42 protein-coding genes, 1 pseudogene and 1 riboswitch (2 of these 44 cut by a window edge) are annotated in these 57671 nt (G+C 50.2%); of the genes and pseudogenes, 12 read left to right on the forward strand and 31 right to left on the reverse strand.

The window, feature by feature from the left end:
- The 3 genes from LQE92_RS05155 to srtB all read right to left on the reverse strand — a co-directional run.
- Positions 1–549: the start of a hypothetical protein gene (locus LQE92_RS05155; protein ID WP_231061935.1), read on the reverse strand. Its footprint begins 561 nt before the window's first position; 549 of the gene's 1110 nt are visible here — the first part of the coding sequence; its start codon is at positions 547–549; its stop codon lies beyond the left edge, outside the window.
- 383 nt (positions 550–932) lie between these two features.
- A complete protein-coding gene (locus LQE92_RS05160; protein WP_231061936.1) occupies positions 933–3053 on the reverse strand; it encodes a glutamine synthetase III family protein in 2121 nt (706 codons plus the stop codon).
- Positions 3054–3237: 184 nt separating this feature from the next.
- Positions 3238–4023: a class B sortase gene (gene srtB, locus LQE92_RS05165; RefSeq protein ID WP_231061937.1), complete on the reverse strand. Its 786-nt coding sequence runs from the start codon at positions 4021–4023 to the stop codon at positions 3238–3240.
- 166 nt (positions 4024–4189) lie between these two features.
- Here srtB and LQE92_RS05170 point away from each other — a divergent pair, with 166 nt between their 5' ends.
- Genes LQE92_RS05170 through pyk form a run of 3 tightly spaced genes read left to right on the forward strand, consistent with a single transcriptional unit; the run spans position 4190 to position 7478 of the window.
- A complete protein-coding gene (locus LQE92_RS05170; protein WP_231061938.1) occupies positions 4190–4648 on the forward strand; it encodes a GNAT family N-acetyltransferase in 459 nt (152 codons plus the stop codon).
- 18 nt (positions 4649–4666) lie between these two features.
- Positions 4667–6052, forward strand: coding sequence for an MATE family efflux transporter (locus LQE92_RS05175; RefSeq protein ID WP_231061939.1), 1386 nt, complete (start codon positions 4667–4669; stop codon positions 6050–6052).
- A gap of 7 nt (positions 6053–6059) precedes the next feature.
- Entirely contained in the window at positions 6060–7478 is a 1419-nt protein-coding gene (gene pyk, locus LQE92_RS05180) for a pyruvate kinase (protein ID WP_231061940.1), read from the forward strand.
- On the opposite strand, the gene sfsA is transcribed toward pyk, so the two are convergent.
- The 3 genes from sfsA to LQE92_RS05195 form a co-directional block, all read right to left on the reverse strand.
- Entirely contained in the window at positions 7473–8180 is a 708-nt protein-coding gene (gene sfsA / locus LQE92_RS05185) for a DNA/RNA nuclease SfsA (RefSeq protein WP_231061941.1), read from the reverse strand. The two genes, pyk and sfsA, sit on opposite strands and share 6 nt — an antisense overlap.
- A gap of 123 nt (positions 8181–8303) precedes the next feature.
- A complete protein-coding gene (locus LQE92_RS05190) occupies positions 8304–9170 on the reverse strand; it encodes a ketose-bisphosphate aldolase (protein WP_231061942.1) in 867 nt (288 codons plus the stop codon).
- A 205-nt stretch (positions 9171–9375) separates the two neighbouring features.
- On the reverse strand, positions 9376–9516 hold the full coding sequence (locus LQE92_RS05195) for a hypothetical protein (RefSeq protein ID WP_231061943.1): 141 nt from the start codon (positions 9514–9516) through the stop codon (positions 9376–9378).
- Between the two features lie 28 nt (positions 9517–9544).
- Here LQE92_RS05195 and LQE92_RS05200 point away from each other — a divergent pair, with 28 nt between their 5' ends.
- The gene (locus tag LQE92_RS05200; protein WP_231061944.1) at positions 9545–9808 is read left to right on the forward strand and encodes a FeoA family protein; all 264 of its coding nucleotides are present in this window, start codon (positions 9545–9547) and stop codon (positions 9806–9808) included.
- Entirely contained in the window at positions 9798–10925 is a 1128-nt protein-coding gene (locus tag LQE92_RS05205; RefSeq protein ID WP_231061945.1) for a FeoB small GTPase domain-containing protein, read from the forward strand. The genes LQE92_RS05200 and LQE92_RS05205 overlap by 11 nt, the downstream gene beginning before the upstream one ends.
- Here LQE92_RS05205 and LQE92_RS05210 read toward each other — a convergent pair.
- The 6 genes from LQE92_RS05210 to LQE92_RS05235 are packed head-to-tail and all read right to left on the reverse strand — an operon-like array spanning position 10882 to position 24372.
- Positions 10882–11571, reverse strand: coding sequence for a 4'-phosphopantetheinyl transferase family protein (locus LQE92_RS05210; RefSeq protein ID WP_231061946.1), 690 nt, complete (start codon positions 11569–11571; stop codon positions 10882–10884). The two genes, LQE92_RS05205 and LQE92_RS05210, sit on opposite strands and share 44 nt — an antisense overlap.
- A gap of 13 nt (positions 11572–11584) precedes the next feature.
- Positions 11585–11827 carry an acyl carrier protein gene (locus tag LQE92_RS05215; RefSeq protein WP_231061947.1) on the reverse strand — a complete coding sequence of 81 codons (243 nt, stop codon included), beginning with the start codon at positions 11825–11827 and terminating at the stop codon, positions 11585–11587.
- 43 nt (positions 11828–11870) lie between these two features.
- On the reverse strand, positions 11871–13529 hold the full coding sequence (locus LQE92_RS05220; RefSeq protein ID WP_231061948.1) for an AMP-dependent synthetase/ligase: 1659 nt from the start codon (positions 13527–13529) through the stop codon (positions 11871–11873).
- A gap of 38 nt (positions 13530–13567) precedes the next feature.
- Positions 13568–15046, reverse strand: coding sequence for a response regulator (locus LQE92_RS05225; RefSeq protein ID WP_231061949.1), 1479 nt, complete (start codon positions 15044–15046; stop codon positions 13568–13570).
- Positions 15043–16926, reverse strand: coding sequence for a sensor histidine kinase (locus LQE92_RS05230; RefSeq protein WP_231061950.1), 1884 nt, complete (start codon positions 16924–16926; stop codon positions 15043–15045). The genes LQE92_RS05225 and LQE92_RS05230 overlap by 4 nt, the downstream gene beginning before the upstream one ends.
- Positions 16927–16929: 3 nt before the next feature.
- A complete protein-coding gene (locus LQE92_RS05235; protein ID WP_231062051.1) occupies positions 16930–24372 on the reverse strand; it encodes a non-ribosomal peptide synthetase in 7443 nt (2480 codons plus the stop codon).
- Between the two features lie 122 nt (positions 24373–24494).
- Here LQE92_RS05235 and LQE92_RS05240 point away from each other — a divergent pair, with 122 nt between their 5' ends.
- Entirely contained in the window at positions 24495–25529 is a 1035-nt protein-coding gene (locus LQE92_RS05240; RefSeq protein WP_231061951.1) for a recombinase family protein, read from the forward strand.
- A gap of 31 nt (positions 25530–25560) precedes the next feature.
- Here LQE92_RS05240 and LQE92_RS05245 read toward each other — a convergent pair whose 3' ends face one another.
- Complete coding sequence (locus LQE92_RS05245) at positions 25561–26862, reverse strand: recombinase family protein (protein ID WP_231061952.1); 1302 nt, start codon at positions 26860–26862, stop codon at positions 25561–25563.
- Between the two features lie 258 nt (positions 26863–27120).
- Positions 27121–28305 (reverse strand): hypothetical protein, encoded by a 1185-nt coding sequence (locus tag LQE92_RS05250; RefSeq protein ID WP_231061953.1) that lies wholly within the window; start codon positions 28303–28305, stop codon positions 27121–27123.
- Positions 28306–28492: 187 nt separating this feature from the next.
- On the opposite strand from LQE92_RS05250, the gene LQE92_RS05255 reads away from it, so the two are divergent.
- Together LQE92_RS05255 and LQE92_RS05260 are read left to right on the forward strand one after the other, a co-directional pair.
- Positions 28493–29401 carry a nucleoside recognition domain-containing protein gene (locus LQE92_RS05255; RefSeq protein ID WP_331001240.1) on the forward strand — a complete coding sequence of 303 codons (909 nt, stop codon included), beginning with the start codon at positions 28493–28495 and terminating at the stop codon, positions 29399–29401.
- A 118-nt stretch (positions 29402–29519) separates the two neighbouring features.
- A complete protein-coding gene (locus LQE92_RS05260) occupies positions 29520–30518 on the forward strand; it encodes an aldose 1-epimerase family protein (protein WP_231061954.1) in 999 nt (332 codons plus the stop codon).
- 56 nt (positions 30519–30574) lie between these two features.
- Here LQE92_RS05260 and LQE92_RS05265 read toward each other — a convergent pair whose 3' ends face one another.
- From LQE92_RS05265 to LQE92_RS05320, 11 genes are all read right to left on the reverse strand, one after another.
- Positions 30575–30850, reverse strand: coding sequence for a hypothetical protein (locus LQE92_RS05265; protein ID WP_231061955.1), 276 nt, complete (start codon positions 30848–30850; stop codon positions 30575–30577).
- Between the two features lie 282 nt (positions 30851–31132).
- Complete coding sequence (locus tag LQE92_RS05270; RefSeq protein ID WP_231061956.1) at positions 31133–31738, reverse strand: HAD family hydrolase; 606 nt, start codon at positions 31736–31738, stop codon at positions 31133–31135.
- Positions 31739–31748: 10 nt separating this feature from the next.
- Positions 31749–33038, reverse strand: coding sequence for an adenylosuccinate synthase (locus tag LQE92_RS05275; RefSeq protein WP_231061957.1), 1290 nt, complete (start codon positions 33036–33038; stop codon positions 31749–31751).
- Positions 33039–33182: 144 nt separating this feature from the next.
- Positions 33183–34613: an adenylosuccinate lyase gene (gene purB / locus LQE92_RS05280; RefSeq protein WP_231061958.1), complete on the reverse strand. Its 1431-nt coding sequence runs from the start codon at positions 34611–34613 to the stop codon at positions 33183–33185.
- A gap of 27 nt (positions 34614–34640) precedes the next feature.
- A complete protein-coding gene (gene purF, locus LQE92_RS05285) occupies positions 34641–36089 on the reverse strand; it encodes an amidophosphoribosyltransferase (protein ID WP_231061959.1) in 1449 nt (482 codons plus the stop codon).
- Positions 36090–36149: 60 nt separating this feature from the next.
- Entirely contained in the window at positions 36150–36854 is a 705-nt protein-coding gene (gene purC, locus LQE92_RS05290) for a phosphoribosylaminoimidazolesuccinocarboxamide synthase (protein WP_147596076.1), read from the reverse strand.
- Positions 36855–37014: 160 nt separating this feature from the next.
- Entirely contained in the window at positions 37015–37383 is a 369-nt protein-coding gene (locus LQE92_RS05295; RefSeq protein WP_231061960.1) for a hypothetical protein, read from the reverse strand.
- A gap of 110 nt (positions 37384–37493) precedes the next feature.
- Positions 37494–38249, reverse strand: a complete 756-nt coding sequence (gene dapB / locus LQE92_RS05300) for a 4-hydroxy-tetrahydrodipicolinate reductase (protein WP_231061961.1) — start codon at positions 38247–38249, stop codon at positions 37494–37496.
- A gap of 79 nt (positions 38250–38328) precedes the next feature.
- Positions 38329–39222, reverse strand: a complete 894-nt coding sequence (gene dapA, locus LQE92_RS05305; RefSeq protein ID WP_231061962.1) for a 4-hydroxy-tetrahydrodipicolinate synthase — start codon at positions 39220–39222, stop codon at positions 38329–38331.
- A 179-nt stretch (positions 39223–39401) separates the two neighbouring features.
- Positions 39402–39576: riboswitch (Lysine riboswitch) on the reverse strand.
- Between the two features lie 58 nt (positions 39577–39634).
- A complete protein-coding gene (locus LQE92_RS05315; RefSeq protein ID WP_231061964.1) occupies positions 39635–40132 on the reverse strand; it encodes a cob(I)yrinic acid a,c-diamide adenosyltransferase in 498 nt (165 codons plus the stop codon).
- Positions 40133–40202: 70 nt separating this feature from the next.
- A complete protein-coding gene (locus LQE92_RS05320) occupies positions 40203–40829 on the reverse strand; it encodes a single-stranded DNA-binding protein (protein ID WP_231061965.1) in 627 nt (208 codons plus the stop codon).
- Positions 40830–41027: 198 nt separating this feature from the next.
- Between LQE92_RS05320 and LQE92_RS05325 the strand changes: the two genes are divergently transcribed.
- Genes LQE92_RS05325 through argH form a run of 3 tightly spaced genes read left to right on the forward strand, consistent with a single transcriptional unit; the run spans position 41028 to position 46044 of the window.
- Positions 41028–41984 (forward strand): glycosyltransferase family 2 protein, encoded by a 957-nt coding sequence (locus LQE92_RS05325; protein WP_231061966.1) that lies wholly within the window; start codon positions 41028–41030, stop codon positions 41982–41984.
- Between the two features lie 46 nt (positions 41985–42030).
- Entirely contained in the window at positions 42031–44649 is a 2619-nt protein-coding gene (locus tag LQE92_RS05330; protein WP_231061967.1) for a YfhO family protein, read from the forward strand.
- 18 nt (positions 44650–44667) lie between these two features.
- Positions 44668–46044, forward strand: coding sequence for an argininosuccinate lyase (gene argH / locus LQE92_RS05335; protein ID WP_231061968.1), 1377 nt, complete (start codon positions 44668–44670; stop codon positions 46042–46044).
- Positions 46045–46139: 95 nt separating this feature from the next.
- Here the strand turns inward: argH and xylB are convergent, their stop codons facing one another.
- The 4 genes from xylB to LQE92_RS05355 all read right to left on the reverse strand — a co-directional run bounded on the left by xylB (position 46140) and on the right by LQE92_RS05355 (position 53333).
- Positions 46140–47663, reverse strand: a complete 1524-nt coding sequence (gene xylB / locus LQE92_RS05340; protein WP_231061969.1) for a xylulokinase — start codon at positions 47661–47663, stop codon at positions 46140–46142.
- Positions 47664–47731: 68 nt separating this feature from the next.
- Positions 47732–47959: a DUF1848 family protein gene (locus LQE92_RS05345; RefSeq protein WP_231061970.1), complete on the reverse strand. Its 228-nt coding sequence runs from the start codon at positions 47957–47959 to the stop codon at positions 47732–47734.
- An 88-nt stretch (positions 47960–48047) separates the two neighbouring features.
- Positions 48048–51605, reverse strand: coding sequence for an Ig-like domain-containing protein (locus LQE92_RS05350; RefSeq protein ID WP_231061971.1), 3558 nt, complete (start codon positions 51603–51605; stop codon positions 48048–48050).
- Between the two features lie 33 nt (positions 51606–51638).
- On the reverse strand, positions 51639–53333 hold the full coding sequence (locus LQE92_RS05355) for a serine/threonine protein kinase (RefSeq protein WP_231061972.1): 1695 nt from the start codon (positions 53331–53333) through the stop codon (positions 51639–51641).
- Positions 53334–53526: 193 nt separating this feature from the next.
- Here LQE92_RS05355 and LQE92_RS14640 point away from each other — a divergent pair.
- A pseudogene (locus tag LQE92_RS14640) lies at positions 53527–53691 on the forward strand (MerR family transcriptional regulator); the annotation flags it as partial.
- Between the two features lie 140 nt (positions 53692–53831).
- Here LQE92_RS14640 and LQE92_RS05365 read toward each other — a convergent pair.
- Entirely contained in the window at positions 53832–54230 is a 399-nt protein-coding gene (locus tag LQE92_RS05365) for an SRPBCC family protein (protein WP_231061973.1), read from the reverse strand.
- 104 nt (positions 54231–54334) lie between these two features.
- Positions 54335–57671, reverse strand: partial view of a hypothetical protein gene (locus LQE92_RS05370; RefSeq protein WP_231061974.1) — the 3' portion only. 1505 nt of this gene lie beyond the right edge of the window; the window shows 3337 of its 4842 coding nt (coding positions 1506–4842); its start codon lies beyond the right edge, outside the window; it ends in the stop codon at positions 54335–54337.

Consider the following 57671-nt stretch of genomic DNA (forward strand, 5'->3'; position numbering starts at 1 on the left):
GCGAAGCTTGACATTCGCGTCATAATCCACCAGCCAGTAGGGCACATAGATCCCTGTGATCTTATCAATCGTACTCTGGCTGGTAAAACTCTTAGGAGTGAACAGACCCTTTTTCGTCCAGGCCTTGAATTTTTCCACCGCCTGCTCTCTGGTGATGCGGAAAGGCAGCACTTCAACAGGTCTTTTGGCACCGTCCATCCTTTCTTCAATAAGCGCCGGACTTCCGCAGAAGCTGCATATGGCGGCCGCCGTGGTATCGTCGGTGATCACCTCCGCGCCGCAGGAGGAACAGTGATACTTTTTCACATCCATGGTCGGGCCGTCTTCCATTGACACATGACTGCCCTCTTCCTCTGTCTCCACAGGACCGGCCGCCTTATGCAGATTTTTCTCTTCTTCCGTTTCTTCCCTCGCAGACGGCGCACCATATTTGTCTTCATATTCTTTTACCGTCATCTCCATCTGGCAATGGTCACAGGAAAGCTTCTGGCTTTCTGGATCAAATACCATAGGGGCCCCGCAGCCGGGGCATTTATAAGTCACTACCATATCGTTCTCCTTTTAAGATCATACTACTTTTATTTTAACAAAGCCGCTGTCAGATGTCCATAACTTCCGGCCGTTCATATTTTGTTCAAATATCATTCAAAATCTTTTTACATGAGCAACACGATTTCTTCACGATTACCGCATATACTATAACCATAAGAAAAAGATAAAGAAAAACGGTTCACAAAAGACATTTACCAATATTCGGAGCAAAAGCCAATGCTAATGCCTCAATATTTTTTTCATAACATGAGCTGTCTTCAGCTCTCCTCCCTTTTTACTACTATATAAAAAACCCCTGTTCCTCGTCAAAACAGGGGTTTTTTATTGGAAAAACCGCGGCTCTGGAAGCCGCGGTTTTTATCGTCTCATAAATTGCCGCGTCAGACCTCAAAGGTCAGATCGCCGTAGGAAGGAATCGGCCAGATCTCCTTATCCACGATCATCTCCAGCTTATCGAGGGGCGCCCTCAAAGCTGTCATCGCAGGCATCACCTTATCATGATATGATTTGGCACGTGCTTCCACGTCCTCCATCGCTGCAGACTCCGCCGTCATTTCTTTTAACCTCTTAAACGCCTTCTGGGATTCCGCAAGCAGAGTGGACGTCTCAATCAAAAGCTCCTTCTGAACACTGACATCCGCTTCAGGACAGGCTTCAGAAACGGCGCTCAAAGAAGCCGCCAGCTCTGTCGTATAGGTGATAACGGCAGGAATCAGCTGTTTTCCAGCCATATCTGCCATGGTCAGCGCCTCAATATTGATTGCCTTCGCATAGGTCTCATAAAGAATCTCCGCTCTGGACTCCAGCTCCGCTTTCGTAAAGATATGGAATTTCTCGAAAAGCTTCACCGCCTTGTCGGTGGTCAGGCTCGGTACCGAATCCACCATGGATTTGATATTGGGGAGCCCTCTTCTCTCTGCCTCAGCCACCCATTCTTCTGAATAGCCGTTTCCGTTGAAAATGATCCTCTGATGCTCCGTCAGATATTCCTTGATCAGATCATGGACCGCCATATCGAAGTCATCCGCCTTCTCCAGAACATCCGCCGCCTCGCAGAACGCCTCCGCCACGATCGCGTTCAGAGTCGTATTGGGACTCGCGATGGAATCCGACGATCCGACCATACGAAATTCAAATTTATTTCCTGTAAAAGCAAAGGGAGAAGTCCTGTTCCGGTCGGTAGCGTCCTTCGCGAGATCGGGCAGGGTGCTCACACCGGTGTATAATCTTCCGCCTTCTTTACAGGAAGCGGCCTCACCAGTTTCAATCAGCTGCTTGACCACGTCCTCCAGCTGCTCGCCCAGGAACATGGAAATGATCGCCGGCGGCGCTTCATTGGCGCCCAGCCTGTGGTCGTTTCCCACATTGGCCGCTGACTGGCGCAGAAGATCTGCGTGGATGTCCACACCCTTAATAATGCAGGCCAGCACCAGAAGGAACTGGATATTCTGGTTCGGCGTTTCACCGGGATCCAGCATATTCACGCCGTTGTCTGTGCAGATAGACCAGTTGTCATGCTTGCCGGAACCATTTACACCGGCAAAAGGCTTCTCATGAAGAAGGCAGGCGAGTCCGTGACGCTGAGCCACTTTTTTCATGGTCTCCATGACCAATTGATTGTGATCGACAGCAATATTGGCGGTATTGTAGATCGGAGCCAGCTCATGCTGCGCGGGAGCCACCTCATTATGCTGTGTCTTGGCAGATATCCCCAATTTCCACAGCTCTACATTTAAGTCCTTCATAAAGGAACCGATACGCTCTTTGATGACGCCGAAATAATGGTCGTCCATTTCCTGTCCCTTGGGAGCCGGAGCACCGAACAGCGTCCTTCCCGCGTAGATCAAGTCTTTCCTCTGCAGATACAGTCCCCGGTCCACCAGAAAATATTCCTGTTCCGGCCCGACCGAAGCGGTCACCTTGGTCGCCTCCGTGTTTCCAAAAAGTCTGGCGATACGAATCGCCTGTTCACTGAGCGCCTCCAATGAGCGCAGCAGCGGAGTCTTTTTATCCAGCGCCTCTCCTTTATAGGAACAGAAAGCCGTGGGGATGCAGAGAATCGCTCCCGTCGCGTCTTCCTTTAAAAATGCGGGAGAAGTACAGTCCCACGCCGTATAGCCTCTGGCTTCAAATGTGGCGCGGAGCCCGCCGGAGGGGAAGGAGGATGCATCCGGCTCGCCTTTGATCAGTTCTTTGCCGGAAAACTCCATCAGCATATGGCCTTCTTCATCCGGATTCATGATAAAAGAATCGTGCTTTTCTGCGGTAATGCCGGTCAGCGGCTGGAACCAATGGGTGTAATGGGTCGCTCCATGTTCCACAGCCCAGTCCTTCATGGCCTTTGCCACCACATCAGCTGTCGCCAGAGACATTTCGCCGCCATGATCGATGATATTTTTCACTTCCGCATAAATCTTTTTCGGCAGACGCTCTTTCATCTTACCAAGAGTGAACACATTCTCACCGAAAATCTTTTCGACGTTCACAAACTTCTCGCACATAGATATTTCCTCCATCCTGCTTTTTCTGTCCTCGGGCCTGACAAAAAAGAAAAGGCGCCCTTATGGAACGCCTTCGTTCAATCGTCAAACCATATTACTGGAGTTCTGGCTCCATCTGCATTATACGATACCTCATTTTATTCAGAATTGCAAGCACTTTTTTCAGTACGCGGGGCTCCCCTACTTAAGATTCTAAACGTTTGGCCTGTATGATCAGCCTGTCCACGTTATGGTTCACACAAGTGGAAAGGGTGATGATCTTGTCCTCCGCACTCACCGTAACTCCCGTATTGTGAATAGAACGGCTCTGCATTTTCTGAATATAATTCATAAAATCCGCGTCATCTGCAAAGCCTATGGTATAGGTATCGCTGTCCGGAGAAACAGTGTAAACGGAAAATACTTCGTAGATGTAAAGGCCTGTAGCCGTGTATACCTTAAAATGCCTGTGATCCTCAAAAAACTCATCCTCCCGGTATTTTTTCAGGTTGGCAAACATGGAGCCGTTTTTCATATTGTGTCCATAGACAATGACATTTTTTCCTTCCATCCTGTCCTGAATCCCACTGTCCACAAACAGGGCGCCCGACGCGTTTTCTTCCCGCTCAAAGGTATGGGTCAGATAATAGTCATTGTCCTCACACTGAACAATGGGATAATTGATATTGGTATCCTCTATGGTTATCCAGCCTATATAGTCCTCATTTTCCTTTATCATGGCATTATAGAGGTCCATCCATGGACCGGCTGCAGCACTTTCGCTGTTCTCTCCGTTTCCCGCTTCCTCCGTTTCTTCCGCAGAAGCCAGTATCTTCTCCGCTTCACCGGCCAGGTCCTTATATTCATCGGATCCTTTTTTATATTCCATATAAATCATGAGCAGCTGGTAAGCCGACACGGCAAAGACGACCAATGCCGCCGCAAAAATAATATTTCTAATGAAATTTCCTCTTTTTTTCTTTTTGTCCATAATTTCCTTCCTCCGTGGCTCTTCATATGACTCTATTATAGAAGAACCATCTCCTCTTTGGCAAGCGTCTTAACAAGCTATTTACTTGATATTTTTACCAATATCATCTATGATAGAGAGGGAATTTTTATCCGGATGGACAAATGCTGTCCCAGAAAGGAATTTTATGATTATACGAGATATGATATCTTCTGATAAAGACGTATTCCTGGACATGTCCCAGGATTTTTACAATTCAGAGGCTACTTTACACGGCTTTCAAAGAAAGCTGCAGGCACAGAATCTGGAAGCCTTCCTGGACGGCTCTCCTTATGTGCGGTGTCTGATGCTCGAATCAGAATCGCCTTCCGGCGCGGCTCCGATCGGCTATGCTCTGATCGCCCACTCCTGGAGTACGGAAGCCGGAGGCCCTATGATCATCCTGGAAGAATTATACTTTATTCCGGAGGCCCGGGGAAAAGGCGGCGCCAAGTATTTTTTTCAGTGGTTTTTTGAGGAGTATGAGGGCAGGGCTGCCGGCTCCCGGCTGGAGGTCGCTCCGGACAACGCTTATGTCATGGATATTTATAGAAAATATGGCTATGAAAATCTGGACTATATTCAGATGATAAAAATAAACCAGTAAAGAAAGAAGGCGACCTACGTGCCCGAACGATCCGCTTCGAAAAACAGCCCCCTGGAGACGGCTCCCCTTGGAAAACTTCTGTTTTCCCTGGCCCTCCCCACCGTATTCGCCCAGATCGTGAATCTTCTATATAATATGGTAGACCGGGTTTTTGTGGGACGGATACCGGGCACTGGTTCTTTGGCCCTGGCAGGCCTGGGTGTCTCCTTCCCCATCATTATTCTGATCTCCGCCTTTGCCGCCCTCATCGGCATGGGCGGCGCGCCCCGGGCTGCCATCATGATGGGGCAGAAAAATAAAGAGGGGGCCGAACGGATCCTGGGAAACTCTGTCTGTTTTCTTCTCATTCTCTCGGCCGTCCTGACTGTGGTATTCATGGCCGCTAAAGAGCCCATCCTTCTGGCCTTCGGAGCCAGCCTGGACACGCTCCCTTACGCGGACCGGTATTTGACCATCTATTTGTGCGGGACCATCTTTGTACAATTCGCCCTGGGCCTCAATCAGTTCATCTCCACCCAGGGCTTTGCGAAGACCAGCATGATCACAGTCCTCATAGGAGCTGTCTTAAACATCATCCTGGACCCAGTCTTTATTTATGGCTTCCAGATGGGCGTCAGCGGAGCTGCCCTTGCCACCATCATAAGCCAGGGAGTATCCGCAGTCTGGGTTACCGTTTTTCTGATGAGCAGGCATTCTTTTTTAAAGATACGTCGTCAAAATCTCCGGCTCCGGGCAGATATCCTTCTGCCGGTCCTCGCCCTCGGGCTGTCTCCTTTCATTATGCAGGCGACAGAATGTCTGGTACAGCTCACATTCAACCGGGGAATGCAGACTTACGGAAACGATAACTATGTAGGAGCGGTGACTATCCTTTTCAGTCTGTGCCAAATGCTGTCTTTTCCATTACACGGACTGACGCAGGGCGCACAGCCTGTTATCAGCTACAACTTCGGAGCCGGCAATGTGGAACGGGTGAAAAAGACCTTCCGCATGACTTTTATCACCTCGCTCCTCTATTCGCTGATCGGCGCAGGCTCCCTGATGATTTTTCCGGAATTCTTTGTGCGCCTCTTCAGCAATGATCCGGAAATCATCCGCATAGGCAGCTTCGGTCTCCGAATCTATATTGCGGGTATGACCATCTTCGGCGCGCAGACCGCCTGCCAGCAGACTTTTTTGGCGTTGGGACAGGCTAAGATATCTCTGTTCCTGTCACTGCTGAGAAAAGTGATCCTGCTGATACCCCTGGCCCTCCTTCTGCCGAAGGCCGGCGGCCTCGGCACGCTGGGACTGTATCTGGCAGAGCCGATTTCTGACGTAATAGCCGTCATTACCACCACTACTTTGTTCCTATTGAATTTTAATAAAATCATGACACATGCAGGAAAGCAAGAAAAGGAGTAGACAATTTATGAGAAAGACTAAGATCATCTGTACTATGGGGCCTGCCGTAGATACCGACGAAGCTATCCGCTCACTTATAAGCAATGGAATGGACTGCGCGAGATTCAATTTCTCCCATGGTTCCCATGAAGAACAAAAGACCCGGATGGACCGGGTAAAGCGTGTGAGCGCCGAACTTGGCCGTCCTGTGGCCCTGCTTCTGGACACCAAGGGGCCTGAAATCCGGCTTCAGAATTTTGAGGAGGGTTCTGTCGTCCTGCAGCCTGGCCAAGCCTTTACCTTAAGTACCTCTGACGAGCCCGGGACAGAAGAGGGCGTCGGTCTCACCTTCTGCGGACTCGCCTCCTGTGTGAGCATAGGCACAAGGATTCTGATCGATGACGGCAAGATCGCCATGTTTGTTGAAAAAATTGACGGTACCTCTGTCATATGCCGTGTGATCAACGGGGGCAAGATCAGCAACCACAAAAGCATTAATATCCCCAACCTGGATATTCCGATGCCTTACATCAACGAAGCAGACAGAAGCGATATTCTCTTCGGTATCTCTCAGGATGTGGATTTCGTGGCCGCCTCTTTCACAAGGACCGCAGATGATATCCGGAAGCTCCGAAAGCTTCTGGATGACAACGGAGGAAAACGGATTCAGATTATTGCAAAAATAGAAAATACTCAGGGAATTGAAAATCTGGATGAAATACTCACACTCAGCGACGGCGTCATGGTGGCCAGAGGAGACTTGGGCGTGGAGATTCCGTTCCGAGAGCTGCCCGGCATCCAGAAAACCATCATTAAAAAATGTTATCGGGCCGGCAAGCACGTAGTGACCGCGACCCAGATGCTGGAATCCATGACCTACAGCCCGCGTCCCACCAGAGCCGAGGTATCGGATGTGGCCAACGCCATTTATGACGGAACCTCCGTCATCATGCTGTCCGGCGAGACAGCCGCCGGAGATTATCCGACCGAAGCAGTCCGTACCATGGCCGATATCGCGGAAGCGACAGAAAAAGATATTAATTATAAAAAACGATTCTCAGAGCTTCACGATTCCTTATGTCTGGAGCGGATTCCCGCGGTGGCAGTCGGCATCTCCGCGATCACATCCGCAAATTATCTGGACGCTAAGGCCATCGTCGCGGTGACCAGGACTGGCCGCAGCGCCCGCATGATCGCCGATTACAGGCCCGCCGCCCCTATCATCGCTCCGACCGTGGACAAAAAAGCCCTGCGTCAGCTGAGTCTCGCCTGGGGAGTATATCCCTTCCAGGCAGAAGAGCAGTCAAGCGCCGACAGCCTGTTCCGCCATGCTGAGGATATCGCCCTCCGTTCCGGCATCGTAGAGGAAGGAGATACCATTGTGATCTCAGGAGGCCCTCACGAAAAGAACAGCGCCATCGACATGATGAGAATCAGCAAGCTATAAGCTCAAACATACTTCTATCGGTTTCTCGATGGTCATGCTGTCTTCTGTGACCAGACAATCATAAGCAAGGATATGAACACCCATCCCCGCGGCAGCCCTGAGGGCTTCGCCGAATGCAGGATGGGTGATGTCATTTGGTCCAAAAAGCCTGACGCCTTTCATCTGAATCACAAAAAGCAGATATGCTTCATACCCTGCTTCCCGGCAGGCTGCCAGTTCTTCTACATGCTTCAGTCCCCGCAGAGTCGGCGCATCGGGAAAACGCGCGATTCCGTTTTTCTCCAGAGTGACTCCTTTTACTTCCATAAAAATCCGTTTTCCGCCCGCCTCTATATAGAGATCAAACCGAGAATTTCCAAACTTTGTCTCTCTCTTCATCAGCGAAACGTCTTTAAAAAAGCCATCTGCTCCATTCTTCACCCACTCCTCTGCTGCCTGGTTGGGAGCCTGTGAATCCAGATTTACCAATATCTTCTTTCCGTTTTCCAGCGTTTTTTCTGCCAAGATCAGGGAATATTGAGTCTTCCGGGCCGGATCGTCCCGATGCTGTACCCATATGGGGGCACCGGGGTATAAAAGCTCTCTGAGCCGTCCGGTATTCTTTACATGGCATATTTCTTCTTTCCCCTTTATCCATGCCTTCGCCACAAACCGGTTGGGACGGCTTATAAAAATCCCTGGCATCATGTTCTCATATTTCATGTTTCCTTCTCCTCAACAGGACGTTTCCCGCATATGCAAAAACACCCTTGCGGGAAAATCCCGCAGGGGTGCATATTACGCAATGATTAAAACAGTTCAAAGTCCAAAAACCGGCTGTCCCGATTATTCGTAGTAATATTTTACCTTGTCTGCATCGTCAAACAGGTTGATCTTATGACGAACAACTTCATTCATAGCGTCGATGCATTTAGGGTAGATAGCCATGGGCTCACGAAGACCTTTGTCCTCCAGAACCTTACGGCACTCCTGATAGAACGCGTCTTTGATATCACTGGAGATGTTGATCTTGTTCACGCCAAGCTTAACGGATTCTCCGATCTCTTTGTCGGGGTTTCCGGATCCGCCGTGAAGTACAAGCGGAATGCTGACATTTGCTTTGATCTCTTTCAGTCTGTCAAGCTTCAGCTCAGGAATCCTGTCCTTCGGATACAGACCGTGTGCAGTACCAATGGCGATAGCCAGGCAGTCAACACCGGTTTCCTTCACAAACTTAACAGCATCATCTACTTCTGTATAAATAATCTTCTTGGAGCCTGCCTCACCATAATCATCAGCAGTTCCGATGGTGCCCAGCTCAGCTTCTACGGATACTCCCAAAGGATGGGCAACTTCGATGACTTTCTTCGTGATCGCGATATTCTCTTCTAAAGGAAGGCTGGAAGCATCAATCATGACGGAGGTAAAGCCGTCTCTGATCGCACGCAGGATCTGCTCAAACTTTGCGCCGTGATCCAGATGGATACAAACAGGTACGGTCGTCTTATTCGCTTCGTCGATAACAGCCTTTACGAAGCTGTCCTCAACGAACTCCAGCTCGTCGGGATGGATGGCAATAATAACAGGCGCCTGCATCTCTTCACACGTATGCATAACACCTTTCAGGATCATACTGCTGCTTACATTGAAAGCAGGAACTGCGAAATTGTGCTCATTAGCTACCGCTAATAAATCAGCCATGTTCATTAACATTGAATACTTCCTCCTAAATTTGCTTTTCTATTGGCTTGTACTAGTTACCTTATGTGTTCATAGTATATCAAATATATCACAGTGTCAAGTATTACTTGTATATTTTAGGAAATTTCTCACGATGCCCCGGGTATAAATTGTATACATTACACAAGTATAAAAAATATTATTTCATCTGTTCTTCAATTTGTTAAAATTCTGGTCTTTATTTGACAATATTTTTCTTTTTCCCCACACATTCTCCCCGCCCCTGCTCTTTTTCATAAGTCCTGACATTTTTCATGTCATGCCTCTCTCCTCCTGTTCCGCACTTCCTGTTATGCACCTTCATATCATGTAATAACATGATTCTTCCGTTCATAAAGGAGACTCACATGTCATCTGACGTTTTCTTAAATCAGCTCAAACCCGGCGAAGAAGCGGTTCTCATAAAGATATCCGATACCATCTCCACCGCCCGCCGCCTGGCGGAACTCGGGTTTCTTCCCGGTACAAAAATCACCTGCATCCTCAGTAAAAAAAGCGGAGAAACTTCTGCCTTCGACCTTCGGGGCACCATGATCGCCCTGAGGAAGGAAGATTCCTCCCAGATAGCCATACACCTTCTGGAAGGAGATAACTGCCGCCATGACCATTGACCGTCTGTTCCGCCGTTTCAAGAAAAAATCCTCATCAGAACCTTATACTCCTTTCCCCGGCTGCGAGCTTTCCTGCGCCGATTGTGAAAATACTGACTGTACCGGCTGCACATGCTGCAGCTGCCGGCCCGCTGTCTGCCGGGCAGCTCTCGCCGGAAACCCCAATGTGGGAAAAAGTACTTTATTCAACGCCCTTACCGGCCTGCACCAGCATGTAGGGAACTGGACTGGAAAAACGGTAGCCTGCGCCACTGGCTTCTGCCGGTTCGGAAAGTCCTCCTTCGAACTCACGGATCTGCCGGGCACCTATTCCCTGTGCAGCGATTCTCCGGAGGAAGAAGTGGCCAGAGAAGCGGTCTGCCAGGGCTGCTTCCATGTCATCATCGCCATCTGCGACGCCACCAGCCTGGAGAGAAGCCTGGCCCTGGTATTCCAGATCATGGCCCTGACTCCTCATGTGATCCTCTGTGTGAATCTCTGTGATGAGGCAAAAAAGAAAGGAATCGTCATAGACTTTCCCCATCTTGAAGAACTCCTCGGCATCCCCGTGGTGCCCATCAGCGCCGCCAAAGGAGAAGGGCTTGATGAACTCCTTAAAGAGGCGGGGAAATACAGCGATGATTCCCCTGAAGCTTTCCAGTCCTGTGAAGCTCCGCCGGAACATTTTATGCAGAAAGCAGAAGAAGTCTCCCGGCAGGTGACTGTCTATCACCGGCCAGAATACCGGAAACGGGATTTCCGCATCGACCGTGCCGTAACCGGCCCCGTCACCGGGACCCTGCTGATGCTCGCCCTTTTATTCCTCTTGTTCTGGCTAAGCCTCAGCGGTGCCAATTATCCAAGCCAGCTCTTAAGCAGCGGCTTTGGATGGCTGGAAGATAAGCTCTATCTCCTGGCCGGTATGGGCCATGTACCCGGATGGATACAAGGTATGCTGATATCCGGAGTATACAAGGTTTCCACCTGGGTCATAGCCGTGATGCTGCCCCCCATGGCAATCTTTTTTCCTCTGTTCACTTTGCTCGAGGATCTCGGTTATCTGCCCAGGGTCGCTTTTAACCTGGACCATCAGTTCAAAAAATGCTCTGCATGTGGAAAGCAGGCCCTGTGCATGTGAAGAGGGCCTGCCCAGCTTGTCTCCCCATACACACGCACAGGGAATAATCCTCCAGGAACGGCACCTCATGAAACCATGCTCCTGCCGCCTTCCATACTCGGATGCCGTTCTCCTCTGGCAGGTTTTTAAAAACCCCGTCAGCATTCCCGTCCTCCGGCAGCACCGATATCTCCCCAAAGCGTCCGTCAATTCCGCTTCCGGTATATTTTACATAGCTTTCTTTCGCCGCCCAGATACGAAAAAACCGATCATAGGAATTCCCTGTCTGCTCCTGTACATATGACGCTTCATACGGGTGAAGAAACCGCCCCGCCAATTTCCGGTATCTGGAAGCGGCGGTTTCCATTGTCTCATCGTTCTTTTTCGTATGTTCCTGAAGGTCTATCCCCACCGGTTCCTCTGCAAAAGCGCAGACCCAGTATGTCCCGCTGTGGCTGATGGAAAACTGCAGGAACGGGCAGAGCGGAAAATATGGCTTCCCCTTTTCCGTTCTGGCCGTTTTCCACTTATCCGGGCGCTCTGCTCCCGACTTTTCCCGCAATCCGTGCATTTTCTGGAACGCCTCCGCTGACAGACGGAGTCTGTCCTCCGCCGTCCTTCCGTCATCCAGGCAGAAAATATAGATACCTGCGTCCGGAATCGTCATATATACACCTCTTTCATACCTCTGTAATCCCCTTTTTCTCCATATATGCAATTACATCCTTCACCTGGCGCATCTGCCACACGTCCCGGTTGGGTATCTCCACATCAAAATATTCCTCAAACGCGCCGACCACGTTCATGATATCAAGGGAGTTAAGCCCCAGATCCTGCACAAAATCCGTGTCATAAGTAAGAGTATTTTTTCCGGTCACCCGATATATGATTTTCCGGATTAGCTCTAAAATCTTATCTTCCATGTACATCGCTCCTATATTTCTATAATAATGATGCAGAATCTTCCTACGCCAGATGCCTTTTTATCTTCTGCATGGCTGTCTTTTTAAATTCCTGCTCTCTTATATTTATCATCTGAATCTGCTGATAAAAAGGCATACTGTCATTGATCTGGTTGATTTCCCGCTGAAGCTCCTCTAGTATCTCATATGAGGACATTCCGCCTGTTCGCTCAGGGTCCGGATAGACGCTGGCTGCCAGCTTCACATCGTCTGCCGACACACCGCTGGCGGCCCCATAGACCACCACGTCTTTTACCAGCGGAATCTGCTTTATCTTTTCTTCCAGTTTCTCCGGAGAAACCTTTTTTCCATTTTTAAATACTACCAGATTCTTCTTTCTGCCTGTGATATAGAGGAAACCGTCCTTATCTATCTTTCCTACGTCTCCGGTACGGAACCACTCCCCGCTCATGGCCTCCGCCGTAAGCTCCGGCGATCTGTAATAACCGCTCATGATATTTTTTCCTCTGACCAGAATTTCCTCATCCTCTATCTTTACTTCACAGTGGGGAAGAAGCACGCCTACGGAATCCAGCTTGTTTTCGCAGTTCCGATTGACCGTCACAAGAGGAGAACATTCTGTGATTCCATAGCCCTGAAGCACGGTCACTCCCAGCAGCTGGAACTCCTCCATGATCTCCTTTCCCATATGGGCTCCGCCACAGATGATGAGCTCCAGGGTGCCCATACTCTTTTCCCGGACATCAGCCAGAATCTTATTCTGCTTCGTGATTCCGAACTTCCTGCAGATTTTCTGAAACCTCAGAAGCTTTCTCAATCCTTCTGTCTTTCCTGCCTGCTCCGCCGCAAGCCAGATCTGGTTATGGATCGCTTCCAGCAGCAGCGGAACAGTCAGCATTGTATGGGGCCTGGCAAGACGCATATCCCTTGCCACCGTCCGCAGATTTCCGTTTATATACAGATGGACTCCTTTTATGAGCATGGCCAGAACAGAACAGGTCATCCCATAGGTATGATAAAAGGGAAGTCCGGTAAACACCCGTTCCCCCACCAATACGCAGGCATCGGCATCACTGGCGTTTGTAAGAAGAGCTTCATGGCTCAGCATGACCGGCTTTGACATGCTGGTAGTCCCTGAGGTGAAGACTATGGCCGCCGTCTGTTCGGGAGAGATCGTTTCCGGTTTTTCTGATCTTCCGCTCCTTTTGATCTCCTCTCCCTTTTCCAGAAACCTTGATACACTTGGAACATCCGGGGCTGACTTCCCATTCAATAACGCCACGGTTTTCAGCCGGCCGCTTTCCTCCGCCGCTCTCTGGCATATCTCCAAGCAGGCGGAAGACGCAAACACGGCCTCTGCATCTGACATATCCAGCATCTGCCGGATAGTCTCTTCCGACTGCTCTGTATCAATGCAGACTGCCACGGCGCCGCAGGAAACCGCCGCGAAATAAACCAAAAGCCATTCGTAGCAGTTTTCTCCGATGATGGCTACATGTCTGCCGGGCAGGCCCATTTCTCTCATCACTTCACGGAGTGCCTCCACATGGCCGCACATTTCCCTGTAGGACACTCCCTTCTCCTCCTGCTTCCTGGTAAACCAGGACACAGCCGGCTTATCCCCGAATTTCTCCCGGATTCCCTCTATAAAGCCTGCAAAATCCATATAATAATCTATGGGATACAGCGGATATTTCTTCATCTTCATGTCCTCCCGATCTTAAATTATAAGCGCTGCCTCTATACATGGGAACTGAACCGTTTCAAAAATCCCTCTTCTCCTTCCCGCTCTACCAGAGATAGGAAGCTGTCCACCACACGGCCGTCAAACTGCGTCTCCCGTCCGGCCCGGATTTCCGATATGGCTCTGTCGATCCCAAGTCCGCTCCTGTACTGCCGGTTGGAGATCATCGCGTCAAAGGAATCCGCTACCGCTATGATGCGGGCGCCCAAAGGGATTTCCTCTCCCCGCAGCCCGTCTGGATATCCTCGGCCGTCCATCCGTTCGTGGTGCCCGCGGACGATGGGGATCATATCCGAAAATGGCCGGAAGACTGAAAGGATCTTGGCTCCGGCATCGGGGTGCTTCTTTATCTCGTCATATTCACTGTCCGTCAGCTTTCCTGGTTTCAGGAGGATACCGTCCGGCACCCCGACCTTGCCGATATCATGAAAAAGACCCGCTACACGTATCCTCTCCACATCTTCTTTTTCCAGTCCCATTTCTCCGGCCAAAGCCGCCGCCAGACAGGAAACTCGTTCAGAGTGCCCTTTTGTCTCAATATCTCTGGTTTCAACCACAAAGCGGAGGGTATCGATGGTCTGTATATATCCGTCCTCCAAATACTGATACGCTTGTGTCAGCTCTTCATTCTGTTCATTCACCCGCTGGTGGAGCTGGCTGTTATAAATGGCTGCCGAGGCTTGTCTTGAAAATATCTTTACCAGCTGGATCTGCTCCTTTTGGGGCTCTGACTTCGGCAGGATCCCTATCCCTCCCACGGCTTTATGAGTCTCATCGCTGACCGGAAGCAGGAGATAACCGTCCTTTTGGACCGCATTCGCCCCTTCCCATTCCACATCTGAAAACAGCCGGTAATAATCACATTCCGGAAGATCTCCCCGCATTCTTAAGAAAGGAACACGTTCTCCTTTCTGCTCCGTCTCAAAAGCCAAGAAGCTTCCTTTCGCCGGAAGAAGCTCTTCCACCATTTCCAGGATCCCGTCTGATATATGCTCCATACTCTGGAGATTATAAATCCCCGGCAGTGCATCCACCACTACCGACAGGCCTTTCTGATAGCCCCGGATGGTCCGCATCTGGCGGATGGATTTGACGCAGGATTCCACCAAAAGCTCCAGCTGATCAAACCGGTCGCTCTTTTCGTAATATCCCTGAATGTCCAGCTGCCGGATAGTTTTGATGGGCGGCGCCATACTTTTATGTCCGGTGAGCAGAACAATAAATATCTCCGGGTTGAACTTGCGGATTTCCTCTACGACCTGATCCCCGCAGATGGGGCTCATAAGAAAATCCAGAAGCAGGATATCATATCCGTTCTTCCTGACGCGTTCAATAGCGGCATACGGATCATTTTCCACATCCACCTGATAGCCGGAGCGCTGAAAATATGCCTGAATGGTTGACGTCATGATGGAGTCATCATCTAAAGTCAATATGGAAATCTGCTTCTGAGCCGTTTCTCTGTTCCTTCTCAATTGGCGCCCCCCTCTCTTTTCTTCACTGTATTGCTGATATGTACCAGACTCCGCGGAATGGAGATACCGAATACGGCCCCCCCTTCCGGATTATCTTCATACCACATGGTTCCTCCGAATTTCCCGCGCACAACGGCGCTGGAAATGTACAGCCCCAGACCGGTTCCCATTGTCCCTTTGCTCGTGACCATGGCTTTAAACAGGCGGTCCTTCACATTGGGGCTGACGCCCGGTCCTCTGTCCTTCACGGATATACGCAGACTTTCTTCGTCGTAATCTATCTTTACCGTTATATCTCCGCCTCCCGCCTGCTTCTGGGCATAGATGGCGTTGGACAGCAGGTTGTCCAGTACCTGGATGAGGTTGTTGATATCGCCCCGGAGGGTGATCTCTTTCGTCTGGTCATATTCTGTGACCAGACGGCATCCTCCGCTCAAAAGCTCATGGCGCATCAGAAGCATGCTCCGCTTCAGCACCTCATCTATGGTAAAGGTAGAGTCCTCAAAGGTATTCACATTAGCGGCCTGCCCTTTAATGGCGGTGATGATATCCGACATATAGGCCGATGATTCCTTCATTTTTTGGAACCAGTCTCTCATCTCGCCGTAAATCTCCTGGTAATCGTCCTCGGTCACCCGGCTGTCTGTCAGGCTCTCCTCACATTCATCCACAAGAGCCTCCACGGCGGAAATACATCCGGAAATACCCATAATGGGAGTTTTCAGGTTATGTGCCAGCCCGCCGATCATCTGCCCCAGGAAAGCCAGCCGTTCCTGTTCCATCATCCGTTCCTGGCTGTCCTGCAGCTGCCTCATGCTCTTCTTGAGCTGTGTCACATCCTTAAAAAGCACCACAAAACCGGCGATCTTATCATTCAGCACCAGCGGCGACACATCTGTGACGTAATAGCTTTTCTGCACTCCGTCTTCTTCTTGGGATGTCACAGCCTGTTCATAAGATATGGTAGAATTCGCTTCCCGGCTCGCTTCTATGGCTGTGATCATATTATAGATCGCTGTTTTTTTGGAGATATCCTCCTCTTTCACGCAATCGCTCAGATACCGGTTTTCCGCAACGCCGTATTCGGAAGCAAACAAAGAAGCAAACCGTTTATTGAAACTGATCACAAGACCCTTATCGCTCACCACCAAATACCCATCCGAAATCCAGTCCAGAATATGGCGGTTTGCTATGGGGCGGATATCCAGCAGATGCAGCTGGTAGATCGCAATCCCATTCAGTATCAGCGGTATCATGAAGCTCATAGGAGTCGCCGTGATGGGAATCTCCATCCGGCTGAAGGTAGCGATGATGCTCACCACCAGAGGACAAAGGCCGCTCACCGCCAGCAAAAGGCTCTGCTTCAGGTAGAGAACGCTCCGGTTCTTCAAGGCAAACCGGACTACGACTATGACCGCGGCCATCAGACACGTGTAACTGCAGATGCCCCCCACGATCACATAAGGACCGAAGACGATCTCACTTCTGATTGTGGAAAACACTTGATATTGTAAATGATGAAGCGGATTCGTCCATGAGATCAGTATCGTCAGAATCGGCACGATGAACAGCGCCTTTAATCCCCTTGTCATTTTTTCATAGCCGTATATAAAAACTATGGCGATACACAGATAGATAGGCGGGGAGAGCACTCCTCCCGGCTGCATCAGGCAATCCCAGAAGAACATCATGGCTTTATTGTCCGGGCTTGTGAATCGTATCCCGATCAGCGGGATGATCCAGATCGCATAGCAGACAGCCAGGCATAAATATAGCCTGTGGAGCAGGTGCATCCGCTTGGAACGGACGCTCCAGATCACAAATGCTATGATTGCCGCGAGGGCACATATGAAAATAACCATTGATAAATTTGATACCATGGATTATTCCCCTTTCCCCATCCAGGAATCCTGCAGTGTGAAGCCGCTGAGCAGCCGGCCCGGCGCCGGTATCTCAAAGCAGAATCCAGCCTTATCAAGCTGTTCCTTCGTTTTCCTATTGGAAACCTGAATGACCGGCGGTTCAAGCCGGACGTGATGCCAGAAATCGATGAGCGTGGAAACAAATTCCCGGTATGGTCCCTTTGCCGTCTCCGCCAGCATATGAGTAAAGGTCTCGTCGGGAACTATGTAGATCTCCTCCTCCAGCGCCTTCGCCGCCGCTTCTACCGCAGGCGGATCTGGATTCATGATATGGAAGATGCTGCCTTCACTGTCTTTCAGGGCCAGCACCGCTCCCGCGCAGTAATCAATGGGAGTAAGGTCCACTTCCGTCTTTGCCACAGTTCTCGGAATCGCCCCTACCAAATGGAACGCCCGCATCAGCAGATAAAATGCGTTGGTGTCGGGATTTCTCTGAAATACACCGTCTGATGCCCGTCCCACCAGCCGGCCCAGACGAAAGATCTTGGCGGGAAGCCCGCGATGGATGGCTTCCAGGACCAGTCCTTCCGCCAGGAATTTACTCTTCACATAGATATTATCCTCCCAGATTTGACCGATGTCATAATCATTTTCCGTAAAGACGGCCTCTTTCCGTCCATCCTTCAGGTATTCACCGCTCACGCTGCAGGTGGACATATGATAGAATCTGGCTCCGGCTTCTCTGGCAAGAGCCAGCATCTGCTCCGTGCCTCCTACATTCGTTTTAAAGAACGCATCCGCATCCGCCGCATAATGGCGCACATCTGCCGCACCATGGAAAATCTCGCCGACTCTCCCTGCCAGTTCACGGTAATCACTGTCCGAAAGGCCCAGCTTCTCTTTGGACAAGTCGCCTCTTACAACGGAAATCCGCCTGCGCTCCCCCATGATCACTCCTCTTCCAAAATACCAGGAAAGACATTCCAGGAGCCGCTCCTTGTCTCCGTCACGCATCAGGCAGATAATCTCCTCTTCTCCTCTGTCCAGAAGGGCTTTTAAAAGATGTACGCCAAAGAAACCGGTAGCGCCGGTAATAAGAGCAAAACGTTTTTCCGGCTCACGAACAGGGAACACCACTTTTGCGAATTCAGCCTCCTGATCAGCCGCTTCCGTCTCCGAGGAGAACTGCGTTCTTTCTTTGCCGCCCGCATTTCCCCTCAGCAATGCGGCCTGCCCGCGCGCCGTGGGATTCGCATAGAACTCTGCCAGGGACATTTCCAAATGACAGTTAAAATAACTGCTGAGCACGCTCAAAGCCGCCAGGGAGGTTCCCCCCTGCTCAAAGAAAGACACATCCGGCTCCACTGCTTTTTTACTCAGCACCTGATTCCAGATATCCAACACAAATTCTTCATTGATCTCCGGCGAAGGAGACGTTTTCTCCCGGCATGCCTCAGAAACATTCAGGACCTCCGGAACATCTGCCTGCACATGCTCCAGTCCCTCCAAAGCCATTTTCTTAAGTGTCTGCATGTCAATCTTGCTGGTGGCGGTCATAGGCATAGCTTCCAGTGGGATCACCCTGGAAGGCACCATATAAGACGGCAGCATACGCCGCAGATATTCCATCAGCGGACCGCGGACATCCGTTTTTCCCGCAGCCGGCCGGTAAAAGGAACAAAGCTCCATGGAGCCATCGTCCTTGCGTACCGCGACGGTTGCCGCCTGTCCGGCAAAGCCGGAATCCAAAAGCGCCCCTGTGATCTCGTCCAGCTCCACCCGCTGCCCGTTAAGTTTTACCTGGGCGTCTGCCCTTCCGATGAAATCATAAGTGCCATCCAGACGAAGCCGTACAATATCTCCGCTCCGATACATCCTCTCTCCCGGAAAATACAGATCCGGCAGGAAAGACGCTTCCGTAAGATCCGGCCTGGAAATATATCCTCCTGCGAGGCATTCACCGGCAATATATAATTCCCCGCACCCGGTGGGAATGACCGGCCGCATATCTTCATCCAGCACGTATACCCTTGTATTGTTAAGAGGACGCCCCACAGTAATCGGATCTCCCGGCCCCACCGCCGCCATGGTAGTGAAAACCGTCGCCTCTGTCGGGCCGTACATATTCATGAGAGTTCCCTCGCTGACCTCATAGAACTTCGTAAGCAGCCGCTTCGTAAGGACCTCACCGCCGAGGAGCACGATTCGGAGCCCGGAGGCCGCGCGGCAGAATGCCTCATTGCCGAGGCACATCTGAAGCCTGGAGGGAGTCATTTCAAATATTTCCACTCCGTTTCTGCTGATCAGCTCCGCCAGCTTCCAGGGAAGCATCATTTCCTCCTCATCGGCAAGAACTATCAACTTACCCATCGCCAGCGGGAACAGAGTCTCTACAATAAAACAATCAAAAATAGAATTCGTCGAACAGAGTACCGGTCCGCCGATCGGTTCCAGAAGCTCTCTCATCTGACCATATAAATTAGAAACGGAACGGTGCCGAAGCATCACGCCTTTCGGCTTTCCGGTGGATCCGGAGGTGAACAGAACATTGACCAGATCCCCGCCGCTCACAGGGGCATCAGAAAACTGCTCTTCCGTCCGCTCCGAAGCCAGCAGCGTCCGGCACGGAAGCTGCTCCGGCAGACAGCGAAGGGCTTCTTCATCGCAGAGCACACAGACGGCGCCGGAAATCTCCAGCATATAAGACAATCTGGCCTCCGGAAAAGAAGGAAGCATCGGCACATACACACATCCTGCTTTCAGGATGCCAAACATCGCCGCGATCATATCCGGCGTCCGTCCCATACACAATCCAATGCACTGTCCCGGCTCCGCTCCCTCTTCCCGGAGCATGGCCGCCAGGCCGCAGGCGCGGCGTTCTATCTCCCGCATCGTGACTGTGGCCCCGTGATACAATATGGCGGGCATATCAGGCATGGCCTTTATTTTGTTTTCTATCATCCGGTGGATCGGCAGATTCACAAAGGGAGTCGCCAAATAATTTGGAATCTCCACGTATTTCTCATGATCCTCCGCTGACAGCACCGGAACCTCTCCCAGAGGCAGATCCCGTTCCGAACAAAGTTCTTGCAGAATCCGCTCCAGGCACCGTCCGTAGTACCTGACAGTATCCTCCAGAAACACACTGGAAGCGTAGGAAAACCGGAGGATATAGGCATCTCCCTTTTTTGACAGCTCCACCACCATGTCCATTTTCACCGCTCCGGTGGAAATGGGTCGGAATTCCATAGGCTTTCCGTCCAGTACAAAGGCGGATTCATCCACAGGGCTTTGTGTGAGCATCAGCTGATAAAGGGGATTCTGTGCGCCGCGGGGCAGGCCAAGCATCGTGATGATCTCTTCCAGAGAAATCCGCTGATGGTCCAGCATCCCGGCTACCTCTGTCCGTATCTCCTCCAGATAAGCCGATACTGTCTTCTCCTTCTCCGGCCTGAGCCGCAGAGGAAGCGTATTGATAAAGGGTCCGCAGATGTCCTGCGTACCAGGGCAGACCCGGCCTGCCACCGGCGCTCCCAGTATGAAATCCTCACGTCCAGATATCCGCGACAACAGCAGCCCGTAAGCCGCAAGAAACAGAGTGAACGCAGATATCCCGTGCCGCTTGCAATAATCCTCACAGGCAAGATTGACCGGCTTCGGCATTTCCATCTGATATGCTCTGCCCCGGAAATCAAACTCACGGGAACGGACAAAATCAGCAGGCAGCATGAGCGGCTCCGGCAGATTTTGCAGCCGTTCCTTCCAGTATTCCCGTTCCTCCTGATTCTCTTCTTCCGTTTCGGCCGAAAGTGCATAAGCATAGTCGTGATAGCTGAGAGACACTTTCGTTTTTTTCCCGCAATAGGCTTCATTCAGCCGCCGCAGCACAAGCGGTGTACTCAGTCCATCTCCGATGATATGATGGCTGTCCAGTAACAGGAACCACTCCTGCTCCTGATTTTTCCAGATACCGGCCCGAAGAAGAGGAGCACGGCCAAGGTCAAAAGGCTTTAAGAATTCCCCGCAGGCTTCTTCAAAGCAGAGAGCCTCTATCTCTGTCAGAGAAAAGGGCACTTCTTTTTCTATACGCGCATGGACACCTCCGGCCTCCTGTACGAAGGAGGTGCGGAAGACCGCATCCTGCCGGATCAGGTGACGAAACGCGTTTTCCAGCCGTTGGAAATCCGGCTTCTCCGACAAGCGGAACGCCCCAGGCATATTATAAGACAAACCAGTTGGATCCAGATAAGACTGGACATAGATTCCCTGCTGCATCGGAGACAACGGATACCATTCCCTGTCCGGCGCTTTTTCAATCCGTTTTCCCTCTGCCGGAAGAATATCCTCTTCTCCGTATCCGTCTGCCTTTTTCAGATATGCTGTCAGCCGTCTTGCCGTCCTGCACGCATACAGATCCGCAACACGAATTACAAACCCAGTCTTATCCTCCATGGCAGAAATGGTCTCCATGGCATTTAAGGAATTTCCTCCTGATAAAAAATAATCACTATCAGGCCCCATCTCTTTCAGGGACAGGACCTCCCTGAATATATCCACAATATCCTGGAGAAGAACAGCAGAAACCGGTGCCGTAAGGCTCTCCTGCCCTTCCTCTCCCGGAAGCGGCAGCTTTTCTTCCTCCACCTTCCCGTTCCCATTCGTGGGTATCTCCTCCAGGCGCATGATATAGGAAGGTATCATGTACCTGGGAAGGTACGTCGCAGCGAATGCCAGCAGCTCCGTCTCCGGAATCCGTTCTTCGGAACAATAATATGCCAGCAGCAGCATCTGCCCATTTATCTCGCATACACGGGAAGCTGCTGTCTTCACTCCAGGATAGGAGGCGATACACGCCGCCACTTCCTGCGGCTCGATCCGGAGTCCCCGCAGCTTCACCTGTTTATCCAGCCGCCCGGACAGGACGATCTCCCCGTCCGCCGTCCAACAGGCCGAGTCCCCGGTAAAATACATTTTCTCCCCGTTCTCAAAGGGATTATCCAAAAAGCTCTCTTTTGTCAGCTCCGGCTGATTCCGGTATCCACGGCCCACACACGCCCCGCCGACATAGAGCTGCCCGTATACTCCCGCGGGAAGAGGATTCATCCACTTATCCAGCACATATAATTTACAGTTGTCCATAGGACGCCCTGCCGTAATCCGGGCCGCATGGGACAGCTCCTTGATGCTCACTCCCACCGTAGTCTCGGAAGGACCGTATTGGTTATATATCCTGGCATGGCTGACATTCTTAAGCTTCTTCAACAGGTCCGCGGGAAACGCCTCGCCGCCGCAGACGATACTTTCCATGCGGCGCATGGCTCCGCAGAACACGGAATCCTTTAATAGCGCGGAAAGGCGGGACGGAGTCATGGAAAAGAATCCCACTGCATAGCCTGTTATCAGGCCGGCCAGGCGGCGGGGCGACTCCAGCTCCTCTTCTTCCGGAAGCACAATGGTCTTTCCGTTTAACAGCGCCACAATGCTTTCCAGCATAAACGCGTCAAATCCCACATTGCACACGGAAAGGACCGCCCCTTTCCCGTAGATATGGCTCATCGCCCGGGAAAGATTCAGCAGGTTCCTCTGGGTGATCTCCACTCCCTTGGGTTCCCCGGTGCTCCCCGAGGTATAAACCACATAAGCCAGCCTGTCCGGACTTTTCAGTTTTTCTTTAAGCGCCTCATCTGGGCAGCTCACTGTCCCTCTTCCGATATCTTCCACACAGATTACTGGTACGGGACTTCCCGGCCATCCAAAATTCTCCCTGTTTTCTCTGTCTGTCAAAAGGATTCCGGCTCCGCTCCGTTCTAATATGTTCCGGATTCTCCCGGCAGGAAGCTCTGGTGACAGCAGAAGATATCCAAAGCCGGCTTTTAAAATCGCTGTCATGGACTCCAGAAGAGTGAAGCCCCTCGGCAGCAGGACGGCCGCCAGCTCTCTGCCCTCTCCCATACGGCTCTTCACAGTACAGGCGATATCGGAGGCGCGGCAGAGCAGCGCTTCATAGGTCAGCCGTTCTCCTCCATATATGGCTGCGGCCCTTGACGGATAATCCGACGCAGTTTCCTCCAAAGCCTCGCAGACAGAACGTTCCTCCAAAAGCCGGTCCGTCCTGTTAAATGTATACAGTACGCGTTCTCTTTCCTCGGCGGTCAGGACCGCCAGCTGGTATATGGGCTTATCCGGATTGGAAAGAGCCTCCATGAGGATATTGCACAGGCTTTTGTGAAGCCGTACAATCTCCTCTTCCGCAAAAAACTGTGTCAAATAATCATAGTCCACTGAATAACATTTATTATCCAGAAGATTCGTAAGATGAATGCAGAGCTGCTCCGACTGATAACCGCTGTAATGCCACCGCCCCGACAGCATGACCGACGCATCCCTGCTCTCGACTATCTTGCTGTCCTGATAGGATAAAGCGATGTGGAACAGACGGCCTTCCTGTCCTTTGTTCTCTCCCGCCAGCTTTTCAATATGGGAAAAGGGGAAACGCTGGTGGCGGAGCATCTCGAACCAGGCCTCCGCCAGCTCCTCATTGAACTGGTCAAGAGTCCACTCATCATTTATTTTATTATAGAAAGGCAGAGTCGTTACAAACATACCCGTACTCTGCTTAAACAGGAAATTCGTCCGATTGAATATCGGCACGCCGACCATGAACCGGTCAGCCCCGCCTATCCGTTTGAAATAGATCGCCAGCGCCATATAGAACACAGCAAAAGGAGCCACTCTTTTTTCCAGGCAGTAGGAATAGATCGCATGGTTCAGCACCTGGGGCAGATCGCAGCTGAACCTCCTGCCAACAGGACTGACCGCCGCGCTTTTCACACTCTTTAAGACAGAGGGTTCGCCCGACTTTTCCAGAATATCTCTCCAATATCTCTCATCTCTGCTATATGCTTTGGAAGCCAGATAATCCCGTTCCTCTTCCACATGCAGCTCATAGCTTGGCGCCTCTTCAAGAAGCGGCTCTTTACCGGCCAAAAGATCCAGATAAGTCTGGCCGATCCGGTTGCAGACAAGGACCTGCGACCATCCATCTGAGATGATATGGTGGATCTTAACCAGCACACCCCCCGCGTTCTCGCCGGCCCGAAACAGAACAAAACGGTACAGCGGCCCGCCGGTCAGCGGAATCGTCTCCCTGGTCATGGCGGCTTCCCAACTCTCTATGCCTTCGCTGCTTGTGTGCGAAAAGTCAAAAACGGGAAAATCCTCTTCGGAAAAAGGAACATGGTACTGGAGCAGTTCCCCGTCTTCCCAAAGGATCCGAGTCCGAAGGGACGGGTCCATCTTCAGCACCAAGCGGATACTCTCCTGCAGTATCACAAAATCCATCCGGCCCTGCAGGCGTATTGTCGTACTTATATTGTTCACAGAAGTCCCGTCAAAGGTACGTTCCAGATCCCAGATATTGCGCTGGCTCAGAGACAACGGAAAACGATGTCCCTTACTCTCCATGTTCACAGTCCCCAGCCCCCTTTCACACTTTTGTCCACTTATATTTATACCTTTTTTCGCCAGTAAAAGCAATCATATATTTCATTTTAAAGGCTATATTCTGATTTTATGGAGGATTATGTATGATTTATGAGAGCGGTTTATCAACTAATGGGAATAATTGGAAATTATTAGCAGACGGCGACAGAAAAGAGCTGAATAAAGATTATTCTGTCGGATTATATATGCGTCTTTCCAAAGATGACGGAGAATCATCAGAGAGTTCCAGCATTACCAACCAGCGGAAGCTTCTTCTTTCGTATGCCAAAAATCATGGACTTTCTGTCTTTGACGAATACGTGGATGACGGATTCAGCGGCACAAACTTCAACCGGCCCGCTTTCCGCCGTATGCTGAAAGACATTGAGGCCAGACAGATCAACATGATCCTTGTCAAAGACCTTTCCCGCCTGGGGAGGGACTATATCATGACCGGCCAGTATACGGAAGTCTATTTCCCTTCCAGGCGGGTGCGTTTCATCGCCGTAAATGATAATTTTGATTCTGACTCTCCCGACTCGGACATCGCGCCTTTTAAAAATGTGGTAAACGAAATGTACGCCCGGGATACCAGCCGCAAAATCCGCTCTGCCTTCCTGGTGCGGATGCAGGAAGGCAGCTATGTGGGCAGCCTGGCTCCTTATGGCTACCGGAAGGACCCGGAGGATAAACATCGCCTGCTCCCCGACGACCAGGCATCCGGAGTGGTAAAAGACATTTTCGCCATGGCTGCTGGCGGTATGCACCCCGCTTCCATTGCCGCCGATCTGAACCGCCGGGGAATCCTTTCGCCAAAGGCCTACCGCGGTTCTGAAAACATCAATCCCAAAAAAGCTTCCGCAGGCTCCCCGCCTGTGAGCTCCTGGTCCGCCAGGACCATAACAAAGCTTCTGCGAAACCCTGTATATTTAGGACACATGGCCCAGGGGCGCTCCAGGAAGGTCTCCTTTAAATCTCAGCTCACCGTAAAAAACCCTCCGGAAGCCTGGATCTTGGTGGAAAACACCCATCAGGCTTTGGTATCCTCCGATATTTTTTTACAGGCGGGCGCTTTTCTGGATTCCAGAAGATCCACCGCTGCCACAAGGCAGGACGGCGGGCCCTTTTTATGTAAATAGACATCATCCAAATACAGACGTCTCAGATACTTCAGCCTTGTTCCGGCGGCCTGAAGCGGAAAAAAATTTTCACAGTCTGGAACTTCACTCTGCCGCCTGGCGTCTTATCAAAGCGCCCCTGTCCAATCTCAATATGATCAATCAAATGATAAAGGAGATCCTGCGTAAGTTCTGCCGGTTCTGAAAAACCGCACTGCCCCATGAGCAATCGTATTCTGGAAAGTACGATTCCATACAAATCATCGTAAGCGATAAAATGATTGGAGCATCCTTGGGTTCCCTTCTGTTTATACGCGCCGCAGGCCAAATTCGCATTCGCACCCTTTTTCCGGGAGCTGACCGCTGACATCCTCCATCCGCAGTCCCCGCACCTGGCAAGCCCTGAAAATAAATTATGGAATCCGTTCCCTTGAATACTGGTCCGCTGCCGGCTCCGCCGCGCGGCAATCTCAAATACCTCATAAGTCACCAGAGGCTCGTGAGTATTCTCTACGACTATCCAGTCAGACGTCGGCAGGGACATGGCCGCAGGACATTTGAATGATAATTTTGACGTCTTCCTCTGTGCCATATGCCCGAGATAAACCGGATTCCTCAGCATCTTGACGATGGTGGAGGACGTCCATTCCCGCCGTTTGGAAAAGTCTTCTATGCGGAGGGAAGGGTTTCTCATGCAGCGGTATTCCGCCGGCGTCGGTATTTTCTGTTCGTTCAGTTCTCTGGCTATCTGCACCGGCAGAACTCCAGAAGCGGCTTTTTGAAAGATTTCTTTTACGATAGTTCCAGTCATTTCATTGACAACTAAATGATGTTTATCCATGGCATCCCGTTCATAACCATACGGCGCATGCGCGCCTATAAAGGCTCCTTCCTGCATCCGCACCAATAAAGCGGTACGGATCTTTCGGCTGGTATCCCTGGCATACATCTCATTGATCACATTTCGGAAGGGGACCACATCAGAAAACAGATCGTCGGAATCGTAATTGTCATTGACCGCTATATAACGCACCCCTTTGGATGGAAAATAGACCTCCGTATACCGTCCGGTTGTGATATAGTCGCGGCCCAGGCGTGACAAGTCCTTTGTGATGACCATGTTTATTTGTTTATTTTCTATATCTCGTATCATACGTTTAAAACCAGGCCGGTTAAAGGTCGTACCGGAGATTCCATCGTCCACATACTCTCCAAAGACGAAAAACCCATTTTCCGACGCATATCTCCTGAGCATCTTCCTCTGAGAAGAGATACTGGCGCTTTCCCCGGCGCCGCTGTCATCCTTTGAAAGACGCATATACAGAGCCGCTGAATACTTCTGCCGAGCTGACATAATCCCCCTCATTCCGCAGAAACAGCCTCGGACTCAGATAACGGCAGCGCCTCCTGGTCTGATATTTCCTTCATCAGTTCCTGTAAATCCCATTTGTCCGAAAAGAAAAGTTCCACTTCGTATTTGACTTTTTCCTTGCTTTCTTCCTCCACAGAGCTGCCCTTTCATTGGTTTTTCTTTGATTCACTCTATGTGAAGGAGCTTGTACGATATACGAAAAAAGGGGCAGCCCTCATGATGATGCCCCCCTGATCAGCTCTATTCATTTATCCAGCACAAAAATTTATAATTTTCTTTTCCTTTCAGAAAATCTTCCGCGGAAATGATATACCAGCCCTCCACACTTTTGCCGTCTTTCATGATCGTTCGACGTCCAACGATCATCTCCTGACCATTTTTGCTAACCGAAGTCTGGGGATGGAAATTCATTTTTCCGCCCTGGATCTTTAAAAATGTTTCTGTCTCCCCACCGTCGAATTTATAATACTTCCATTCTCCCTCCTGAAAGCCTTCCTCCCAGCTTACATAAATCAAGTCATTTTCTATAATGACCATGGGGCCTCCGATGAAGCTGCCGACCTGTTTTTTCTCCCCAGTCTTCAAATCCCATATCGAAAACATACCCTCTTCCTCTTTGTTGTCCTGGTCTGTTCCTCCCCTTTGACAAACTGCTTTCCCATGGCTCCAGTCTGTAAGGGAAACGCCTGCGCCGTCTTCAAGTGGTGTCACATCCCCTGTGTCCAGACTCATAATCCAATAAGTGTTTTGGCTTGGATCCTGCACACCCGCTAAATTCAGATACATCTTATCCTCATATATGTACAGCAAATCGTAAAAAAGACTCTCATCCGTTCCGTATTCTTTTCTCAGGAGCACCTCTGTTTTTCCATTTTCCAAGTCAATGGATAAGATACTGGCGCTTTGTTTCAAGACTTCAACAGCATCCCCGTTTTCTTCTGTCTCCACTTGAATAACAGAAAAATAAGCCTTTCCCCCGTAATACAGCATTTCAGATCCAGTGAACTGTACATTCCCCAGAACAGCCAGCTCCTTTTCCTGTTCTCCGGCAGCATCCGCCTGGCAGAAAGTAACCGGCTTCCCTTCTATTGCCGATCTGATATAGTAAAGCCTGTCACGATAAATGGCTGGAAACACCGCCCGGCCCCGAAATAAATTTGCCGTACAATCGTCCGATTCATGAGTACAATTTGGCCGGGCACAAAGCGGGTAAGTTGTATCTGCTTGATAATCATAGAACTGCAGCATACCTCCGTCTCCCGATAATAAGATTCCTTTTTCTGTTACACAAATAAACCAACTGGAGACTACAGGCTCCTCCTGACTCTCGTCGGACCGCTTCCTGCTTTCCTGTGTTTCAGCACAGGAAGCAGAAACCAGCAGTGAAGCTGCGATTATACAGAACAAATATTTCTTTGATTTCATTCTCAGCACCTCCCTATGGTATCTTCCATATTGTTGTTTTAATTATCCTTAAATTATCATAAATTTATCAATTATTATTTTAATAATACTATATATTTACTTTATATTCAATTGTTTTTAGACACATAATCTGTCCGCTTTTGATTGTCAGCCATATTACAGAATTTCATTGTCTATTATGAATCGGATGTTCAAAGAAGTATTTATCGGATCCGTATTCTTCGCATCCAAATATCAACTGCCCATGTGCATGGGGCTCGGGTGCAACGCTGCAGGCGTTACCGGCTGCCGAATCATCCACTCCCCCAGGGAGCGGCTCATTGCCATCCTGACCAACGCCTTCATCCCCTGTAACGGACGGTTCCCTACGTTGATTGCCCTGATCACCATGTTTTTCGTCGGCACAGGAAATGGGCTGCTGGGCAGTCTCCAAGCCGCGCTCATCCTCACAGGAGTCATTGCGTTCTCTATCCTGATGACCTTCGCCGCATCCCGGCTGCTGTCTGTCACCATATTAAAGGGGGAACCTTCCTCTTTCATACTGGAAATGCCGCCGTACAGGAAGCCGCAGATTAAAAAAGTACTCATTCGCTCTGTTCTGGACCGCACCTTATTCGTCCTGGGCCGCGCCGTGATCGTAGCCATTCCGGCAGGTCTGGTCATCTGGCTCATCGCCAATGTCCGCCTGGAAGGTCTGTCCCTGCTCCAGTGGACCTCCTCCTTCCTGAATCCGCTGGGGCTCCTGATGGGTCTGGATGGTGTGATCCTCCTGGCATTCATCCTGGGCTTTCCCGCAAATGAGATTGTGATTCCGATCATCCTCATGAGCTATCTCTCCGCAGGGACTCTCGTGGAATCCGGAAACCTGGCAGAGCTGCACGCGCTCCTGGTCTCCCACGGATGGACCTGGGCCACATCTGTATCCATGATACTGTTCTCCCTGATGCATTGGCCCTGCTCCACCACCTGCCTGACCATAAAAAAAGAAACCGGCAGCATCAAATGGACAGTTACCGCTTTCCTGCTGCCCACCGTATTCGGTGTGCTGGCCTGTATGCTGTTCACCGCTGTTGTCCGGCTGTTCGGCTTCATCTGAGCGCATCCCGGCTCCTGCCCGGTATGCCGTCCCAGAATGTTATTGACCTGTCCTTCTTCCGGCATTATAATAGCAGTATCATAAAGGCTTTTATAAAAGGCAAGGAGGGGTTTACACTATGGTAAACAGAAGCTATTACGGACATGACACACAGTTTTACGGTGTAGAAGAACATCGGCTGGCAGGAGGAAAGGGAGACGGCATGCACCTGTTCCAGGTTCGGAACGGAAGCGGCCTGGAGTTCACGGTTTCCGCAGACCGCGCAGCAGACATCTCCCGTATTTCTTTTAAAGGCGTAAACTTAAATTATATGGGGCCCGCCGGATATGTGGCTCCTGCTTATTACGATGAACCCGGATTCGGTTTCCTGAAATCCTTCACCTGTGGTTTTCTCACCACCTGCGGACTTCAGGCCATCGGTACTCCCAGCGTGGACGGCGATATCCCATGCCCTCTTCACGGAACCATTTCCAACATTCCGGCGGACCATATTTATTATACGGAAGAAGACGGCAAAATCGAGATCCACGCCAGAGTCAGCGATGCAGAAATCTTCAAACAGAAACTCATCCTCACCAGAACGATTTCCTGTGAATGCGGCACAAACAAACTGAAGATAACCGACAGTGTGAAAAACGCTGGTTCCGCAGATGAACCTTTCATGCTCCTGTACCACATGAATATGGGATATCCACTTCTCAGTGAAACTTCCAGGGTGGCCGTATCCTCAAAAAATATCATCCCTAGGGACGACCATGCGGCAAAGGATCTCGATACCTGGGATAAGATGCTCGCACCCACGCCTAATTTCCAGGAACAATGCTATTACCATGAATTTGAAGAAAATAAACCCTGCGCAAAAATCTTTAACCCCGATGCCGGCGTTGGTCTGGCCATCCGCTGGGATCAAAAACAGATTCCTTATATGACAGAGTGGAAGATGATGGGCGAGAGGGACTATGTCCTCGGTCTTGAACCCACCATCAGCAAGCTGGAAGGCCGCGCGGAGCTTCGCAAAAACGGTGCCCTGCAGTTCATTAAACCGGGAGAGGTCCGCTGCTTTGAGCTGGAAGTGGAGTTCTTCGACAAAGAGGCCGACTGGGAAGCTGCAAAATAGTACGTCTCAATAACAATGATACAAAATACTTTTTGGAAGCATTCTATTAGTTCTGGTCAGGAAATCGGCAGAAGTTCCGAGCCGTCACGATTTCGGTTCGCTGGCGATGCAGGCGCCGCTTTATCCCCGCTCCGGCAGTACCGTTCACATGTCGACAGGAAATCTTTATGATTTCCCGTCTCCTGTTCTCTCAGAAACGGAATCGGTATTTCCGTTTCTGTCTCCCTCCGCCTGGGGAACACCGGCCGCTGCCCTGCGGCGCTCACCTTTAGGCCGGCCCGGAATCGTTCTGACGGTTTCCTGTCTGCCGCACCGTTACAGACATGTGCCATATTCCTGATTCCAGAAAAGGATTGGATATACACAGGGCCCGCATGCCTCACGGCAGCGGGCCTCTGTGGCCGCCCCAATGGCTTTCACAACAAACAAAAGCTTATTTCGGTGCGGGAAGCGGACTTACTCCTGTCTCCTCGACTATAAAAATGAATTTGATTGAAAGATATTTAAAGGTATACCTTGCGCCACGAAGTACGTCTGCCCTCTGAATCATATATTCCGAACAAAAGACTGTGTCCGCCGATTCGTTTGAACCGGAGGACACAGTCTTTTATCATTTATATTTCTATATCAAATTTCTTCAGCCCTTCGACGATTGACTCGTAGCCCGTCACGAGGACGGTATGCAGTCCAAACTGTCTGGCCGTTTCCAGATTCTGAGGCAGGTCATCAAAAAACACTGCTTCCTCCGGACATATCTGATACCTGGAAATCAAGGTCTCATAAATTTCCGGCTCCGGTTTGACAGACTGTACCTGATAGGAAATCACCTGACCGTCCGCATACTGAAGGAACTCAAAACGAGACAATCGTTCTTCGAAAAAAGTTTTTCCATAATTGGACAGGATATAAATCCGATATCCCTGTTCTTTCAGTCCTTTTAAAAGACCTGCCGCATAGCTATTCTGCTCCACTGCTGCCGCCGCTCCCGCATACACCCTGCGGACCTGCTCTTCATATCCCGGCACATCCTCACAAATGGAAACCAGCAGTTCCTCGTCGGGAAGCCTTCCTCTGTCCACTTCTTTCCACTTAGGGCTCAGGAAAAGAGCTTCTGTTACGGCCCGTTCCTCTTCCTCTGAAAAGGAAAAACGCTCCAGATAATCCCGCCAGTTGAAGTCGGCAAGAACATTTCCAATATCAAAGATTACCGAACGAATCATGATCCGCCTCCTATATGAGAGGTTTCCTCTCGATCACCTCACTCCTGCCGGGTCCATTGGAAACAAGAGTGATCGGTACGCCGATTTCTTTTTCGATCTCATCTATATAATTCCTGCAGTTCTCCGGCAGCTCCTCATAATTACGGATACCACGGATATCGCATTTCCATCCGGGAAGCTTTTTGTAGACCGGCTTTGCATATTCGAGCTTGGCCGTGGTGGGAAATTCTTTTTCCACCTTTCCGTCATATTCATATCCTACGCAGATGGGAATCTCATCCAGATATCCCAGCACATCCAGGACCGTCAGGGCAACCTCAGTGGCTCCCTGTACCCGGCATCCATAGCGGCTGGCCACAGCATCGAACCAGCCCATTCTCCTGGGACGGCCTGTGGTCGCACCGTATTCACCGCCGTCACCGCCTCTGTTTCGGAGCTCATTCGCCTCATCTCCAAAAATCTCACTGACAAAGGCTCCCGCGCCTACCGCACTGGAATATGCCTTAACCACCGTAGTGATATTCTTGATCTCATAGGGAGGGATGCCGGCGCCGATGGCTCCATAAGCAGCCAGGGTAGAAGACGAGGTGACCATCGGATAGATTCCGTGGTCCGGATCCTTGAGAGAACCAAGCTGACCCTCCAGCAGGATATTCTTACCTTCCTTCAGAGCTTCATGGAGATACGCGGAAGTGTCGCAGACATAGGGAGCGATCATATCCTTATATTCCATCAGGGTCGCGAATACCTCATCCGGTACCAGCGGCGGCTGATGATACAGGTTCTCCAGAAGCACATTTTTCAAAACACAGACATTCTTTACTTTATCCATCAGCTCATCGGGGCAGCCGAACAGCTCGCTGACCTGGAAGCCGATCTTCGCGTATTTATCGGAATAGAACGGCGCGATGCCGGATTTGGTAGAACCGAAGGATTTACCCGCAAGCCGGGCCTCTTCGCAGGCATCCAGCAGCATATGATAGGGCATCATGATCTGGGCCCTGTCGGAAACCAGAATTTTCGGAGTGGGCACGCCCTTCTCCTCCAACGCTTTGATTTCTTTAAGCAGATAGGGAATATTCAGAGCCACGCCGTTTCCGATGATGCTGGTGGTATGGTCATAGAATACACCGGAAGGAAGCAGGTGCAGCGCAAATTTTCCATAATTATTGATAATGGTATGGCCTGCGTTGCTGCCACCCTGGAACCGGATGATGATATCCGATTTTTCAGCCAGCATATCTGTTATTTTACCCTTTCCTTCGTCGCCCCAGTTGGCTCCTACAATCGCTCTTACCATTCTTTTGTCCTCCTAAGAACCTGAGATTAGATCACTCTCAAAACAATACTTCCTGACAGCATGAAACAGGCGGCAGACAAAACTGCCGCCTCATACAGTATATATGAAAACCCTTGTAAAATCAATAAGAGGTTATCATCTATTTTAAACGCTGATCTCCGCCTTGACACCCAAAAGCTCTGCATTTGCATCCAGGACCGGCTTAATGACCTCCTGCAGAAACTCTTCCACCTGTTCCCTGGACCTTCCGACATACCGGGACGGCTCCATAGTGGTTTTCAGTTCCTCAAGCGTCATATTAAAAGCGGAATCAGCGGCAATCAGTTCCAGAAGGTTATTATCCCCGCCGTTCTCCTTCACATTTCTGCCAGCCTCCATGGAAAGCGTCCGAATCCTTTCATGAAGCTCCTGTCTGTCCCCTCCGGCTTTAACTGCGTCCATCATGATATTCTCCGTTGCCATGAAAGGAAGCTCAGACATCAGGCGTTTCTCGATCACCTTCGGATACACCACCAGACCATCCACCACATTCAGATACAGATCCAGGATACCGTCCACAGCCAGGAAACCCTCCGGCACGCTCAGCCGTTTGTTGGCAGAATCATCCAAAGTACGCTCAAACCACTGTGTAGAAGCCACCAGCATAGGATTCATAGCATCTGCCATCACATAGTCCGCCAGAGAAGCCATACGCTCGCTGCGCATGGGATTTCTTTTATACGCCATCGCTGAGGAGCCGATCTGGCTCTTTTCAAAGGGCTCCTCTACCTCTTTCAGGTGCTGGAGCAGACGGATATCATTGGAGAATTTATGCGCGCTCTGGGCAATCCCCGCGAGGACGTTCACCACGCGGCTGTCCACCTTTCTGGAATACGTCTGGCCTGAAACAGAGTAACAGCCGGCAAATCCCATTTTCTCCGCTATCCTTTTATCGACCTGCTTCACCTTTTCGTGGTCTCCGTCAAACAGTTCCAGGAAGCTGGCCTGGGTACCCGTAGTTCCTTTAGAGCCCAGAAGCTTCATTGTGCCGATCACATATTCCACATCCTCCAGATCCAGAATCAAATCCTGAAGCCACAGAGCAGCGCGCTTCCCCACAGTCGTCGGCTGAGCCGGCTGGAAATGAGTAAAGGCAAGAGTGGGCTGAGCCTTATACTTATCCGCGAATCCGGCCAGCTCATCTATCACATTGATGAGTTTCCTGCGTACCAGTTTAAGAGCCTCCGTCATGATGATGATATCCGTATTGTCTCCCACATAACAGGAGGTGGCCCCAAGGTGAATGATCCCCTTTGCTTTAGGGCACTGTACGCCATACGCATACACATGGGACATCACATCGTGGCGTACTTCCTTTTCTCTCTGCTTTGCCACCTCATAATTAATATCATCCTGGTGCTCTTTCAGCTCCTCAATCTGCTCCTGGGTGATATTAAGTCCCAGTTCACGTTCTGTTTCCGCCAGCGCGATCCACAGCTTCCTCCAGGTCCGGAACTTCTTGTCCGGAGAAAAAATATACTGCATCTCCCTGCTGGCATAACGCTCTGATAAAGGGCTCTGGTATCTATCGTACATATTGTATTCCTTTCCTAAACCGCTCGTTTATCGTATATATTCGCCGCGGATGTCCTCCTCGGGCGGGGCAATGGGATATTCACCGCTGAAACAGGCCGAGCATATGGGCAGTCCCTCTGCCATCTGCGGCAGCCGCTCCAGCTCCAGGTACCCCAAACTGTCGGCACCAATCTCCCTACATATTTCCTCTGTTGTCCGGCCATGGGCGATCAGCTGGTCTTCCGAAGGGATATCCGTGCCAAAATAGCATGGATGAAGAAAAGGCGGCGCGGAAATCCTCACATGGACTTCTTTTGCCCCGGCTTCTCTCAGCATGCCGACAATCCTGCCACAGGTAGTGCCGCGGACGATAGAATCGTCTACCATGACGATCCTTTTCCCCGCCACAGACTCTTTCAAGACATTCAGCTTCACCTGTACGCTGGACTCCCTGTTTTTCTGCTTGGGTTTTATGAACGTTCGTCCCACATAACTGTTCTTCACAAAGGCCGTCCCATAGGGAATACCGGACTCCTGGGCATATCCCTGTGCCGCCGCGTTTCCTGACTCCGGAACTCCAACTACCAGATCGGCCTCCACCGGATGATCTTCAGCCAAAAAGCGGCCCGCTGCAAGCCTGGCATGGTATACGCTCACACCGTCAATCCTCGTATCCGGCCTCGCAAAATAAATATATTCAAAAATACATCTTGCTTCTTTTTCAGGCGGAAGACAGAGACTCCTGTCGGACTTGATTCCTTCTTTTGTGATTGTGACAATCTCACCAGGCTTCACATCCCGTACAAATTCGGCTCCCACCGTATCCAGAGCGCAGGTCTCCGACGCCAAAATATAAGCGTTATCCCGCTTCCCGATACAAAGGGGCTTAAATCCAAAGGGGTCACGAGCTCCGATCAACTTTCTGGGGCTCATAACCACCAGGGAATAAGCGCCGGAAATCTTTTTCATGGCCAGCCTGACAGCCTCTTCCACAGTACCCGATTTCACACGCTCTCTCGCAATGTGATATGCCACTACCTCGGAATCTATCGTCGTCTGAAAGATCGCACCGCCGTACTCCAGCTCCCGGCGAAGCTCCGGCGCATTCACCAGGTTTCCATTATGGGCCAGCGCCAAAGTACCCTTAATATAATTCAGCACCAGAGGCTGTGCGTTTTCCCTGGTGCTTCCTCCTGCGGTCGAATAACGGACATGTCCCACACCAATATCACCCTGGCGAAGTTCCTCCAGTACGTCCGGAGTGAAGACCTCGCTGGCCAGGCCCATTCCTTTATAGACCTTTACTTTGCCCTTCGGGCCCTCCGTATCGCTCACTGCGATGCCGCAGCTTTCCTGTCCGCGGTGCTGGAGGGCCAAAAGGCCATAATAAATTGTAGGCGCAACATCGTTTCCGTCAAAATCATAGACTCCAAAAACTCCACATTCCTCGTGAAGCCCATCTGAATCATCGTATGTCAAATATGGCTGCTCCTGCATGAATCCTGTCCTTTCCATTCCAAAATGGATGTTTGAATATCCTGGATGACCGGGCCGGCTTTACAGGCCCAGGCGGCGGAATACTTCCTGATAAGCATCCTCTACACCGCCCATATCTCTTCTGAAGCGGTCCTTGTCAAGCTTAGCGTGGGTATTGATATCCCACAGCCTGCAGGTATCGGGAGATACTTCGTCCGCCAGAATGATATCGCCTTTATATCTGCCGAATTCAATTTTGAAATCGACCAGCTGGATATCGGCCTTTTTGAAGAAATCCACCATGATCTCATTGATCCGGAACGCCATTTTGGTGATCTTCTCTATTTCTTCTTCTGTTGCCAGCTCCAAAGCTAAGGCATAGTATTTATTAATGAAGGGATCTCCCAGATCATCATTCTTATAACTGAACTCCAGAGTAGGGCACGCAAGGACACGTCCCTCTTCAATCCCCAGTTTCTTAGAAAAACTTCCTGCGGCCACATTCCTGATGATCACTTCCAGAGGAACGATCTCAACCTTCTTTACTGCTGTCTCCCTATCGCTGAGCTCCTCGATGTAGTGGGTAGGGATACCCTCTTTTTCAAACATCTTGAACACATGGTTAGTCATGCGGTTGTTGATGACACCCTTTCCTACGATAGTACCCTTTTTCAGACCGTTGAAGGCTGTCGCATCATCTTTGTAGTCAACGATCAGGACATCCGGCTCATTGGTAGCATAAACCTTTTTTGCTTTTCCTTCATACAGTAAATCCAGTTTTTCCATTCTTTGTCTCCTCTTCTAAAGTTTAATCAACAAATACGCCCACTATCAAGCAAATTATAATATAACGCTATTAATAACGCAACCGCAAAATTCACCAAAAAAGAAATAAAGAATCCTGATTTCAGGACTCTTTATTTCAATTACTGCGGTATTCTTTAAATTATTCAGTGGCGCCTGATACATCACTGCTCGCGTCTGAACTCATGTCATCCAGGGCGTCCTTCACATCGTCGCCCACATCGTCCAGAAGACCTTCTGAGCTTTTTGTTCCGGAGGGGGCGGTACCGCCCGTGGTGTCCGTACCGTTTGTGCCGTTTGTTTCTGCGGGGCTCGTACCAGTCTTGTCTGTACTTCCCTCGCTCGTTCCGCTGTTCTTGTCGGAACCGTTCTCTCCGGCGCTTTCGGAGCCGTGGGTCTCTGCCCCGTTGGTCGTCTCCTTATTATCGTTTTTCTTGGTACCACATCCGACCACTAAAAAAGCAGACAGAAGAACCAGCGCCGTCATCATGAAAAATCGTTTTGTCTTCATAACTATTTTCTCCTTTTTACGCATTTTCTACTGTTAATATGCACATTATGGAGAAAAATACTACGTTAAATATTCCCAATTTTTTTATCAGTCAAAAAAGCTCCGGACGGTCATCCGATGACGTCGCTCATATCATAGAATCCGGCCGGTTTTCCCGCCAGGAATTTAGCGGCTTCTATGGCCCCTTTCGCAAACACAGCCTTGGAATAGGCCGTGTGCTTAAATTCTACCACCTCATCGGTACCGGCAAATATCACCTCATGCTCTCCGACAATATTTCCGCCCCGCACAGCGCTGATTCCGATTTCTTTTTTCGGGCGCTTTGACCTTTCACTAGTACGGTCATACTTATAAGCATATTCATTGTCCAAAGCCTCATTTATGGAATCTGCCAGCGCCAGTGCTGTGCCGCTGGGCGCATCCACCTTCTGGTTATGATGCTTTTCCACGATCTCAATGTCAAAGCCTGCAGGAGCCAGTGTCTGAGCCGCCTCTTTTAAAAGCTTCAGGAGCATATTGACCCCCAGGGACATATTCGCCGATTTAAGAACAGCCACTGACCTGCCCGCCTCCCGAATCTTCTCCATCTGTTCCTCAGATATCCCGGTGGTACAGATTACCACAGGAATCTGCCTTTTCACACTGTAATCCAAAAGACTGTCAATCGCTTTCGCAGAACAGAAATCAATGATGACGTCCGCTTCTTCCCGGCACGCCTCCAGTGAAGTATATACGGGATAAGTATTCTGTAAATGATCGGACAAATCGACACCGGCCACGATCTGTGCATCCGCGTCCGCAGCCAAAAGTCCCGTGATCACTTGTCCCATATGCCCATTGCAGCCATGCATGATGATTCTTGTCATATTCTCTCTCCTTTATGGACGGATGCGCCGGCATCCCGTCATGTCTTTAGGTTTGCCGGCGTTTGTTTTCCTGTTTGTTTTATGCGTTCAGCAAAAGGCCATAATCCGTCATGGCTTTCTTCAGTTTCTCAACATTCTCCGGCTCCATGGGGGACAAAGGTCCGCGGAGCGGCCCGCATTCTTTTCCCATCAGGTTCATGGCTGTTTTCACCGGAATCGGATTCACCTCGCAGAAAAGGGCATCAATCAGAGGAAGGGCATCCAGCTGCATTTTCGAGCTTTCCGCCACCCGTCCTTCCAGGAAATTCATGACAATATCATGAGTCTGCCTGGGAGCGACATTGGCCAGAACTGAAATCACACCGATTCCTCCCAGTGACAAAAGCGGTACGATCTGGTCGTCATTTCCTGAATATATATCCAGACATCCGTCTGCCAAATGAGCCAGTTTCGCAATCTGGGAAATATTTCCGCAGGCTTCTTTGATTCCTACGATGTTCGGCACATGTTTCGCCAGGTATACTGCTGTCTCCGGCAGAACATTGCAGCCGGTGCGGCTGGGAACGTTATAAAGTATGATCGGAATCTTCACCGCCTCAGCCACCGCGGTGAAATGAGCGATCAGTCCTTTCTGCGTCGCCTTATTATAATAAGGGGTCACCTGCAGAAGGCCGTCCGCTCCCCGCTTCTCGGCTTCCACAGACAGATAGACCGCAGTCTGGGTACAATTGGAACCGGTGCCCGCAACTACAGGTACCCGTCCGTTCACCACCTTCACTGTGTGCCCGATAACGTCAAGATGCTCTTCATGGGTGAGAGTAGATGCCTCGCCTGTCGTTCCGCAGATAATGATACTGTCTATGCCGCCTGCGATCTGTTCTTCCAAAAGCTCCGTCAGTTTTTCATAATTTACACTTCCGTCTTTATGAAAAGGGGTTACAATCGCTACACCTGCTCCTTTGAATATTGCCATCTTTTTTCCTCCTTCACATTAATAATTTCCCATTTAATACCACCAGGATCCGCCTCCTTCAAAGGCCCTTTGTGTCACAGAAAAATCCAGAAAATTTCTCCATATCACAAAACAGAGCTGACCAGAAGGCCAGCTCTAAAGATTCTATGACCAGCACGAAAAAGTTCTCATGCTGAAATCCTTTAAGTAGCGCTCCATCCGGCTGGATGACAGTCATATAGCTCTTAACCATACGCCCAGGAACTCCTATTCAGGCTATTCGTCCCTTCGGCGTTCTTCCCTTTCTCCCGGCTTCTTCTATGCCTGTACATATCAGCCAGCATACTGATGAAAAACGCAACCTCTACATTTGTTATTCAATTTATCAGTTTTGGTCATCATAACACCAAAATATGGCATTGTCAACCTGTCATCAACAGGATTTCTTAATATCCTCCGAATCGATCCTGGAAATACTGTCCACACAGCCATAAAGCTCATCGGGGAAGACGATTCCCGTCATGATCACATCCACATCGTCATCCTTCGCCTCCAGAAGCTTCGCGATATCGGCCGCCTCAATAATGCCGTAATCCACCAAACCCAGTATCTCATCCAGGATGAGCACATCACAATCCCTGGTGGAAAGCACCTTCTTGGCAAAGTTCACGCCGTTGCGCATATTTGTGACTTCCTCTTTTCTCTCTTCTGAAGAAAGCTCAGAGAAAGGCTTATCGGATTTCTCAAAGGAAAAAACCTTGATCTCCGGTTCCAGGCGCTTACTCATTTCATTTTCTTCGTTCCTGCCTTTCAGAAACTGGATGATCACGATATTCTTATTGCGTCCGGCCGCTTTCACTGCCAGGCCTATGGCACAGGCGCTTTTTCCGCTTCCTTCTCCGCATAAAACATGAACGATTCCTTTTTTCATGGGTCCCCCTCCAGGTTCCACTCGTCGTATATCTCTTACATTTTACCACCGTTTGCCAGATATTGCAACTTTATTCTACCCATTCCAGCTTGCTGACGGATACTTCATAAGCCACCCTCTTCTCACTTTCCGTTTCATTGATCCGTTTTACGTACTCACGGCTCTGTACACGGCCCCATACACAGATTCTGCTCCCCACTTCAAAGCCTGACGCGTATCTCGCGTTCCGCCCCCAGGCAATACAGGGAATATAGTCGGATTTTCCATACGGACGGTTCACAGCCACCAAGAGGTCTGCTATTTCACGTCCCAGAGGCGTTTTTCTGTAAATCGGCGCCTTGCATATGTATCCATCGAGAAAAATCTGATTTGTTTTTGTATAATCGTTGAACTCTTCCAAAAAAGCAATCTCTCTTACAAATACGGATAAGACCAGACGGTTCTTTGTTCCCTCATGTCTGTTATAGGAACGGAACTGTCCGGTGGCCTCCACCAGCATCCCTGCGTAGTCCCCCGTGATGTCGATCAGGCGTTCCGAGATAAGAAGCGGGATGACATCTGTCTGATCGCTCAGGCGGTTGATAGAGATATCCGTCAGGTAAAAGCCCTCGCCAAACACTTCGTGGCTGAAGGTGAACCCCGATATGATTTCTCCGATTACGGTGACTTTGTTGTTCTCCATGATTTTCTCTGGCATTAGTATTTCTCCTTTCAACACTGTTTCGTCCTTTTGATTACCTGGTAATTCAGGCTAATATTATGTGTATTCCTCAACTGGGAATTTTATACATAAATTTTTAAATTTTTCTTCATTTACTTTTATCACTGGGTATACTACAATATATGGTAGCGTTTTGGAAAATTTCAAACTATCTGTTTTAATTGAGGAGAACTTATGATTTCTGTTGATATCATTGTTCCCTGTTATAACGAAGAAGAGGTATTGGAGACCTTTTACAAAGTCACCGAAGAGACCGTTTCTGCCATGGCAGGGTACCAGTTTACTTATATCTTTGTGGATGACGGCAGCGGGGACACCACACTGGCCAAAATACACACCTTGGCAAAGGTACACGCCAATGTCCGCTATCTCTCTTTTTCCAGGAATTTTGGAAAGGAAGCCGCTATGTTCGCCGGTCTTCAGCACTCTTCCGGCGACCTGGTCATCGTCATGGACGCCGACCTGCAGCATCCTCCCGCCATGATTCCGGAAATGATGAAAGGCATCGAGGAGGGGTATGACTGTGCCGCCGCTATGCGCTCCACCAGGCAGGGAGAGTCGCGGTTTCGAAGTGTATTTTCTAATCTCTTCTATAAGATAAGCAACAAAATGTCCGATGTCAAAATGCCTCAGGCTGCCGTGGATTTTCGTATCATGACAAGGCAGATGGTCAATTCCATCCTGAAACTGTCAGAGGTAGAACGGTTCTCCAAGGGGATTTTTGCATGGGTCGGTTATGAGACCAAATGGTATCCGTATGAAAATGTAGAACGGACCATGGGAACTACTAAATGGAGCTTCAAGGGCCTTTTTAAATATGCCATCGACGGAATCACCTCCTTTTCTATTTCTCCTCTCCGCCTGGTATCCGGCATGGGTTTTCTGATCTCCATCGTTGCATTTGTTTATATCATCGTCACCTTGATCCAAACCCTTATCTTTGGAATTGATGTGCCGGGTTATGTGACGACTTTGTGCGCCGTCTTGTTTTTAGGCGGCATTATCGAGCTCTCCATCGGCATTCTGGGAGAATATATCGCCCATATTTATATGGAGGCCAAGGACAGGCCCATATACATCGTCAAACAGAGCAACATAGAAGACAGCAAGGAAAGCGGAGACAGCAGGTGACGCCGCCCCTTCCGCATTCTCATAATGAAAGAAAGGCAGTTTCGACATGACAAGACGTAAATTCCGCCAAAAGACCACCATGCTGGAGAAAGCTCCCTTTCTCCTTTCCTTTTTTATTCCTGTTCTGATCATGCTGGGTATTTTCATCCAGAGGCAGATCTTCCCTTTTGGGGACAACAGCTTTCTGCGAACGGATATGTATCATCAGTATGCCCCCTTCATGAATGAATTCATGGAAAAGCTGAAAACGGGCGGCAGCCTGAGCTACTCCTGGAACATCGGCATGGGCTCCAATTTCACCGCCCTTTATGCCTACTACCTGGCCAGTCCGGTCAATTGGCTCGCTATTTTGGTGCCTCAAAGCCTGATGATCGAATTCATGTCCTATATGATTGTTTTAAAGATCGGACTCTGCGGTTTCACCTTCTGCTATTATCTGAGCAGGCATTTTAAGACAAGAGATCTGGGCATTTCCTTTTTTTCCATTTTTTACGCGCTGTCCGCCTATATGGCCGCCTACAGCTGGAATATCATGTGGCTGGACTGCCTGATACTTGCCCCTCTTGTACTCCTGGGGCTGGAGCGTCTGGTAAAAGAGGACAATTGCTTATTGTACTGCATTACACTGGGACTGTCTATCATTTCTAACTATTATATTTCAATTATGATGTGCATTTTCATGGTTCTGTATTTCATCGCTTTGATGATCATGGAGCCTTCTCACCAGGATGTGAAAACCGCGGCATCCGACGGTTCCGTTTCCATGGTAAAAAAGAGGACTCCTTACCTGAAAAAATGCGTAAACTTCGGCGTATACTCTCTTCTGGCAGGAGGGCTGGCCGCCTTTCTCCTGATACCCGTCCTGTTTGCGCTGAAGATGACGGCATCCGGAGATATAAATATTCCCAAGACTCTTACGTCTTATTTTTCCTGTTTCGAGATGATAGCCCGCCATTTTGTCAACGTAAAAGTAGAGATTGGCCTCGACCATTGGCCCAATATATACTGTGGAGTCGCCGTGCTGTTGTTTTTCCCTCTGTACATGATGAACAAAAAAATTCCCAAAAAGGAAAAAGCAGTAAAAGGCGTGCTGCTGTTCATCATGCTCATCGGCTTCTCCCTTAACATCCCGAACTTCATATGGCACGGTTTCCATTTCCCCAACAGTCTGCCCGCCCGGCAGTCCTTCCTGTATATCGCCATACTGCTGACGATGTGCTATGAGGGCTACCGCAACATCAGGGCAAATACTTCGGCTCAGTTTTTTGGAAGCTTCTGGGGCGTTGTCATCTTTATTTTTCTCTGTGAAGCCATCATCACGGAAGAGACCTTTTCTTTTAAAGAATATTATGTGACCCTGTTTTTCATATGTCTCTATGCCTTACTACTATATTACTACAAAAAAGGCAAAGCATGGGCACCTACTCTCGCAATTTTAGCGGTTGCCGTCATTTCAGTGGAAGCCAGCATGAATACCGCTCTCACCAGCGTCACCACCACCAGCCGGGTCTCCTACCTGGAAAACCAGGCTTCTTACCAGACGCTGGCAGAAAAAATAGAAAAAGAAGATACCAGCCTGTTTCGCATCGAAAAAGACAACCGGAAGACAAAGAATGATGCCGCGCTGGCGGATTACCATTCGGCTTCCCTGTTTTCTTCTACGGCCAATGCCCACATCAGCGATCTGTATAAAGCCCTTGGTCTGGAAGGAAACACTAACGCATACAGCTATACCGGCGCTACTCCTTTTTCTTCGGCACTTTTGGGTGTCAAATACACACTGTCCCTCAAAGAGCTTGACAGCGACTTATATACTCTTCAGGATGAGGACGGAAATGTAAACCTCTATAAAAACCGGTATTCTCTTCCCATCGGTTTTATGCTCCCCGCGGACATGTCGGACCGTTGGGACTACAAGATCCTGAATCCGGTGGAGGCGCAGAATTCCTTTGCCACCGCCGCCACTAAATGCGGCAGTATCTTTGTCTCGGCTCAGGGCGGTTCCTCGTCCATCGGACAATACACCCTGACCATCGAAGAGAGCGGTTTCTATTATATTGACGTGACCAACTCTTCTATTAAAGACGTAAGCGTAACGATGGGCACAAGTACCAAGGACTTTTCCAATGTGGACAGGGGCTATCTGCTGGATCTTGGAAAATGCACGGCAGGGACTACTATCACGCTGACCACAGAACAGGATGAGCAGAATTTTACCGCGGCGGCATACCGTCTGGATATCAATCAGCTGAATAATTGCATGAATGCGCTGAACAGCCAGCCCTTCATCACCGACCAATATACGGATACCTATCTGTCCGGCCGGGTAACGGCTAAGGAGGACGGTCTTCTCTATACCTCCATCGCATATGAAAAGGGATGGACCGTAAAGGTGGATGGTGTAGAAGTGGAACCGCAGCTGTTTGCTGATACCATGATTGCGGTATCTCTGACAGAGGGCACTCATTCCCTGGAATTTTCCTATGAGCCGGACGGTCTGACAAAGGGAATCCTGATCTCTCTCGCATCCTTGATCCTCTTATGTATTTTGACCGCCGGAACCTATGCGGCAAGAAAAAAGCGGACGGCGGCTGCCGATATTGAGACAGAAACAGAAAATCAAAAGAAAGAGACAAATGATACGGGAGATACCCCGGAAAAGTAAGAAAGGATGGATTTCACCATGAAGCTTTGGGGAGGACGTTTTACGAAAGAAGAAAACGAATTAGTCAATCATTTCAACGCATCTATCTCATTTGACCAAAGATTCTACAGACAGGATATCCGCGGCAGCATCGCCCATGTGACCATGCTGGCCAAACAGAAAATTTTAACGGATGAAGAAAAAGCACAGATCGTGGAGGGGCTTGAGCACATCCTCTCCGATGTGGAAAACGGGCTCCTCTCCATTGACCCTGCCGCAGAAGATATTCACAGCTTCGTAGAAGCCACTCTCATTGAGAGGATTGGTGACGTGGGAAAAAAACTCCACACCGGCCGAAGCCGCAACGACCAGGTCGCCCTGGACATGAAGCTCTATGTACGGGACGAGATCGGAGAACTGAATTTCCTGGTAAAAGAGCTTCTTCAAGCTATTCTCAAGATCATGGAGGAAAATCTCACCGCCTACATGCCCGGCTTCACCCATCTGCAGAAAGCGCAGCCTGTGACCGTCGCCCACCACTTCGGAGCGTATTTTGAAATGTTTCTTCGTGACAGAAGCCGTCTTTTCGATATCCGAAAACGGATGAACACCTGCCCCCTTGGCGCCGGAGCCCTGGCGGGCACCACGTATCCTCTGGATCGGGAATACACCGCAGCTCTTCTGGACTTTGACTGCGCCACCAGAAACAGCATGGATTCTGTATCAGACCGGGATTATCTCATCGAGCTGGCCAGCGCCATGGCAACTATCATGATGCATCTGAGCCGATTCTCTGAGGAGATCATCCTTTGGAATTCCAATGAATATCAGTTTGTAGAGCTGGATGACGCATACAGCACCGGAAGCAGCATAATGCCGCAGAAAAAAAATCCAGATATTGCCGAACTGGTCCGGGGCAAAACGGGCCGCGTGTATGGCGCGCTGACATCCATCCTGACCACGATGAAAGGGATTCCCCTCGCTTATAACAAAGACATGCAGGAAGACAAGGAAATGATCTTCGACGCGATTGATACCACAAAGGGCTGTCTCGGCCTATTCACAGGTATGATCTCCACGATGAAATTCCACAAAGACATCATGAAAAAAAGCGCTGCAAAAGGCTTCACCAACGCCACGGACGCCGCCGACTATCTGGTGAACCACGGGATACCCTTCCGAGATGCCCACGGAATCGTAGGCCGGCTGGTCTTATATTGTCTGGATAAGGGAATTTCTCTGGATGATATGAGTCTGGAAGAGTACAAGGCAATCAGCCCTGTTTTTGAAAAAGATATTTATGACGCCATCAGCCTGAAGACCTGTGTGGATAGGCGGACCACCTTGGGAGCGCCCGGCCCGTCTGTTATGGAACAGGTCATCAAGAGCTATCAAAAAATGCTCATAGAAGAATAAAGAAATGAGTTATGATCCGGAGGGCCGCGATGGAACACCATCGCGGCCCTCCGAATCACTTTATCCATATACTACCCGAAATGTCCTGCCGTCTTTTACAGCTTGGCCAGCTCCTTATACTGCTCTTTCAGGCATCCATAGAGACTCTTATAAATCTCATGGTATTTTTCATACTGTTCTGTATTTCCGGGAATCGGATCACAGGACTTGTCCGTATGAATCATTTTCTCGCAGGCGGCTTCCACACTCTCATAAATACCTGCCCCTACTCCGGCCAGTATGGCGACTCCCAATGCCGGCCCTTCCTTCGCGGCTACTGTCTTAACAGTACACCCGTACATATCAGCCAGCATCTGCCTCCAAACGGCGCTCCTTCCTCCGCCGCCGCAGGCCATCATATCGTCCACGGTGACTCCCATTTCTCTCAGGATATCATTGCAGTCCTTCATGGAATAAGATACTCCCTCCATCACCGCACGAAGCATATCCTTTCTAGTATGGATGGCTGACAGACCAAAGAACACGCCTCTGCAGTCAGGATCCAGATGCGGGGTCCTCTCTCCCATCAGATACGGCAGATAAATCAGCCTGTTCGCTCCCAGAGGCACACTTTCAACATCCTGGTTGATATAGTCGTAAGCATCACAGCCCTCTTCCTCCGCCTTTTTCATATAGTCCTGGCAGAAATTATTCCGGAACCACTGCAGGGAAAGGCCCGCGCCCTGAGTCACGCCCATTACATGCCAGCAGCCGGGAACGGCGCAGCAGAAGGTATGGACTCTGCCCTTTGGATCAATGGTCACATTTTTACTATGCGCGAACACTACGCCGCTGGTTCCAATGGTAGTAAATGCCTTCCCATCCCTGACCACTCCTGTTCCCACAGCTGCCGCAGCGTTGTCCCCCGCTCCGCCGACTACGACCGTTTTTTCCGAAAGCCCGGTCATCTCTGCAATCTCAGGCAAAATAGTTCCCGTCACCTCCGGCGATTCATAGACTTTTGCCAGCAGGGCCTTGTCTATTTCCAGCTTTTCCAGGACTTCGTCGGACCAGCAGCGATTGGGCACATCCAAAAGCTGCATTCCTGACGCATCGGAAACCTCTGTTGCGTATTCACCAGTAAGAATCAGACGAACGTAATCCTTGGGAAGCAGGATATGCCGGCATTTTGCATAGTTCTCCGGCTCATGGTTCCTCACCCACAGAATCTTCGACGCGGTAAAACCGGTCAGCGCAGGATTCGCCGTAATCTCTATCATGCGCTCCGCTCCCACCTTCTGCGTCATTTCTTCGCATTCTTTGGCTGTCCTCTGGTCACACCAGATTATGGACGGACGAATCACCTTGTCGTCCTCATCCAGCATGACCAGGCCGTGCATCTGCCCGGAAATGCCTATCCCCTTGATATCTTTACCGGCCACACCGGACTGCTTTACAACCTTTGTAATGGTTTCCAGTGCTGCGTCCTTCCAGTCCTCCGGCTTCTGTTCCGCCCATCCGTTCTGAGGCTGATACATGGGGTACTCCTGCGATGCGGAAGCGATCACATTGCCGTCTTCATCAAACAGCACCGTTTTCGTCGCAGAAGTGCCTAAATCAATTCCAATTAAATAATTCATCACATTTCCTCCAAAATTTATGATTCTTTTGCCTCGGGCTTCTTACACCTGAATTTAATTTGATTTTATCACAAAAGTCTGGTTTTGACCACATCTTCCAGCGCCTCTATGGCACACCGGGACCTGCAGGCGTCATAGCATCCAATATCCACACTGACCGCGCAGCCGCAGGCATTTCTCTGATTTTTGTCCTTTTTGAGCCGCAGCGGTCTGTCTCCCAGAATCTTAAATTTTTCTCTATGCCACACAGGCGTGTGATCCCGGCTGAAGAGCATCGGATCGTAACGCCAGATCATCCGGCAGCCCGCCTTCCATCTTCTTTTTGCAGCTGTTCAGAGTATACTGAATATAATAGGGATAAGGACTCAGCCCGGACAGGCCATATCAGCGCCTTCCTTTTTTCTCAAGTCTTCTCCTCCTCCGTCGGAAAAAGCATGCCATAAACACTGCGCTGGTCCCTGTTCCCGCCAAATATCCCGCCGCCCGGACCGGATTCTGCCAAAGATGTATCCACGGATCAGAAGTCACCAGAAGCTTCCACTCAATTCTCTCTTCTTTCCCTCCGCCTCCCTTGGATGTCCCCAGCCGGTTCCCGGCCTCATCTTCAGCCGCAATGCTCAAATACTGCCAATCATCGTCTTCCTTCAGACATATAGCAAGGATTCCTCCGTTTTGCCTCAGCTCGTCCTGCAAGCCATCTCCCGCATAAATCTTCTTTTCAGTCCCGTTTTGAATCTCCACCTGCTTAAGCGCCATATTGTCCCAGACGGAAAGAAACAAATGGAGCTCATCCGTTTCATAGCGCCCGCCGTCCTCCGCGCCTGATAAAACGGCATCCGGCCCAGTCTTGTCGACGGCAAATTCAATGGAACCCGCCCCGCCCTTTCTTTTCATCAATATATTCCCCATCTGATTCCCCGCCATGTCTTCAGAGTATAGGACAACCTCATAATTTCCTTCTGCCTCAAAATTTTCCTTTGCTATGGTATACTTGTAGACCTGCCATTGACCTCTCGATTCCTTCTCGAAGGGATTTTCTCTCATGACCCTCCGTTCTTCCTTCTCCTGTCTTGAATAGTCTTCCTTTTCCAAAAGACTTCTGCTTTCTCCATCGCGGCTTAGTACGACCTGATGGCTTATCACCGGGTCTACATTATATTCCCATACTGCCACATGTTTCTCCTCCTTTAGATACGGATACGCTCCCGACGCCGGATACAGCCAGGCGGCTGTCTCCTCATCCACAACATAGACTGATCCGAAACGGTTTACAGAAAACCAAATCTGCTTTTCCGCCCGGTTTCCTGCTCCGTCTTCACAGGACACCTGTAAAGAATATAAGCCGTCAGATTCGGGATCATAAGGAAAATCTTCAAATATAAACCGCCTTTCTCCTGCTGATACTTCTTCTTCCTTCTTCTCGGCAGCCGCCCTCCTCCTCTCCCCCGACGCTTGTTTTCCCTCCTCCCGCCAGATTTCCACAGATACGCTTTCCGGGAGCAGATGAATGTCCCGGACGGTGACAGCCGGAGCCACCGTTCCGCGGTTAGCCGAAGCGTCTGCCACTCCTGCGATCATTATTTCGGGAAACGTCCGGTCTATGGTGAACTCCTCTGAAATCTGGTTTTCCTCCCCGCATTCGTTTGCCGCCAGGTCTGTACAGTTCACCTGGAGCAAATATTCTCCGTCCTCCTCAAATGTACATACCGCGGTATGGGCATCGCCATTATGAACAAACTCGCCTATTTCCGTCATGCTCAGATTCTCTGCCAGGGAGGCCATCACACAGCCTTTCACTCCTTCCCTGTAAAAATTGTGCTCCATGACCGTGATCTCCGCTTTTCTGGGACTCCTCCAGAGCTTTCCTTTCCCTGGCTCCGCATCTTCAAAAGTTACAAATACCTCCGGCGGCGTCCGGTCTATGGTAAATGTCTCAGCTTCGCTCCATGCGGCGTTTCCCGCCACGTCTACACATCCCAGGAGCACCGTATAGTCCCCGTCCTCCGCAAATTCCATGCGGCACCAATGCAGGTCGCCGTCATGGCTCCATTTGCTGACAGCCGGCATAGGACCATCCGTATTGGAAATCTGAAATTGTACCCGTTCTGCCGAGAAATTTCTTTCCCGTATGCTCACCAATGCCGTCCGAATCCGGTTATAATAAATTTCATTGGCGGGCTGGACATCGTTGTACTGTATGGAAATCTCCGGAGCTGACGTGTCAACGGCAGTCCAAAGGGATTCCTCGGACCGGTTTCCGGCAAAATCCTCCGCCTGTACAGTCAGGCACACTTTTCTGCCGTCATATTTCTCCGACAGTATCTCCAGCTCTCCCTGCCACTCCCTCCGCGCGGAAGAATTCCATTCTGTTTCTTCCATTAACACCCCTTCCAAAAGCTGATTCTCTTCCTCCGGACTTTCTCCCTCCAAACGGTATGTGATTCTTTTAAGTCCTGAGTAAATACCTCCCTCCGCCGGTTCCTCTGCCGATATAGCGACCTTTACGTTCTGCCTGTATATCCCGTTTAACGGTTCTTCTTTATTTTGGATGTTCAGTGTCAGCCGCGGGCCTTTGTCCTCGACGAGCATGCCGTCGGAGCTGTAATATTTTGACAGGCCGGCATAATTGGTCACCTTCAGGTAAACGACATTCCTGGAGTCCGGTATCAATAGGAGACTATTTCCCGTTTTCCACGCGGCATCGTCTGCCTGATTCAGATATTCCCTGGACAGCCCCTCCCCCGCGCACAGATACTGCAGAGGTTCTATCGGGGATACACTGTCTCCTCCTTCCAAGAGCACCAGTTCTTTCTCATTTGAAAAGAGGCCGAAGGTCACACGCTCCATAAATTCAGTCCAGGTCTGTCCCATAACCGTAATGCTCCCGCATTCCGGCGGAGTCGTGTCCACGGTGAAACTTTTCTCCTTCTCACTTTCCTCTGTAAGATACCGCCCTGAAGGATCCTGGTAAGATGCTTCTAAGTGATACAAAGCGTCGCCGGCAAAGAAAAAGGAAGCCTTATACCAATCTGTCCCTTTTTCCGGAGCCTTTACCCAGCGGCTTCCCATGGTATACGAAGTCTTTTCACCCTTCGGTTCCTCAAGAACGGTTATCTGCGGCCAGGCCGCTTCTTCCTCCGGATTGAAATTGTGCTCCTTCAAATAAGTCCAGACCGTGACAGGACGGCTGTAATACCCTTCATGTCCCACACTCTCATCCTTCTCCGGAAATACCATCATGAGCTCCGGATCCGTTCTGTCAATCGACAAGGCAGCAGCGTTCTCCAGAACCGTCTGGTTTCCCGCCAGGTCTCCGCAGGCTATCTTCCGTATCTCATAGTTTCTTTCCGCCTGAAAGCGAAGTCGCATTTCCACTTCCCGATCCTGCGTATGTTCCGTCCTTCCCTCTTCACTGTCGTAAAACCAACGTTCCTCTTCTCCTTCTGTTACATATGGCACTGCAGCCAGTGTCCCGACACCCAAACCGTCCAGTCCCATCCATTGTTTCCGCCCAGAATCATATGTAATTTGAGTTTCCCTTCCGGTTTCGTCCTGAATGCTGATGGATACCTGCGCCGGGTCAAAATTTCGTTCGTGAAACGTTATCACAGCCTCTGCCGTATCCTGATAACAGTTGTTCTGTCCTGCCCCACCCATGACCGAAACGGCAATCTCAGGTATTCGTGTTTCTATTTCCTGTGCTTGTATCAACGTCCCGTCGCCAAAAATCCCCGACGCGAGCAGCCCGGCTGCTGTCAGGAACGCTGCCCGCTTCCGTGTTCCTTCCCTTCGTTTTCTCCACCGTTTCTTTTCCCTCCATACCTTTCGAATGGAGAGTCTGCGGAACAAGACCGCGGACATTATCATTCCGCATAGAAATATGGTTCCCAGAATCCAGGACCATCTGTGGTACTCCATTATCTTCTGCTGTTCCTGTTCCATCTTCATTCCCCCTTTTCAAACGTTTATCCTTCCTCACTTCTTAACTTCCGGTATCGTCTGAAACGCCGCTTCTACCGCCCTCTCCGCTGTTATAAGTCCTTCCTCCGCCTCTTCCATGAGCGTCCGTATATACTCCGTCTCTCCTTCTCCGTTCCATCCCCATTCTGTCAGCTTCTGTCTGATCTGTTCCAGCTGTCCCCGCATCTCTTCCCTCCCTACTCCTGCCTGGCGGAACGTTCCGGCGTGAAAGATGGTCTGGGAAATAATCTCCTTATACATAATCAAGGCCGTTACCCGGTTATCTTCTTCCATCCCTCCCTCCATAAGCGCCGTCAGATCTTTCCAATACTCTGCATACGATATTTCCATATCTCCTGTCTTCCTCTGAATACTCAGTTTTTCATAATATCCCGCGATCCGGCTCAGACATCCGGCGCGTATGACAGCTCTCTCCGACAGCTCTTTTCCAGGCTCTGCGCCGGCGACAAGGGACAGCCATATGGCCGATGCTCCCTTTCCTCCGCTTCCCTCATAGTAATAAAAATACGCCTGTCCGATTTCGTACGCGGCCCGTATCTGTTCTCCCTTGTTCCGGCCAAGCTGCTCCCGGTTGCTTTTTCCTCCATGGTTCTTCTTGTCTAGAATCCCCCGGAGCAGGCGCTCTTCCTCACTAGTAAACTTCCCGTCATCCTCCAGAAACGTCTGCACCAAAATCAGGTAGGCTTCCGCTCTGCCCGGTTCCAGATCAACTGCTTTCCGGCAGAAATCCAATTTTTTTTCCTTTTCTACACTTCCCGCCGCTTCTTTCAGATATGCTTCATAAGTACTGGATATGGCCCGGCATTCTGCCCCGTGCAGGAATAGGCTTCCCAATCCGGCAGCTGCCGTAAGCATACAGATTCCCGCAAAAGACCGAAGCCGCCAGTTCCTCTTCTTGATTTCCTTGTCGTCAAGCTCCTGATAACGTTCCAGAGCAAAGGCGAGCTCTCTGCAGGAGCCATACCGTTCTTTCGGATCGTCCTTCGTACAGATCAACAGGATTTTTTCCAATCCCATAGACAGATCTGGCCGGAAATGCCGGACAGGCCGGCAGCCATAAGGAGGCTCTGCCGGACTTCTGCCCGTCAGCAGATGATACATCACCGCACCCAGCCCGTAAATATCCGTTTCCGGTCCCGTCTGTCCTCTTCCTCCGTACTGCTCCGGTGCGGCGTACCCTCTTGTCCCCAGGCATACCGTATCTTCACCTCCCTCTTCTTTTCTTTCCCTCGCCGTCCCGAAATCTACCAGCACGACGGCTCCGTCCTCCTTCAGCATCACATTGGAAGGCTTCATGTCCCGGTATATGACAGGCGGCGTCCTCGTATGGAGGTATTCCAGAACTTCGCACAGCTGCCTGCCCCAATCAGCCACCTTCTCCTGCGGCTGGGCGCCTTCTTCTTTCAGAAGCCTGGAAAGGGAGCGCCCTTCGATATAGTCCATCACGAGATACAGCATCCCTTTTTCCTTCAGGATGTCTCCGATGGCCGGCAGTCCGGGATGATTCAGCTTCTTTAACAGCTCCGCCTCCATGACCAGACTGTTCCTTTTCTCCGGGATTTCCTTTACAGCCCAAAGTCTACCGGTCCTTTCATGGCGTGCCAAATAAACGGCAGCGCTTCCGCCTCTCCCGAGTATGTCAAGGATACGGTATGTTCCACCCAGAACGGTGCCGGGCAAACACGACATATACATGCCTCCTCATATTCTGTTGATCGCTCATATGGAAAATTTCAGGGGATATCCCTGCAAGAATCACCGCCGGAATCGACGGTAACAAAATTGTATAATACTTCTCATCAGATGTCAACTAAAAAATATTATGTTCAAACCTTGCCCTGTACACTGTCAGCAGATATAATGCAGTGGTAACGCCGCCGCCATCGGCATTCATCCCAATACGGTCCGGCTCTATGAGGAGCTGGAACTGATACCCAGACTGGAACGTCTTTTCAACGGATACTGGATGTTTACAGAATTCTGCCTGGAGCAGCTCCGCCTTGCCCGCCTCGCCTTCCAGATTAAGGTTCTCCAAAACGATGTTCGCTGTCTGCATGCCGCTGACTGTCATGGCCCTGCTGGGCATGGTATACGGCAGCCGCCCCGCATTTGCCAGGGCCCCGGACGCTCTGTCTCTCATTCAGGGAATCAAGCTTCTGAAAGCCTCTTCCGTTGGGAGTGACAGCCTTATTTATCCAGCGCTTTTTTCAGATCCTCTATGTAAGCCGCCTGCTGCTTTTTCAAATACATGCTCACAAAAGGCTTCATCACCCATTTTTTAGCAGTCACATCCTCTGTGAAGTCAATCGTGGTCACTCCGTTCTCATGGGAAAACAGGCCGGTCCAATGTCCCTTCATATTGCCGTTCTCCATATCGAACTCATATCGTTCAAAGGGCTGAAAGTCCGTTATGGTAAAAGTAGTGGCATATCCTTCCTTCGTATACTCCACGAACCGCTTTCCTTCCTCCTCCACCTGGATCCTGTCCAGGTCGCTGCGCCAGGAAATATCCTTTAACGAAACTACCAGGTCCCATACCTTTTGAACATCACATATTAATTCCGCTTTTATTGTAGAAACAGCCATTTTTACCCCCTCATTTCAGTATTATAAAATTCCTATTCCAAAAAATCGGAAAAAGAGAGAGGCCAAGACCTCTCTCATAGTTCGCCATATATCATGGCCGCCTGTTAATTTATCTTCCTCTTTTTCCTGAGTATCATGGCCGCCGAAAGGCCGCCTGACAGGAACAGGACTGCGAACCACCGGAACAGGCCGCTGTGATCGCCCGTCCGTGGAGCAGCAGACGCGGGTTTAGCCGTCTTCATTTCACTCCTGCTCTCCGCTTTTACAATCGTAAAAGTTGTCTTCGCTGTTCCGTTTTTAGAGACGATACCAATAGTATGCCTGCCCTCACTTAAGGTTTTAATATAGCTGGAACTCAAGATGACAACCGTACTGCCTTCTTTAACCGTATAGTTGCCGGGAGAAATCTCTTTTCCATCCAGGAGTACCTTCTGGAAATCCTCAAATTCCGCATCTGATTTGAAGACTGCGTCTTCACCCTGCTCAACCGACTGGTTTATCCCTTCGATGATTTTTGGTGCGGCCGCGGGCTTCGACGCCACCGTCACCGCAGCCGAACCAGCCTTACCTGCGTCGGCCACAGAAGTTGCCGTTATGGTCAGGGCTACTGCCGTTTCATCCGGCGCCACCGTTAAAAGCCCACTTTCGCTGATAGCCGTGCCGGCTTTCTGATTGCCGCTTACACTCCATGTAACTGTCTGTACCGGGTCGTTTGTACCCTGTACGGAAGCAAGAAACTGCAGAGTGGCGCCCTTTGTTACTGTTATGGAAGAAGGCGACACGGTAACGCCTGTGACTGCCGGCGGTCCCGCATTCACAGTGAAACTTACCGCAAAGCTCTGCGGCGCGATTGCGTTACCGCCGCTCACCGTTACTACAGCCGTATAGATACCCGGTACAAGCCCCATGGCCGGTGACACTTTAAAAGAGTCTTTGCCGCCTGCCGCAACATTCCTTATATCTGTTTCTTCAATTACAAACGCGTCCGCATTTGTACCGCTGAGTATAACCGATAATGCACCTGTATCCCGATTTCCGGTATTCTGCACTGTAACGGCCAGTGGATTCTGCACACCGTAGCCTGCCACTGTCTCTGTAAAGATATATGTTCCGCTCTGCGATAAACCAATGCTGTAAACCGGCGCCGGAATATATTCCATAACCGTGAAGCTGCTTGTATCACCCGCAAGCATCGTACCGGATGCCGTTATCCGGACATAATACAAACCATTTGCAAGCCCTGTCACCGTACTGCCGGTACCTTCTATCCAACTGTCGCTTGTGGAAAGCCGGTACTCCATTGCGGTTGTTATGCCTGCAAGCTGTCCGTCATCGTTACCGCCGGTGGTACAGCCGATGGCAGTTACTCCCGAAACTGCGGCCCCCTGCGTAATGTCAATGGTCTGTACTTCGCTGTCGTCGGTGGTTGTGCCATTCCCTTTTTTTACAATCCACACGTCATTTGTGGGAGTCACACCGTCCTGAACCGTCACAGTCGAACCTATGATATCCGTCCAGCTGCCGCCCTGGTCGATACTATATTCCATGCCAGATGTCACATTTTTTAATAAGCCGCTGTCCGCACCTGTAGCAGCAAAAGTGGCGGTGGGGGTGTCTTCCTGCCGTAGGGCAGCAATGTCAGCCCCGGAAAGAACCGGCTTCATTCTGACCGCGCCGCTGCCCACAAGACTCACTTTCGCAATATCGCTTCGCACTGCTCCGGTCGCAAAAACGCTGCCGGCTGCAAAACCACTTGGCAGCTCCACCTTTACATCAGCATCCGCTTCCAAAACAGGATAGACCGCAAAGCTGTCCACGCCGTTCGTAACAGAACCACCGTTTATCACAATACCGCTGTTATTTAAGCCTATCCTGGCACTCCCGCCTACCGTAAGAGTCACGGTACCGTCTACAGTACCAAAAGCACTGCCGCCGTAAACCTGACCCGTAACCGTGCCTCCAGTAATGGTAACATTTGTATTTTGCACCGATGAGCCGCTTTGTCTTCCTCCCCCGCAGATACCATTAACCTTGCCGCCACGCATGATGATTTTTGTACTTCCAGTAACAGCATCATTCAGTGATCCACCAAAAACATGATACCCCGAAAGGTCATAACCGCCGGCAGAAGGTTCGGCACTGCTTATTTTCAAATATTCATCCATTCCAATAATGCCGTCGCCGTCTTTATCATACAAAATATTGGTACAACCGGCCATGCTTCCTGCCACGATTTGAATTTCCAGCCCCCCTGCATATATATACTTATTTACTGCATCCACTTCGGGGGCAGGGACAGGAACTTCTATTAATACTAAATTCTTGTTCAAATCCTCATATTCCGCACCCAGACGGCTGTACAGGTTTATAACGGAAAACTTTTCCGCCTGTGAACTGTCCTCCAGGCCGTTTACCAGTACATCACCGGCAGTCTGGTCTTCAGCCTTGTAAAACATGCTGACGGGCGTGCCTGAATAAAAAGTACCGCCGATGTTGGCTGAGACAGTGGCACCGCCTTGTGTATAAATGTCTGCCGCCTGCCCTGAGAGCACAGGAGAACCTGAAAGCTTCAGCGTCCCAAAGTTTTTAACAGCATAGCAGTTACTGTCCGCACCGCTTCCGGATAGTGTGCCGCCGGCTATCTCTGTCTCTGACGCAACAAGCCATGCACTGCTGCCGCCGGTATTGTTCACAGTACCGTTTTCCAGCCTTCCGGTATCTCCTGCGACCGCTATGCTGGGAGTGCCGCAGGAGCTGATAACCTCGCCGCCTGTCATCAGAAAACCGCCCATACTATAAATGGCATTGCTTCCGCCATCTGCCGCGCTTCCCATCTCACACTGTACCGTGCCTCCTTCAATGGTGATTTTACCTCCGTCTGAACCGGAACTTTTAGAATTGATGACACTCGCGCCGTTCGTGTGTTCTACTATACCATGTTTCAAAGTAAACTGCGCGTCCACTGTCAACGATACAGTAAATTTATTAATACCCGCATAAGTGAGTTTTCCATCCGTACCGGCAGAAGTATCCTGTACCGTCAAATGAGCGCCGCTCCCCGTCACCGTCAGAGGTTCCGGCAAAGTAATGGTACTGCCGTTTAAATCAAGGGTCAGCTCCCATGTAACATTCGGGCTCGAAGAAGGATTTACGTCAGACTGCAGCTGAATGTAGGCGGCCGAGCTACTCATAGCATCGGCAAATGTCCCGCTGTTTGTCAGGCTGTTTTTATCCGCTCCCCATTTTACCTCGACGGCCGGTGTGGGAGGAGTTAATGAAACGGTTATCTCCCCTTTGTCCACTGCATTTTTGCCACTTTGTACAATAGTAACTCCATCCACTTTGGCCCCGCTTACGTATAGATCATAACTCCCATTTTCCGTCGTAACCGTGCCCGAATAAAGACCACCTCCCTGGTGGCTGAGCGGTATCTCCGGAGAA

Origin of the sequence: Lientehia hominis (genome assembly GCF_021044755.1) — a bacterium.
GTDB lineage: Bacteria > Bacillota > Clostridia > Lachnospirales > Lachnospiraceae > Lientehia > Lientehia hominis.

Bases quoted from the DNA above. Each gene is read 5' to 3' on its own strand.
- LQE92_RS05160 (WP_231061936.1), bottom strand. From the start codon at position 3,053: ATGTGCGAGAAGTTTGTGAACGTCGAAAAGATTTTCGGTGAGAATGTG.
- srtB (WP_231061937.1), bottom strand. From the start codon at position 4,023: ATGGACAAAAAGAAAAAAAGAGGAAATTTCATTAGAAATATTATTTTT.
- LQE92_RS05170 (WP_231061938.1), top strand. From the start codon at position 4,190: ATGATTATACGAGATATGATATCTTCTGATAAAGACGTATTCCTGGAC.
- pyk (WP_231061940.1), top strand. From the start codon at position 6,060: ATGAGAAAGACTAAGATCATCTGTACTATGGGGCCTGCCGTAGATACC.
- sfsA (WP_231061941.1), bottom strand. From the start codon at position 8,180: ATGAAATATGAGAACATGATGCCAGGGATTTTTATAAGCCGTCCCAAC.
- LQE92_RS05190 (WP_231061942.1), bottom strand. From the start codon at position 9,170: ATGTTAATGAACATGGCTGATTTATTAGCGGTAGCTAATGAGCACAAT.
- LQE92_RS05195 (WP_231061943.1), bottom strand. From the start codon at position 9,516: ATGTTATTACATGATATGAAGGTGCATAACAGGAAGTGCGGAACAGGA.
- LQE92_RS05200 (WP_231061944.1), top strand. From the start codon at position 9,545: ATGTCATCTGACGTTTTCTTAAATCAGCTCAAACCCGGCGAAGAAGCG.
- LQE92_RS05205 (WP_231061945.1), top strand. From the start codon at position 9,798: ATGACCATTGACCGTCTGTTCCGCCGTTTCAAGAAAAAATCCTCATCA.
- LQE92_RS05210 (WP_231061946.1), bottom strand. From the start codon at position 11,571: ATGACGATTCCGGACGCAGGTATCTATATTTTCTGCCTGGATGACGGA.
- LQE92_RS05215 (WP_231061947.1), bottom strand. From the start codon at position 11,827: ATGGAAGATAAGATTTTAGAGCTAATCCGGAAAATCATATATCGGGTG.
- LQE92_RS05220 (WP_231061948.1), bottom strand. From the start codon at position 13,529: ATGAAGAAATATCCGCTGTATCCCATAGATTATTATATGGATTTTGCA.
- LQE92_RS05230 (WP_231061950.1), bottom strand. From the start codon at position 16,926: ATGGTATCAAATTTATCAATGGTTATTTTCATATGTGCCCTCGCGGCA.
- LQE92_RS05235 (WP_231062051.1), bottom strand. From the start codon at position 24,372: ATGGAGAGTAAGGGACATCGTTTTCCGTTGTCTCTGAGCCAGCGCAAT.
- LQE92_RS05240 (WP_231061951.1), top strand. From the start codon at position 24,495: ATGATTTATGAGAGCGGTTTATCAACTAATGGGAATAATTGGAAATTA.
- LQE92_RS05245 (WP_231061952.1), bottom strand. From the start codon at position 26,862: ATGTCAGCTCGGCAGAAGTATTCAGCGGCTCTGTATATGCGTCTTTCA.
- LQE92_RS05250 (WP_231061953.1), bottom strand. From the start codon at position 28,305: ATGAAATCAAAGAAATATTTGTTCTGTATAATCGCAGCTTCACTGCTG.
- LQE92_RS05255 (WP_331001240.1), top strand. From the start codon at position 28,493: ATGTTCAAAGAAGTATTTATCGGATCCGTATTCTTCGCATCCAAATAT.
- LQE92_RS05260 (WP_231061954.1), top strand. From the start codon at position 29,520: ATGGTAAACAGAAGCTATTACGGACATGACACACAGTTTTACGGTGTA.
- LQE92_RS05265 (WP_231061955.1), bottom strand. From the start codon at position 30,850: ATGGCACATGTCTGTAACGGTGCGGCAGACAGGAAACCGTCAGAACGA.
- LQE92_RS05270 (WP_231061956.1), bottom strand. From the start codon at position 31,738: ATGATTCGTTCGGTAATCTTTGATATTGGAAATGTTCTTGCCGACTTC.
- LQE92_RS05275 (WP_231061957.1), bottom strand. From the start codon at position 33,038: ATGGTAAGAGCGATTGTAGGAGCCAACTGGGGCGACGAAGGAAAGGGT.
- purB (WP_231061958.1), bottom strand. From the start codon at position 34,613: ATGTACGATAGATACCAGAGCCCTTTATCAGAGCGTTATGCCAGCAGG.
- purF (WP_231061959.1), bottom strand. From the start codon at position 36,089: ATGCAGGAGCAGCCATATTTGACATACGATGATTCAGATGGGCTTCAC.
- purC (WP_147596076.1), bottom strand. From the start codon at position 36,854: ATGGAAAAACTGGATTTACTGTATGAAGGAAAAGCAAAAAAGGTTTAT.
- LQE92_RS05295 (WP_231061960.1), bottom strand. From the start codon at position 37,383: ATGAAGACAAAACGATTTTTCATGATGACGGCGCTGGTTCTTCTGTCT.
- dapB (WP_231061961.1), bottom strand. From the start codon at position 38,249: ATGACAAGAATCATCATGCATGGCTGCAATGGGCATATGGGACAAGTG.
- dapA (WP_231061962.1), bottom strand. From the start codon at position 39,222: ATGGCAATATTCAAAGGAGCAGGTGTAGCGATTGTAACCCCTTTTCAT.
- LQE92_RS05315 (WP_231061964.1), bottom strand. From the start codon at position 40,132: ATGAAAAAAGGAATCGTTCATGTTTTATGCGGAGAAGGAAGCGGAAAA.
- LQE92_RS05320 (WP_231061965.1), bottom strand. From the start codon at position 40,829: ATGCCAGAGAAAATCATGGAGAACAACAAAGTCACCGTAATCGGAGAA.
- LQE92_RS05325 (WP_231061966.1), top strand. From the start codon at position 41,028: ATGATTTCTGTTGATATCATTGTTCCCTGTTATAACGAAGAAGAGGTA.
- LQE92_RS05330 (WP_231061967.1), top strand. From the start codon at position 42,031: ATGACAAGACGTAAATTCCGCCAAAAGACCACCATGCTGGAGAAAGCT.
- argH (WP_231061968.1), top strand. From the start codon at position 44,668: ATGAAGCTTTGGGGAGGACGTTTTACGAAAGAAGAAAACGAATTAGTC.
- xylB (WP_231061969.1), bottom strand. From the start codon at position 47,663: ATGAATTATTTAATTGGAATTGATTTAGGCACTTCTGCGACGAAAACG.
- LQE92_RS05345 (WP_231061970.1), bottom strand. From the start codon at position 47,959: ATGATCTGGCGTTACGATCCGATGCTCTTCAGCCGGGATCACACGCCT.
- LQE92_RS05350 (WP_231061971.1), bottom strand. From the start codon at position 51,605: ATGGAACAGGAACAGCAGAAGATAATGGAGTACCACAGATGGTCCTGG.
- LQE92_RS05355 (WP_231061972.1), bottom strand. From the start codon at position 53,333: ATGTCGTGTTTGCCCGGCACCGTTCTGGGTGGAACATACCGTATCCTT.
- LQE92_RS05365 (WP_231061973.1), bottom strand. From the start codon at position 54,230: ATGGCTGTTTCTACAATAAAAGCGGAATTAATATGTGATGTTCAAAAG.